We start from the raw sequence: 43,518 nt of genomic DNA, 5'->3' as shown, positions 1-43,518 counted from the left end.
ATAGATGAAAAAGAAATAATTTATTAGTGCTATTTCAAAGTTAAAATGGTATAAAACTAAGAAAATCATTGTATTTATGGTATCTCAAAGTTTCATCACGAAGTTCTATTGTATAATCCGGGTTTAAAAACAAAATCGAAATTCTGGAAAAACACTCGAAATTCTGGAATGTCCGTTACCAATTTTTGCATTACACTTCTAACTCTACCTATATTTGTTGATATCAAAGCATTTTGGTACTAAACAAGAAGCATTAAATAATTCGAAATACAGTTAAAAAAATAAACATGTGTTTAAAATAGAAGGAGTTTGTTTGTATGTGATTTTAAGAGAATAAAATTTATCGAATACGGATAAAAAAAATATATTAAAATATTGTTGCAACGATAGTCATAAATCTCATTTGACTTTAACTATTTGAGGTAAAATCATTTTAAATTTATTGTATAATGAAAAATTCAATTTTAAAAATAGAGGGAGTTCATACTATAAACAAAAATCAACAAAAAAGCATCCATGGGGGATTAGGTTTTGTTTCATTACTACTGTATAACAGATGTTGCGCAGGAAGTAGCCTGCCAGAATGCGCTGATATTCAGTGTGTAATGCAATAATGATTTGTTGTAAACCATTTTAAGAAAAGTAATTTTCTGCCTCTTTTTGAGGCTTATATAAAAAGTGGGAATGTTTATGTTTAAACAGTTCCCACTTTTTTTATTTATAAAAAACAAAATGTTTTAAGAGATAAATGATTATACATCTCTAGGAATACTTGTTGTACCATTCGTTACATTACAGGCACCATTGCAGGTTTTTATATTACCACTGGCAGTACCAAGTAAACTTCCTCCTGTGATCATTTTTAGGTTTAGTTTAGAAATTTCAATTTTTTTTAAGGCCAATTTTTTAAGTGTAATTGATTGCTTTTTCATTTATATAATTTTAAAAATGTAAAGCAAGATAACAAAAGTGGTTGTTTTGATATTTGAAAAACAAATCCGGTTACTCGAAATTCTAGAATTTCGAGTTGTTATTTTTTTTTGCAAATCAGAGGCAGTTTTTTTAAAACCGATAAAACTCTCTAATGCTTGCATCGGTGATTAAGAAAAAAGCTTGAAAATCTAAAATATTTAATCAAGCTAAAAATAAACGTTCTTCTGTTAAATGTTTTATTGGCTTGCTTTGAGCATTACTTTAATAGCTTTCTTTTTCAAGTTGTTTAATATAATAAGAAGGTTTGATCCCTATTTGTTTGTAAAAAGCATTAGAAAATGTTTCTGCGCTGTTATATCCTGTCTCATTAGCAATAGCTTTTATTGTAAATTTACGAAGAGTAATATTTTCTTTTAATTCTTTTATAGCATACGTTACACGTAATTCGTTTAAATAAGAAATAAAAGGTTTGTTTTTATAGTGATTTATGACCAAGGATAAATACTTAACATTGGTTTTTATATCATCTGCTAAGGATTGGGCACTTATATTAGGATCAAGATATTTTTGATTCTTTTCAAACTCTTCTAATTGATCTATGATATATCTAATGTGTTTTTCGGGTACATTTATTGTTTTGTCGGTAGGGGCAGGGATAATAATTTCTTCTTTTTGTGTAGTACTTATTTTAGAAACAGATTCGTATTTTGACATTAATTTCTCGAAACGTAGCCTGTACAACCGTTTTTTTTTATGCTGATAAAACAATATCGTTATAAGAGAGATTAACGCTGCAACTAATAGTAGTATGCTAGCGATATAAGTTCCAGTGTTTTTATTGAGTTTCTTTATCAAGACTTGTTGTTCTTCAAGTAAAAGAGGGATATCATACTCGTCTTTTATTTTTTTGTTTATAAGAAACTGATCTTTCAGATAATTATTAAGAACCCCATTTAGTTTATTTAAGTACTTGTTTTGATTTTGTAAGTCACCTTTACCCTTATAGTAATCTTTTATGTATTCATATATTTTGATATGTTTGTATTGAGGGACCGAGTGTAGGGTCTCTAAAATAGAATCCGTTTTTTTAAAATAAACAATCCCTTTTTCTTTATTCCCCAGGTCATTATAAGACTTTCCTAAATAAAAATAACAATCAATCGTATTCGATTTATCCCCGAACTCTAAAATATTTGGTAATGCTGTATTAATGCTATCTATTGCTATAGTGTATTTTTTTTTAGCATATTGATTGATACCTTCACAAAGAGTAAAATAGGTTTTCATAGAGTGTAAATCTTTATCTGTGTATTGTTGTGATTTATGATATCCAATTTTATTATAGTAGGTTGTGGAGTCATTTTTTTTAATATCTATATAAGTTTCAGCAATAGCATGCAAAGAGTATAAATAACTGAATTTATTGATGTAGTCATCTTTAGTATTATAGAATTCGGCACATTTTTTATAAATCAAAATAGCATCTTCTTTCTCATCCAAATGCTCACTTTTTACAATCCCCATCAAATAACTAATCTTATATAATAAATCTTCATTATTATTGGCTTTTGCAGAGCTATGCGCGTCAATTAAATTATTTAAAGTTTTTTGGATATTTCTTTCTTGATACAAAAAGTATTCTGCTTTGTCAAAATATGCATAAGCAAGGTGATTTGTGTTTTGGTAATTCTTGGCAATTGTAATGGCGCTATCCAAATATTTTATTTTCTCATTAGTTTTTATTTGATATGAACATAAAAGATATCCCTTTATAATATGCAGAGTATCTTTGTTTTCTTTAGACCTTTTTAGGTAAAAATGAGCAATTTTTTTTGCCACTATACTATCCGTATCAGAATATTGATTATAAAGATCATTAAGCTCTTTGTAGTTTCTTTTTTCTAATGATTCAAAATTATTTTGTGCTGTTAATAAAGCCGGGGTAAAAAGAAATTGTAGTAAAAAACAATATAAAAAAAACCTGTACATGATATTCTTTTTGAAGAAACATTTATTTAAGAGCAATGCTGTTGCTATTCGTAAAAATAGCATTATTTTTATTGGTTGAGTGAGTCAAATATAAATCATATTAGTATTGTAAAAAATGAAAATAGACCTTAGGAGCGATACGGTAACAAAACCTACATCGGCAATGCTTAATGCCATGATGAGTGCTGAAGTAGGAGACGATGTCTACAAAGAAGACCCTAGTGTGAACAAGCTGGAAGAAAAAATTGCTACTATGTTTGGTATGGAAAAAGCGTTGTTTTTTCCATCAGGGAGTATGGCAAACCAAGCAGCAATTAAGTTACATACGCAGCCTGGAGAGCAGTTGATTGCAGATAAATACGCTCATATATATAATTATGAAGGAGGAGGGGTTTCTTTTAATAGTGGCGTATCCTGTAAGTTGCTGGATGGCAATAGGGGTATGATTACCGCAGCACAAGTTGAAGAAGCTGTTAACCCCCCTGATTTTTATCACAGTCCATTAACAAGTTTGGTAAGTATAGAAAATACAACAAACAAAGGGGGAGGGGCATGTTATGAACTTACAGAAATTAAAAAAATAAAACAAGTTTGTGATCGTCACGGTTTAGGATACCATCTGGATGGAGCACGACTTTGGAATGCTCTGGTTGCAAAAGGAGAGACCGCTACAGAATATGGGGCAATTTTTGATACTATCTCGGTATGTTTAAGCAAAGGGTTGGGGGCACCTGTGGGGTCAGTTTTGATTGGTAATGCAAAAATCATGGAAAAAGCTATTCGGGTTAGAAAAGTTTTGGGCGGAGGGATGCGCCAGATTGGTTATATGGCAGCAGCAGGTTTATATGCTGTAGAAAATAATATAGACAGATTGGCCCAAGATCATAAAAGAGCCAGAGAAATAGGAGCCGTTGTAGCAAAATTACCTTTTGTAAAATGTGTAGAACCTATAGAGACTAACATTATAATATTTAGCATAGATGGAAACGAACAGGATTTTATAGCTAAAATGGCAGAAAAAAACGTTCATTTTTATGGAATGGGACAAGGCAAATTAAGATTTGTAACCCATTTAGATTATACAGAAGAAATGCATAAATATTTTTTGGAAATATTGACTATGCTTTAAAATAAAAAATGAGGTTGAATTATTCGCTTTTTAGCTTATAATTCACCCTCGTTTTACTATATATATAACACTTTAAAAAAAATTAAATTTCTTTGGTGTCAGAATCAGGAGCATTTTCTTTTACAGAATTTATGCCATTTTCCATTCCCGATTCAGAAGCATACATTTGACTGCTACCTATTACTTGACCATTACCAGCTTTTAGGTTAAAATAAAATTTACCGTTTTTAGCAGTTTTACGCTCATATTTACCATCTTCAGGTGCATTTTTCTTTACTGAAGCGATTCCGTTTTCTGCAGCAGACTTACTATTGTAAACCTCGCTGCTTAAAATAACTTGCCCGTTTTTAGCCTTTAAAGTAAAATGATAGCCAGACCCTTCTTTATTTTTGAGTTCAAACATAGTGTCAGATTTTTTAGTTAATTTTTTAGCTTTCGTTAAAATTATACAATTAAAAGGAAAAAGAAAAATGTATTGTAACTGAATATCATGTCTGACAAGTGTTTTTTATTGAAAAACTATAAGCAGCAAGCAGAAAAAAACTACTATGATTAATAATGTTTATCTACTTATCTCTATGTTTTTTTATTACTTAGCAAATACAGACAAGATATGTATAAAAAAATTACATAAACTTGTCTAACCCGGGGATATTTGGCATCCCTTCTTTTGCAACAGCAGCTAATTCGGTTTCGTTAATTTTTGAAGCTTTAGAAATAGCCTTGTTTAAGGTCAAAATTAGATAATCTTCTAATTGTTCTTTGTCTTCGAGCAGCGAATCGGCAATATCGATATTCTTTATTTCTCGATTAGCAGTAAGTGTAATTTTGAGCAAACCATCCTTACTATCTTCATCTATCAAAACAGTGTTTAACCTTTTTTTAGTTTCTTCTACCTTTTGTTGAGCCTCTTTTAATTTGCTCATCATTCCCATCATATCTCCAAACATATTTTTTTTTTAAAATTTATTAATACAAAATTAGTATTTTGGGTGTTAATAAACTAGAAAGATTATTATGAAAACCTCACATATTATATTCTTATTATCCCTTATTTTTGCAACTTCATGCAAAAAAAATACAATGAATACTTTGGAAACCAAAATCCAACCTCCTGTTGCAGATAAAAAACCTATAAATTTAGAAAAACATGATGATATTCGTGTAGACAATTATTTTTGGTTAAATGAACGTGAAAACCCCGAGGTAATAGACTATTTAGAGAGAGAGAATGATTATAATGAAAAAATGACGGCTCATACAAAGCAATTTCAAAAGTCCCTTTTTGAAGAAATGAAAAGCCGTATTAAAGAGGACGACTCTTCGGTACCATATAAACTAAATGGATATTGGTATTTAACCAGATTTGAAAAAGGAAAAGACTATCCTGTTTATTCTAGGAAAAAAGAAACTCTGGAAGCAGAAGAAGAAATTCTTTTTGATTGTAATAAAGAAGCAGAAGGACATAGCTATTACAGATTGGCAGGACTTAATATTAGTCCGGATAACAAACTAGCAGCATTTGGGGTAGATACAGTTAGCCGTCGTAATTATACCATACAAATAAAAAACATAGAAACGGGCGAAATATATCCGGAAGTTATAGAAACAACCACAGGAGGAAGTACTTGGGCTGCAGATAGTAAAACTTTGTTTTATACCAAAAAAGATGAAGAAACGCTACGTTCTAACAAGATTTACAGACATGTTTTGGGAACTTCCGTTTCTGAAGATGTAGAAGTTTATGATGAAACCGACGATACCTTTAATACCTTTGTGTATAAAACCAAGTCTAAAAAATACCTTGTAATTGGTTCTGGTAGTACATTAACCTCAGAATATAGAATTTTAAGAGCAGATAACCCAACAGGAGAGTTTAAAGTTTTTCAACCAAGAATCCGAGGGTTAGAATATGGGATTTCGCATTACAAAGATCATTTTTATGTATTGACCAATGCAGACGAAGCTACCAATTTTAAACTAATGAAGGTTTCTGAGGATAATACCGCCAAAGAAAATTGGAAAGATTTGATCCCACATAGAAAAAATGTTTTGTTGGAAGATATAGAAATCTTTAAAGATTATTTGGTAGTTAGTGAGCGGGATAATGGATTAAACAAAATTAATATTAAAAAATGGGACGGAACCGCAGATTATTATCTTCCTTTTGATAATGAAACCTATACAGCTTATGTAAGTACTAATCCCGATTTTGATACCAAAAGCCTCAGATATTCATATAATTCGCTTACCACTCCTAATTCTGTTATCGATTTTGATATGGAAACCAAGGAAAAAGAAATAAAAAAAGAGCAGGAAGTCCTTGGAGGAAAATATGATAAAAATAATTATGTATCCGAAAGAATATGGGCGACAGCAGATGACGGAACCAAGATCCCTATGTCACTGGTATATAAAAAAGGAATAAAAAAAGACGGCAACAATCCCTTGTTGCAATATGGGTATGGATCTTATGGTTCAACTATTGATCCGTATTTTTCTACCACCAGATTAAGCTTGTTGGACAGAGGGTTTATTTTTGCTATAGCACACATTCGTGGAAGCGAATACCTGGGACGATCCTGGTATGAAGATGGAAAACTCCTGAAGAAAAAAAATACATTTACAGACTTTATAGCATGTTCCAGATTTCTTATAGATCAAAAATATACTTCCCCTAAGCATTTATATGCAATGGGAGGATCTGCAGGAGGGCTGTTAATGGGAGCGATAGTAAACATGGCACCCCGATTGTATAACGGGGTAGTAGCAGCAGTACCATTTGTAGATGTTGTAACAACAATGCTTGATGATAGTATCCCCCTAACAACCGGAGAGTATGACGAATGGGGCAACCCAAACGAAGAGAAATATTATACCTACATGAAATCTTATTCTCCTTACGATAATGTCATAGCTCAGGATTATCCAAATATGCTTATAACTACTGGTTTGCATGATTCTCAAGTACAATATTGGGAGCCGGCAAAATGGGTGGCAAAACTAAGGGATCTAAAAACAGATACCAATTTATTATTATTGCATACCAATATGGAAGCAGGTCATGGAGGAGCTTCGGGTAGATTTGAAGCGCTTAAAGAAGTAGCCGAAGAATATGCCTTTTTATTAGATTTAGAAAGTATAAGAGAATAATTAAAAAAAATAGTGTAACTTCGTACCGTTTTTATAACAGTATGTGCGATTCCCTAGAATTTATCTGCGTACTCGTTAAAACAACAATTATATGAGAGAAGATATTAAGGCTTATAATAATGTTTTAGAGCTTATTGGCGATACACCGCTTATAAAATTAAACAGGATTATGAAAGACTTTCCGGGAAATTACTACGCAAAAGTAGAATCTTTTAATCCGGGACACTCTACCAAAGACAGGATAGCACTTTATATTATAGAAGAAGCCGAAAAAAAAGGGGTTCTTAAACCAGGAGATACTATTATAGAAACAACTAGCGGTAATACAGGCTTTAGCTTAGCTATGGTTAGTGTTATAAAAGGGTATGATTGTATTCTGGCAGTAAGCTCAAAATCTTCTAAAGATAAAATAGCAATGCTAAAAAATATGGGGGCCAAAGTGTACGTTTGCCCAGCTCATGTAAGCGCAGATGACCCAAGATCCTATTACCAGGTAGCAAAAAGACTTCATGAAGAAATAAAAGGTTCGGTTTATATAAACCAATATTTTAATGAATTAAATATTGATGCTCATTATAATTCTACAGGACCAGAAATATGGAAACAAACAAACGGTAAACTTACCCATTTTATAGCTTGTTGTGGAACAGGAGGTACTATATCTGGTACTGCCCGGTTTTTGAAAGAACAAAATTCTGAAATACGTGTTTTGGGAATTGATGCTTATGGATCTGTTTTAAAAAAATACCACGAATCCAGAGAATTTGATGAAAAAGAAATATACCCATACAGGATCGAAGGCTTAGGTAAAAATCTAATACCTACCGCAACAGACTTTGATGTTATAGATAAATTTGAAAAAGTAAGTGATGAAGATAGTGCCCATACAGCAAGAGAACTGGCAAAAAAAGAAGGCTTGTTCTTAGGATATACCAGTGGCGCTGCTTTACAAGGAATAAAACAATTGGCAGAACAAGGAGAGTTTGACGAAAATAGTAATGTTATTGTTATTCTTCCTGACCACGGATCAAGATATATGAGCAAAGTATTTAGTGATGACTGGATGACCGAACAAGGCTTTTTTGATAGTAAGAATGAAGTAGATGCTACTAAAATTCAGTTTATAAAATAAAAGCCGAGATAAAAATTAAAACTTTACAAAAAACGTCCCGAATATTTCGGGATGTTTTTTTTTGCAACAATAATAGCTTCGGCCCTGTGTTTTTACAATAAAAAAGAATGAGGAAGAATGAACAAAAATTCCAGCATATTTTTTTGGCTATTAAAGTTGTTTTAAATCCGTTTTATCCATGTTAAAGTTAAAATGATATCATGATCCACTTATACAAAAACAAAATATAACTTTTTTCAGACTTTGTAAGCTTAATTTGCTATTATAAATATCTTCTTATAGCTGCACACAAATAATTTTTTCAATAAAATAACACTTTCTAAAAGTGAATTTGAATATAATTATGCCATCAAATCAATTTTCCGTATTTTCGCACACTTATAAGAAACAATTTTTTGATAAATGAGAGATTTATTTGATAAAATTTATAAAGATAAAGGGCCATTAGGAAAATGGGCGGATCAAGCAGAGGGGTATTTTGTTTTTCCTAAGTTAGAAGGGCCTATATCAAATAGAATGCGGTTTCAAGGGAGAGAAGTTATTACCTGGAGTATCAATGACTATTTGGGATTAGCAAACATGAAAGAAGTTCGTAAGGTAGATGCAGAAGCAGCAGCAGCTTACGGCTCGGCATACCCTATGGGAGCTAGAATGATGAGTGGTCATACAGATTTGCATGAACAACTTCAAGATGAACTGGCACAGTTTGTCGATAAAGAGGCTGCATATTTATTGAATTTTGGTTACCAGGGCATGGTTTCTACTATAGACGCGTTGGTAAACAAGGATGATATTATTGTTTATGATGTTGATGCGCATGCATGTATAATCGATGGTGTTAGATTACATCAGGGACAACGTTATACCTATCGCCACAACGATATGGATAGTATCGATAAAAACCTGATGAGGGCTACAAAAATGGCAGAAAAAACAGGAGGCGGGATCTTGTTGATATCTGAAGGTGTCTTTGGTATGCGTGGTGAACAAGGAAAATTAAAAGAAATAGTAGCTTTAAAACAAAAATATAATTTTAGGTTATTTGTTGATGATGCACATGGGTTTGGAACACTTGGAGCTACCGGAGCAGGAACAGGAGAAGAACAAGGTATTCAAAACCAAATAGATGTATATTTTGCTACTTTTGCTAAATCTATGGCAAGTACAGGAGCATTTATAGCTGCGGATCAAGAAATCATTGATTATTTAAAGTACAACCTACGATCACAAATGTTTGCAAAATCGCTTCAGATGCAATTGGTAGTAGGAGCACTTAAGCGTTTGGATATGCTTAGGACAATGCCAGAGTTAAAAGCGAAGTTATGGGAGAATGTTAATGCATTACAAAATGGCTTAAGAGAACGAGGGTTTGATCTGGGTACTACGCAAAGTTGTGTAACGCCAGTGTACTTAAAAGGTAGTATACCCGAAGCTATGGCTTTGGTTAAAGACTTAAGAGAAAATCACGGGGTGTTTTGCTCTATTGTTGTATATCCTGTAATACCCAAAGGATTAATATTGTTAAGGTTAATCCCTACTGCATCACATACAATGCAGGATATAGAAGAAACTTTAAATGCATTTTCTGCTATACGAGAGCTTCTGGAAAATGGAACATACAAACGCATTTCTGCTTCTGTAGCCGAGGCTATGGGAGAATAAAAGGAACAGCGATTCCTTAAATAAAGGATGCGTTTTAAGATAATTTTAAAACCCGAAAGGTTACACTTTTCGGGTTTTTTGCCTTGAACTTCGATTTTTTCCTTTATAAATCTTTTATCCCATTTCATATTAATTTAGCTATACCATATTATAATCCGGGTTAAAAACCAACTGCCGTATCATCTCCTCTTTTATCGGCACCACCCTCTAGTCTGCCGTCGGGTAATACAAGAATACCATCTACTTTTCCTATAATTTCAGATTCTTTCTGGTTGATTTTATATCCTTTTTGTTTTAAGTTATCCATCAAGCTACTACTAAATGACTCTGGTTCGAACATTACCACATCTGGTAACCACTGGTGATGAAAACGGGGTGCATTAACCGCATCCTGCATAGTCATGTCAAATTCTTTTACATTCAGTATGGTTTGCAATACAGAGGTTATAATAGTAGACCCGCCCGGAGTACCTACAGACATCCATAGTTTTCCATCCTTTTCAACAATGGTAGGGGTCATAGAACTTAACATTCTTTTTTCCGGAGCAATGGCATTGGCTTCTGCACCAATTAGCCCAAACATATTAGGAGTACCGGGTTTTGCACTAAAATCATCCATTTCATTATTAAGAAAGGTACCAATTTCGGGAACATATAACTTAGAGCCATAGGCGCCGTTAAGGGTTATAGTTGCAGAAATAGCATTGCCAAAGGAATCTACAATAGAGTAGTGGGTAGTCTCGTCGCTTTCGTAACCAGAAATTATTCCGCAATTAATATCTGAGGACAAAGTAGCTTTATCAAAACTAAAATCCCTCATTCTATAGGTAAGATATTCTTTACTAATTAAAGTGTCTACAGGAATATTTACAAAGTCGGGATCCCCCAAATAAAAGCTACGGTCTGCATAAGCTCTTCTTTCTGCCTCTGTAATAACCTGGATAGCTTTAAGAGAGTTATGCCCATACTGTTTTAAGTTGTATGGTTCTATCATTTTCATAATTTGGGCAAGACATATACCGCCACTAGATGGGGGGGACATCGATATAACAGACAGCCCTTTATATTCAAAACGTACAGGATCACGCCATTTTACTTCATATTTGGACAGGTCTTCCATGGTCATTATTCCTCCTTTGGATTGTATTCGTTCCACTATTTTTTCCCCTGTCTCTCCCGTATAAAACTCAGAAGCCCCATTTTTAATAATGCGTTTCAGGGTTTCTGCCAGTTGTTTGTTTTTTATAGTGTCTCCTGCTTTATAATTTTTTGCAAAAAGAATAGTGTCTTGATTGACTTCCATAAACAACTCCTTGTATTCGTCAAATCGTTTTTTTTGCTTTTCCGTAATAACAAAACCTTTATTGGCTAATGCAACCACAGGATTTAAAATATCTTCGATAGGCAGAGAACCCAATTTTTCGTGTACAGCAAAGATTCCTGCAATAGTACCTGGTACGCCAATTGCCATAGCACCTAGCTGACTTTTTTTGGGTATTGGATTTCCGTTTTCATCCAGATACATATCTTTGGTTGCTGCCAACGGGGCTTTTTCTCTAAAATCTATGGCTCCCACATCTCCATTTGCTTTTCTGTATACCATAAAACCGCCACCTCCCAGACTTCCTGCAAATGGATATGTTACCGCAAGTGCCATTTCTGTACCAACCATAGCATCAAAGGCATTACCTCCTTTTTTAAGAATGTCTGCCCCAATTTTTGAAGCTTCTTCTCTGGCAGAAACTACCATTGCTTTTTGAGTAATAAGACCAGTAACAGGAGTAGTTTCTGTTTTCAATTCTGGTTTGGTATTGGTTTTACAAGAAAAGCTAAACGTTACTAAAAGTACGTAACATAAAGAGTATATAAAATTTATCTTCATCTGTTTAAAGTTTTATAAGCGATTGATTGTTCGTTTTTAATCCCTTATTGAGGGGGATTGCTTTCCTGAGGTTTGCCTCGAAAAACAATATATACAGAAACATGCATAGTGTTTTTTTTTCAATGTTATTGCGTTATGGTACTTAATTAAATGCCTGTTATGTACTTTTCATAGTAATCTTAGTTCATTTTTTACATATAGTTCCAGTTCTTCAAAAAAAGATTGAAACTCTTTGCCAAAATCCGTATAATACTCTTCGAGTTCTATAACCGCAAAATTCATTTTAGATCTGTTTTTTGTTCTTTGGTTCATTTGGTATAAAATGGTACCAATACCTTGTATAGATGCATAACTTAAAAGCCAGTTATCTTTAATCATGTAGGGCATAAAATTCTGAATTTTTTTAGGCAAAATCTCATAATACTCCTGTAGTAGTGTGTAGAACCCGGAAATGTACTCTTCTAAAGGAGTGTCTGAATACTCTTTCCAGTTAGCAGCCAAAAAATGGTCATACAGGATGTCTACAATAACAGTACTGTAATGACCATACTTGGGAAACAATCGGGATACACTTTTTTTTACAATAGGATGGCTATCTGTATAAGAGTCGATTTTACGATGCAAAGTAATTCCCTTTTGCACTTCATTTGGGTATTGCAGATATGCTTTGCCTTTAACAGAATCGGCAATAAAATTTCCTATAGTAAGTTCTGGATTCTCCCCAGAGAGATAAATATGGGCTAAAAAATTCATTGGGTTAAAATACGATTTTTTCAATAGTAATATCGATTAATTATAGTCGTTTGTGGGATTAAAGGTATCACTTGTAGAAAAACGTAAGGGGAACGATTAAAATCATTTAGTTTTGAGGATACACCCAAAAACTTAGACGATGAGATGTACTGTTTTTTTTCTTTCTTTTATTATTCTTGTTTTGTTTGCATCTTGCAAAAAAGAAATAACAAGTATAGATTTTACAAGCCCTGATACATTTACCAGTGGTATTGAAGGACCAGCAACAGATTCTAAGGGTAATATCTATGCGGTTAATTATCAAAAAGAAGGAACGGTAGGTAAAATTACTCCACAAGGAGAGCTATCCTTATTTTTAGAGCTGCCAAACGGAAGTATTGGAAACGGGATCAGGTTTGGAAAACAAGGCGAAATGTATATTGCAGATTATACCAACCACAATATTTTGGTGGTGGATATGCATACCCGAAAAATTTCGGTTTTTGCGCACCACCCAGATGCAAACCAACCCAATGATATTGCTGTTTCCCCATCAGGAATTATATATGCCAGCGATCCAAATTGGAAAAAAGGAACAGGTAATATTTGGAAAATAACCAAAAACAAAGGGTTCGAGAGACTAGAAAGTGATATGGGGACAACCAATGGGATAGAAGTAAGCCCCGATGGAAAAAAGTTGTATGTTAATGAATCTGTTCAACAAAAAATATGGGTATACGATATTCTGGATAACGGTAGTATAGCAAATAAAAAAATGTTCTATTCTTTTAAAGATTTTGGATTAGATGGTATGCGATGTGATAATAAAGGCAATCTGTATATATGCAGGTTTGATAAAGGTACGGTTGTGATATTGTCTCCGGAAGGTGAATTTTTAAAAGAAATAGAACTGAAGGGGAGTAAACCTACCAATATAACCTTTAGTAATGATTATACTGCTTTATATATAACAATGGCAGACAGAGGGTGCATAGAAAAGGTTGAAAATCAATTGTAATACACTATAAATGCTGTCTGCGATAGATTTCTGCTTTTGTGAATCCTTTATTCTTGAAAAATTATCATTGTTTTTTTGTAAACTTTAATCGTAAAGTTGTGGTACTCTGCAAGACCTTGTACATTTGTATCTATATCATACAATCAAAACAATAATACATGACATTAATAAAATCAATTTCGGGGATTAGAGGAACGATAGGAGGAACAGTAGGGGATAACCTTACACCTGTAGATGCAGTAAAATTTGCATCTGCTTATGGTAGTTGGTTAAAAAAGGAAACAAACAAAGAACACCCAACCGTAGTGGTAGGAAGGGATGCACGTATATCCGGATCTATGATCCAGCAACTGGTAATGAATGGTTTGGTAGGATTAGGGATACATGTAATAGATTTGGGCTTGTCTACAACTCCTACGGTAGAGATAGCCGTACCCTTAGAAAAAGCAGATGGTGGAATAATATTAACAGCAAGTCATAATCCAAAACAATGGAATGCTCTTAAGTTATTAAATAACAAAGGGGAGTTTTTAAATGCAGAAAACGGAAAAAAGATTCTGGATATAGCAGAAAATGATAGTTATGTTTTTGCAGAAGTAGATGATTTAGGAAGCATTACCGTTAATGATACATATATCGATAAACATATAGAAGAGGTTCTCAACCTGCCTTTGGTAAATGCTGAATTGGTAAAAAAATCAAGTTTTAAAGTGGTGGTAGATGCCGTTAATTCTACAGGAGGAATTGCAATTCCGGGACTATTAAAAAAAATGGGGGTAGAAGTAGTAGAATTATACTGCGAGCCAAACGGGCATTTTCCTCACAATCCGGAACCATTAAAAGAGCACCTTACAGATTTATCTGAATTAGTGGTTAAGGAAAAAGCAGATTTAGGAATTGTTGTAGATCCGGATGTAGACCGCCTTGCATTTATGAGCGAAGATGGAGAAATGTTTGGCGAAGAGTATACCTTGGTAGCTTGTGCAGATTTTGTATTAGGTAAAACACCTGGTAATACGGTTTCTAATTTATCTTCTAGCAGAGCATTACGGGATGTTACCCAAAAACATAACGGTACCTATCTTGCCAGCGCAGTGGGGGAAGTTAATGTGGTAGAGGTAATGAAAGCAAACAATGCCGTTATAGGAGGAGAAGGTAATGGGGGCATTATTTATCCAGAATCCCACTATGGAAGGGACTCTTTGGTAGGGGTTGCCCTGTTTTTAACACATTTGGCAGAAAAACAATGTACAGTAAGTGCTTTACGAAACAGCTATCCATCTTATTTTATGAGCAAGAATAAAATCCAGTTAACCCCGGATTTGGATGTAGATGCCATTTTAGAAGGTTTTCATAACAAATATGCTTCCGAAGAAGTATCTACTGTAGATGGTGTAAAAGTGGATTTTGAAGATTGTTGGGTACACTTACGTAAAAGTAATACAGAACCCATTATTCGTATTTATACAGAAGCTTTAAGTCAGCAACAAGCAGATCAATTGGCAGAAGATACTATTGCGACCCTAAAAAAGATAGCAGGGTTGTCCTAAGTTATAGGTTCGATAGGATATAAAGGAGCTTATAGGTACAAACGGGATGTGTAAAACTTTTTTATGCATCCCGTTTCTTTTTTAAGCTTTCCTGTATATGCCGTATATAATTTTGGCGCAGTTTTATTGTTTCCCGGTGGTTTTTTTATAGTTTCCGGATATGTTTATTCGCGTCCTTGCCCCATGTACACTCGTCCCGGCTGCCGGGAAGCGTAAAAATACTCCCGGGACGGGGTTTGTTACTTACGGGAAGCGTATTTATAGTGCCGGGACGGGGTTTACCACTTACGGGAAGGGTATCTATAGTGCCGGGACGGGGTTTGTTACTTACGGGAAGCGTATTTATAGTGCCGGGACGGGGTTTACCACTTACGGGAAGGGTATCTATAGTGCCGGGACGGGGTTTGTTACTTACGGGAAACGTATCTATAGTGCCGGGACAGGGTTTACCACTTACGGGAAGCGTATTTATAGTGCCGGGACGGGGTTTGTTACTTACGGGAAGCGTATTTATAGTGCCGGGACAGGGTTTACCACCTACGGGAAGAGGGAGGTATACTATATGTGATACCTTATTTTTGAAGCGTACTATTGTTGTTTATTTGCGAACATAAAAAAACCTCTTTTTGAATTTCCAAAAAGAGGTTTCTGTAAATTTTCAATTTTTTTTATAGGCCAGGAATAATAAATTTTTCCCAAGGACCTATTGCAGTACGATTGCAGGTCATAGGGCTGGTTCCATTTTCACTACTTACGTATCGGCCATTATTTCCTCTTAATGCATACGTGCTACCTCCTGTATTAACAAGAACAAATTCTTCCCAAGGGCCTATTGCAGTACGATTGCAAGTGATAGGACTGGCTCCATTTTCGCTACTTACATATCGGTTGTTGTTACCTCTTAATGCTACTTTACCACTGCTAAGGCTTATTAGGGTAAATTTTTCCCAAGGACCTAATGCTGTTCTGTTGCAGTTCATTGGCCCACTTCCGTTTTCTGAGCTAACATATTTACCATTGTTACCTTTTAAGTAAATTACTGTTGGTAATTGCGGAATGGTAAATTTTTCCCAAGGACCTATTACAGTACGATTACAGGTCATGGGGCTGGCTCCATTTTCACTACTTATGTACTTGCCATTGTTTCCTTTCAGGGCATAGGTGTTGCCTCCTGTACTTACCAAAATGAATTGTTCCCAAGGACCTATCGCTGTTCTGTTACAGGTTATTGCTCCAACCCCGTTTTCACTGCTCACATATCTGCCATTATTTCCTAGGAGTGCTACCTTACCATTGCTTAACCTAAATAAACTAAATTTTTCCCAAGGTCCTATTGCAGTACGATTACAAGTCATAGGGCTGGCTCCATTTTCACTACTTACATATCGATTGTTATTTCCTTTAAGGGTAATAACATTAGGGGATCGGAAAGATAGATTTTCTGCATCTGTTATTACATTCGTTATCTCAGAGGCATTTTTTTCTAATAATAACTCATTTTGTTTATCCTCTTGCTCTTCGATTTCTGACATTTCAGATTCACAAGAAAATAAAGTAGCACATAATACCATGATCAACAGGTATAGTTTTGTGTTGTTAAAATAATTTTTCATGATTTTTTATTTAAATTGGTTTCTTAAAATTATAAAAAAATCAATCGTGAGTATTTTAAAAAATCTTTAAATTAATGATGTAAATAGTTAATTTTCAGTATGCTTAAATAATATAGATTTGATTGTTAATGGCTGTTTAAAAACAGTTTTTTTGTTTTTAGGAAAGGTTTTTTACATCTATCAATCTATTACAGCCCCTTCAGGAGGTGTGGCATTTCTGTGTTTCCATCGTTTATGAGTCCATAAATAATATTGTGGTTTTTCTCGTATTTGACTTTCCAGTAGTTGTAAGTATTTTTTTATTACAAAATATTTATCCTCGGTATTGCTGTTTTCTGTAATAGGAATAAACCGTACCTCATAATGCCCTCTTTTTACTTTTTCTACATGAAGATACAGGACAATAAGATCTAATCGTTGTGCTAAAAATTCTCCGCCTAAAAAAATTGGCACCTTGGTCCCCATAAAATCAGTCCAGTATTTACCATTCATAAGGCGCGGGGATTGGTCAGAGATCATGCCATACGAGCAAATAGTACCATCTTGCTTATCTTTTATGATTTGTCTGGCAACTTTATTACTTGCGATAAGTCTGGAGTTAAACCGTCCTCGTATGCGGTGCGCAAGGCGGTCAAAATATTTGTTTTCTATAGGTTTATAGATTCCTACACAGGGGTTTATAGATACCAGATCTACAGCATTAGACCATTCAAAGCTTCCATAATGCCCCATTAGAGTGATTATATTTTTATTTTTTCTTTCACATTCATGAAACTCTTCAAGATTAACGACTTTATATCGTTTTATCAATTCTTCTCTGGAGATAGTTAAGGATTTTGTCATTTCAAGAAACATATCGCACATGTGTTTGTAAAACAGCTTTCGTATGTGTTTAATTTCTTTGTCAGATTTTTCAGGAAAAGCCAGTTTTAGGTTTTCGGTAACTGTTTTTCTTCGATATCTTAAAATATAATATACCAATAGGTAGATACAGGTAGAAAAGAAATAAAATATTCGCCAGGGCAGTATAGAGATTCCTAAAATAATAGGGTAAACAAGTCTGTAGATAAGTAATTGCATAGCTGGAGTAGTTAAAAACGGGTAAAGGTACGTTTATTTTATAGGATTAAATGAATATAGCTTTTAATCTATGGTAGCATCTTCTGGAATTGGGGCATTACGATGTTTCCATCGTTTATGGGACCATAAATAATATTCTGGGTTGTTATGTATTTGATTTTCTAATAATTGGATATATTTTTTAATAATGAAGTAGTCTTTACAATTTTCGGGATCTTCGGTAAGAGTAACAAGTTTAGCTTCGTAATATCCTCTTTTTACTTTTTCGACTTGTAAATAATATGCATTTAATCCCAAACGTTTTGATAAAACTTCGGCACCTAAAAATGCGGGTATTTTTATCCCCATAAAATCGGTCCAATATGTTGCTTTATTTATTTTTGGGGACTGGTCTGAAACCAATGCATACATATACAAGCCATTGTTTAATTGATCTTCTGTAATAACTTTCATAGCTTCTTTGGTAGTAACTATTCTGGAACCAAACCGAGCACGTATTTGTTGTACCAACCGGTCAAAATATTTATTTCCAATTTGTTTATATATCCCAACTGCCTGAAAATTTGTTTGGATATCTACTACATTTGCCCACTCATAGCTTGCATAATGGGCCATAAATACAATTATATTTTCTCCTTTTGCTTCTAGTTCGTGTAGTTTTTCGAGGTTAAGAACTTTAAAACGTTGCTTCATTTCTTCGTTGGAGATAGAAATGGATCTGATCATTTCCAAAAACATATCACAGATATGCTTATAGAAGTTTCTTCTTATTTTATAGATTTCCGTATGTTTTTTGTGGGGGAAAACTAATTTAAGATTTTGTGTTACTGTTTTTCTTCGGTATCTCACTATATAGTAGACCAGAAAGAAAATTACTGTAGAAAATATATAAAAAAACCTCCAGGGCAATTTTGAAATTAGCCATAAAATAGGATATACTAATTTATAGAGGATGAACTGCATGATTTTAAAGGTTTGATATACGAAAATAAAAGTATTTTGTTAAATCAAACCTTTAAAAGTTAAAAAAATCTAAAATTTTATAGATCTGTTTTTAATCGATGATAGCTCCTTTGGGTTTTTTTGCATTATGATGCTTCCATCTTCTGTGGGTCCAGAGGTAATACTCTGGTTTATTATAAATTTGTTCTTCTAGTAAGCCCAGGTATTTTCTGGAGATATAGTGATCTTCACAGTTTTTTGGAGTATCTGTAATTTTTATAAATTTAGCTTGATAATATCCGCGTTTTATTTTTTCAACTTGTAAATACATAACGGGCAGATCTAATCTTTGTGCCAATACTTCGCCTCCTGTAATTACAGGTACTTTAATATTCATAAAATTAGTCCAGTACAAAGCATTTTTTAGTTTAGGGGATTGATCAGATAGTAAACCATAGGCACATATTTTACCGTTTACTTTGTCTCGGGTAATTTCTTTAATAACATTACGGTGTTTGATTAACCTTGTGTCAAATCTTCCTCTGATTTTATGGGCCAACCGATCAAAATATTTGTTTTTAATTTCTTTATACACTCCTACAATAGGAAAATCTAATACAAACTGAGCTGCAATTGCCCATTCATAACTGGCATAATGCCCCATAAGTACTATTATACTTTTGTTTTTGGATTGTAGTTCTTTAAACGTTTGTGGTTCGATTATGGTAAATCTTTTCATCATTTCTTTTTTTGAAATAGACAGACTTTTGATCATTTCCATAAACATATCACACAGATGTTTGTAAAATTTTTTCCGAATTTGGATGATCTCTTTAGTAGATTTTTCAGGAAAAACTAAAATCAGGTTTTTGGTAACTACTTTTTTTCTATATCGTATTATATAGTATAAAAGGATATAAATTCCAGAAGAGAAAATATACAATATACGAAAGGGAAACTTTGATATTATCCATAGTATAGGATACACAAAACAGTATACTAAAAAATGCATTAAAACTAAATTAAAAGGTACAAATATAGAAGTGTTGCATCTTTTTTTTCATAAAATTTTCCTAATTAAGAAAGCCTTTTAGTTAAGGTTTTTTGAGCTTAAAATATATGCTATATTTGACAAAAATTATAAAAACATGGGAGGATTGGATATCGTTGTTATATTGATAATTGCGGCTAATGTAATATTGTCATTAAAGGGATTTAATGATTTTTCTTTTTTTGAAAAGTATAAATTTAATATCGGGGGCATACGAAGAGGAGAGCAAATACGAATGTTAACTTCGGGCTTTTTGCATGTAGATACAATGCATTTGTTTTTTAATATGCTAACGCTCTATTTTTTTGCTCCCGTAGTGGTTGGCTTTTTAGGGAATATAAAATTTTTGATAATTTATTTTAGCAGTTTATTTGCGGGTAATTTACTCTCTTTGTTTTTTCATAAAGATGAGTATCATTATAGCGCAGTGGGGGCTAGTGGAGCTGTTTCTGGGATAATATATGCGGGTATTTTATTTAGGCCGGATATGAGTTTGCATTTAATGTTTATCCCTATACCGATTCCTGCTTATATATTTGGTATAGGATACCTTTTATACTCTATTTTTGGAATGAAAAATCAAATTGGTAACATTGGGCATGATGCTCATTTTGGTGGCGCTGTAGGAGGATATGTGGTGACTTTGATAATGGCGCCCTGGTTATTTCAGGAAAACCTTTTGATGATAGGTATTTTGGCAATCCCTATACTTGTTCTTTTTGTTTTACAAAGGTTAGGGAAATTATAAAGCATAAAAAAAAGGATCTTTTAAAGATCCTTTTTTTTATGTGTTACTTAATCTTATTTATAAAGATTTTTGTTCTAACAGTTCTGCTATTTTTTGTTCCAGAGCAGGACCTCTAAGGTTTTTTGCTATAATATTTCCTTTTTCGTCCAGGATAAAAGTTGCAGGGATTGATCTTACTCCATAGGCTATTGCAATTGGATCTTGCCAAAATTGTAAGTTAGAAACATGGTTCCAATCCAGATTATCATCTGCGATAGCTTGTGTCCAGGCATCTTGCTTTTTGTCAAGGGATACCCCTATTATATTAAGTCCTTTTTTATGGTATTTATTATATACTTTTACCACATTTGGGTTTTCTATTCTACATGGTTTACACCAGGATGCCCAAAAGTCAATTATAGTAACTTTACCCATACTTTCTTTTAAAGACAATACTTTGCCGTTGGGAGCTGGAGCAGAAAAATCTTCGGCAGGAGAACCAATATCTATATTTTTTTGAGTGGCCACGGTAATAGCACTATTAATAAGGAGTTCTAAATTTTTACCTAATCTTGAAGTTTTAAGACTATCATTAATGGTGCTAAGTTTAGTTTTAGCTTCTTGGGGCGTTACTATTTTTAGGTTTAACAGATCCGTTAATGCCATAATAGATACCAAAGAATTGGAATGCTTATCTGCCAGATCTTTTCTAAATTGATTTTCTTTTTTTACCAATTCTTCTCTTTTGGCAGAAATTTGCAAAACTTTGTCTGTTTCTCCCAGTTTTGAAGAAACATGATGCTGGTTGCTTAGTTTTGCTTTTTCTTCGTTGTATTTGTTCAAGGTATTTACGTAAGTAGAAAACAAATTGTTTTCTGTACCTCCTTCAATAACAGAGGATCGCATACTATCCTTATAAATTGTTATTTTAATGGGGTTGTTTTCAGCCAAAAACAAAACATTTCCTCTAATGTCTTTAAAAGTTAAATAGTTAAAATCATTACTTTCCGGGGTGGGTAATGCTATTTCAAATTTTTCGTTTTGGATAGTAGTAGAATCAATAATTATTGGTCTGCTGGATTGGCTTATAGCATTTACATATACTACGGTCCCATTTTCAAAACCAGCTGCATTTGCAGTAATACTATAACCTTTTTGGTCTTTTTGACAAGCTATAACCAGTAAAGTTGTAGCTATCAATGCAATTTTTTTCATTTGTATATTTTTTTTAAATGCAACAAAACATTTTGTACATCAATCACGTAAAAATAGTGAAAAACCAAAGCTGATGAATCTGTGGCTTTATAAAATCGTATAACAAAGATTAATCTTTTTTATTGCCATAACAGAATAGATTAGCCTTTGGGATACCTTTTTTTTATGTATTTAGTTTATTAGCCGTAAAAATAAAGAATACAATGAACAAACTCCAAAAATTAACATTGTAGATAAAAAGAATTGTTAATTGGTTTTGAATGATTTGTAATGTTTATAACCAAATAATATTTTTAAAAGACAATAAAACCTAATATGACTAGTACCAAATAGGTTTTGTAACCTGATAATAATTTAATAAATTGTTAATATCTGGGTATACGACTTTGTTTGTCTTATTTTTGTAGATATTGATTAATAAATGGGTATGAAAGCTTTGGGGAAAGATTTTCCATTAGATATAAAAATTAGTTTCACAAAATTTTTTGAAGAGTACAGAGAATTATTAAAAAGCGATAGTGAGCTTGTTAGAGACAGGGCTTCACGAATTTTAAAGATTGCAGAAGATTACCCGGAATTGGAAGAGGGTATCTCGCAAGAAAAGCGGGTGCAAGAATTAATGCCTCAAATTGACTTGGTGCTAGAGGATGCATTTGCTAGTATATTACAGCAAAATGAAATAAAAATAGCCACTATCCCTTTTCAAAATATTGTATTAAAATCTACCAAACGCTATCAAAATATTATAAATGCCGCAGGAAAAGATTTTGAACCTCAGATCAAAAATATGAATGAGGATCATTATTATATTATGGGGTGTAGTATTATTTTGGGAAGTTATTATAACTATAAAATTGATTTTAGAAGACCTTTCTTTTATGATATCCCGGATGAAAAAGATATTATGCGTCATTATAGGATTATGTATAATGGGGATTTTATCGATATTATTAAGACAGATAAAGCAAAAGATATAACCGATGAAGATGTAGCAGAATTGCTGGATAATTTTGATAATATAGAGATATGGAAAGAAAAGTTCCCCCCACATAGTTGGATTTTTAAAGGGATAGTTCTTGCTAATATGTTTGATGTAACTACAGATGTATCTTTATCAGATTTTAAAACCAGTTTGCTTAAATATGATAAAACACAAGGAGATTTTGTAGGTAGCTTTCAAAAGGTTTTTAGAGCTATTTTTAATCTTCACGAAATTAAAGTAGGCTTTTCAAATTATAATCCGGAAGATCAGATGTTTGAGCGGGTTCCGTTTAAAAATATTGATAGTTATATACTATATAATCAATACTCTAATAATTGCAAGTCTGCACTTTGTGGGGGAGCATATCATCATCTGTTTGGAAAATCAACATATTTTACGATTTCTGATGTAAAAAGATATCAAAAATTTGCGCCTAATGAGCTAATGTATAAAAATCTTGTTGCACAAGGTATACATAGCGCGATTATAGCTCCTATAGTAAGTGAGGGTAAATTGCTTGGGGTTTTGGAAATAGTATCTCCTAATGTTGGGGAACTTAATAGTATCAACGCTAATAAGTTGCAGGATGTAATGCCATATTTGGTAGATTCTGTATTACGGTCAAAAACCAAAGCAGAGAACGAGCTGGAACTAATTATACAACAAGAATGTACTTCTATACACCCAAGTGTTCATTGGAAGTTTAAACAAGAAGCAAAGCGTTTTATGCAGGCAATAGTAGACGAAAGCCCTGTTTCTTTTAGAGAAGTAGTTTTTGAAAATGTATATCCTTTGTATGGGCAAATTGATATAAAAGGTTCTTCAGAAGCTCGTAATGAAGCAATACAAAAAGATTTGGTTTTACAGCTTAAAAGCATTCTAAAAATAATTAATAAAATCATAGAATTAGATGCAATACCGATCTATGAACAATTAAAATATACGGCTAACCTATACATAGACTCTATAACAGAACAATTGGAAGTAGATAGTGAACAGAATATTTCAAACTTTATTAAAAAAGAAATTGTACCGCTGTTTAAACATTTGGAGCAAAAAAATGAGCAGCTAAAAAGTTTTATAAATGAGTATGAGACTTTTTTGGATCCTCAAATAAAAATGGTTTACAAATATCGCAGGGCGTATGATGAATCGGTTATGCTGATTAATAAAAAAATGGCATCGTTATTAGACCAAATGCAGGATGAAGCACAAGGCATGTACCCTCATTATTTTGAGCGTTTTAAATCTGATGGTGTAGAGCATAATATGTATATAGGAGAATCTATAACAAAACAAGATAGTTTTAATAAGGTATACCTTTATAATCTTAGATTGTGGCAGTTACAAGTAATGTGCGAAATGGAAAATGCATATTATCAAATGAAAAGCGATTTACCTGTGGCATTAGATGTAGCATCTATGGTCTTAGTTTTTAATTCGTCTTTATCAGTTAGATTTAGAATGGATGAAAAAAGATTTGATGTAGATGGTACATATAATGCAAGATACGAGGTAGTAAAAAAACGAGTAGATAAATCTTATATAAAAGGAACAGACCAGCGTGTCACAGAAAAAGGAAAATTAGTAATTATATATTCTCAACGATCAGACGAGAGAGAATATATTAAATATATTAATTTTTTACAGTCCAAAAAATATCTGGAAGAAGATATAGAGATTGTTGAACTAGAAGATCTTCAGGGAGTAACGGGGTTAAAAGCGTTACGCATAAATATTTTGTATAATAAGAGTAGTCAAGATAAAGAATATTATACATACCAGGATTTGATGAATGAACTTAGTTAATACCTATTGTAGCGTATTAAAAGCAACTATAAAGGAAATAACAGAAGTTATAATCCCTATCATGAAAACGGTATATGTAATTCTTAATATTTTATATTTACGATGTAATACCTTTCCTAAAAAATAAAGATCTTTAATCATCATATCATAAATATATTCTTTATCATCCATAAGGTCTACCATTGCAGACTTATATTCCTCTAAAGGCATTTTATGAAAATTACCAAAGAATAATAGATTCACTTTTTTTTCTTCAATTTCTTTACGGGTAAACTCACCACTAGTTACATTTGGGCGTGTTGCCAATACAGACAGTATTATAGAGGCAATACAAAACAGAATAAATATAAAAGTTGGGTAGATTAAATATTGATTAGATGGGTTATCCAGTTTAGGGATTAGATTAGATAAAGCAAGAGATATAATAATTGCATTTACAGAAAGTAAAATGTTAGCCTTTGTATCTGCAATATCACTTAGTTTTAAATGATTTTTTAGCGTAACTCTAAATAAAGTTTGTATTCCTTTTTCCGGGCTTTCCTCTTTAATTAATTTTTTTAGTTTTTCTTTTTTCTTTTCTTTTTTAGAGGTTTCTAGTTCTGCTAGCATTTTAGAAAGATTAATTTCTTTTTTTGGTTGCCAGTTGGCAATAGCATATTCTGTATAATATCGATGTTTGTTTTGAAACAGGTCAATATTAGCTTTAAGCCAATCCGTAGTGTTTATGTCTTCAATATTATTAAGCTTAAATTCGCATCGTAACAATTCGCTGGTTTCTCCATAATAATCTTTTGCAAAATGTGACGCGTCTGCATCTCTAATAATTTCTTCTAAAAAATTAGTAGGTTCATGCTCCATTTTGGTAGCCATGATTTGTTCAGAAACCTTATTAATGATACCTTGCGGTACATTTTGATTTGTTAAAAAATCTTTAGCTATTTCTACACTGTGTTCTTCATGATTTTTGGAGCTGATAGAGTATCCGGTATCGTGTAGTAAAGCAGTCAAAAGTAAAGCTTCTTTGTCTTCGTCTGGTAAATTAGTAGAGTCAATAATTTCTTTCGTACTTTTATATACTCTTTTAGTATGATTGTAATTATGATAGATACAGTAGTTAGGAAGTTTTTTTTCAAACAGTTCCAGAACAAAATTGTCAGTTTTTTCTAATAAAGAAGACATAATTATTAATTTTTGATAACCAAGATAATTTAAAAAGAGATCCTACTTCAAACAATGAGTAAATATAATAAGATTCTGATTATATGTGTTGCATTATTGCTTAGTTCTTGCGCAACATATTCCCCTGGCTATAAAGTCGAAAATTTTGATTCAACATTACTAGCCAAAGAGATAGAAAAAACATTTTATTTGGTAGGAGATGCCGGATATGCCAAAATGAATGAAAGCACAGAGGGGTTATCCATTCTTAATAAAGTATTGGATACCGCAAAAACAAAAAATGATCATCTTATTTTTTTGGGGGATAATATTTACCAAAAAGGAATGCCAAAAAAAGATTCTCCAAACAGAGCTTTGGCAGAATACAGGATAGATGCTCAAATACAAGCGGTTAAAACATTTAAAGGAAAAGTTGTTTTTATTCCGGGAAACCACGACTGGTATAATGATGGTGTAGAAGGATTGGAGAGACAAGAAAAGTATGTGTTAAAAAAGATAGGAGATAAAAATGCTTTTTTACCAAAAAATGGTTGTCCTATTGAAAGCGTGGAGATAAGTAATAAAGTGCACCTTTTGGTGTTAGATACACAATGGTATCTTGCAGATTGGGATAAAAACCCTACGATTAACGATAATTGTGATATCAAAACCCGCGAAAAATTCTTTCTCGAAATAGAGAGTGAATTAAAAAAACATAGTAAAAAAACTATTATAGTAGCGATGCATCATCCTATGTTTACCAATGGGGAGCATGGAGGAAAATTTAGTTTTAAAAATCATATTTTTCCTTTAAAAAAGAAAATACCTATCCCGATTTTGGGTTCATTAGCTATTCAAATAAGATCTCAAGGAGGGATCTCGACACAAGACTTGTCTAATACCCATTATAATAAACTGGTAAAGAGATTGTCGACTTTGACCAGAGGAATAAACAAAGCAATATTTGTGTCGGGACATGAACATTCTTTACAATATTTGGATAATAACGGGCTTAAACAAATTGTATCCGGTTCTGGTTCTAAAGTTTCAGCCGTTTCTTTAGGAAAAGAAGGACTGTTTTCTTATCCGGGTCAAGGATTTGCAGTGTTGGATATTTATAAAGATGGTTCGTCTAATGTACGCTTTTTTGGAAATGATAAAGGCAAGCCTAAATTAGTATATCAAACCAAAGTACATGAAAAAGAAAAAGAATTTGATTTTAGCAATGTTAAAGATTCTTTTAAACCAGAAGTAAAGGCTTCTATATATAGTAAGGAAGAAATAAAAAAATCAAAACTATATCAATCTATATGGGGGGATCATTATCGATATGTGTACGGGACAGATATTAAGGTTCCTGTTGCAACATTAGATACTTTGATGGGAGGCTTTATTATAGACAGACAAGGGGGAGGGCAGGTAACAAGGTCTTTGCGTATTATAAACAAAAAGGGTAAGCGATACAGCCTTAGAGCAATGCGAAAAAGTGCCACGCAGTTTTTGCAAAAAGGAGCATTTAGGTATACATATTTAAACGATGAGTTTGATAATACTATAACAGAAAAATTACTTTCTGATTTTTATACATCCAGTTATCCGTATGCATTTTTGGCAGTAGGTACATTGGCAGATGCAATAGGGGTGTACCATGCAAACCCTAAGCTGTATTATATTCCTAAACATCCTGCACTAGGAAAATACAATGAAAATTTTGGGGATGAAATATATTTTTTGGAAGAACACCCGGGAAAAGAACATAAAGAAGAAATTTCATTTGGTAAACCAAAAGATATAGAAAGTACAGATGACCTTTTGAAAAAATTAAGAAAAGATGAAAAATATCAAATAGATGAAGAGCATTATATAAAAACCAGGCTTTTTGATATGCTTTTGGGAGACTGGGATCGTCATTCAGATCAATGGCGGTGGGCCAGGTTTGATAACGATGATAATAAGGTGTATAGACCAGTTCCCAGAGACAGGGATCAGGTTTTTTCTAACTACGACGGATTGCTCTTGGATGTGATAAAATTTATAGTGCCTCTGGCAAGAAAATTTCAGGTGTATGATAGCAAGCTTAAAAAAGTGAGATGGATTAATCAGTCCGGATTACCATTAGACAGGGCGTTGACTCAAAATTCGGGCAAAGAAGTATGGTTGGAACAAGCCAGGTATATTAAAGAAAATTTGTCGGATATCTCTATTGAAAAGGCTTTTGGGAATATTCCGGAAGAGCTTCAGGACGAAACTATTAAAAAAATTAAAAAAGATCTTAAAGCCAGAAGAGATAATATCGAAGATATAGCAAGGCGTTACTACCAATATTTGTCTAAGCACGTTATTATTACAGGAACCGATAAAGATGATTTTTTTGAGATACACAGACAGGACAACAAAACAACAGTAAAAATAGCTGTGATAAAAGATGGTGAAGTTAAAAAAACATATAGAAGCAGAACCTTTAACTCTGGCGAAACTAAAGAAATTTGGGTTTATGGATTGGATGATGACGATCAATTTATTGTAAAAGGAAAAGGAATTAACCCAATAAAAATTCGAATTATTGGTGGTCAGAATAATGATGTGTATAACATCAAAAATGGAAAGAAAGTTAAGATATATGATCATAAGTCAAAACCAAATACGATAGAAAAGAAAGGTGGAGCAAATTTTATTTTTAGCAATATTTATAATTATAATGTATATGATTATAAAAAATATATAGAAAAAACAAATACGTTGACTCCCTTTGTAGGGTTTAATCCAGACGATGGCCTTAATGCTAATATAACAGATACATATACTATTAAAGGATTTAAAAATGATCCCTATCATAGCAAACATAAATTTACAGCAGCATATTATTTTGAGACAGAAGGATATGATGTATCCTACTCAGGAGAGTTTGTAAAAGCATTAGGTAACTGGAATTTTTTGGTTGATGGTGTATATACCAGCGAGAATTTTGCACAAAATTTCTTCGGGTTTGGCAACGAAACCTCTAATTTGGATAAGGATCTTGGATTTGATTATAACCGGGTAAAAACAGGTATATGGTCTATTGGGTTAGGAATTTCAAAAAAGAACCGTTACGGGAGTGAGTTTTTAATTAAAGCAGCTTACGAAGGAATAGAAGTGCAAGATAGCCAAGATAGATTAATAACGTCGGGTCTGAGTTTTGTAACAGCCGATTCTGATTTTTTTGAACGTAAGTTTTTTGCCAATATAGAGATGACTTATAAGTTTGAAAGCTATGATAATGTTATTAATCCAACCAGAGGGATGTTATTTAAACTACAAAGTGGAGCCAGAACTAATATAGAGGACATAGAAAAAACGTATGGATATGTGTATCCTGGATTAAGCTTTTATAATTCGATAACCAAAAACAGAAAGCTAGTACTTAAAACAGATGTTAATGCAGGAATAAATCTAGGTAAGGATTTTGAGTTTTATCAAGGTGTAAATTTAGGTGGAGTAAATGGATTAAGAGGATATAGAGAAGAACGGTTTACAGGGCAGAGTGCATTAGCTTTTAGTGCAGATTTAAGATATAGTTTTAATAAATTTAAAACAGGTTTACTGCCCTTACAACTAGGTGTTTTCGGAGGTTATGATATAGGAAGAGTGTGGTTAGATGATGAAAACTCTGGGCGATGGCATGACTCAGTGGGAGGTGGATTATGGATTAATGCCCTGGATACAGTTGGGGGACAACTAGGAGTGTTTACAAGTGATGATGGAGTACGGTTTACTTTTGGTTTTGGATTAAGTATGTGAAAATGTAACCTCTAATTTTTGAACAGATACTCATATAAACTAGCTTTTTTATGACCTGTTTTTTCATCTGTAATAAAAAGAGTAGAGTCATTTTTAAAACAAACACCTTCTTTTTGCGAATTGTGGTGTAATTTTATTTTTTGAATATTCCCATTAAATAAGTTGTCTCCTTTAAAATCAAGAAGTAAAAAAATTTTGTCATGAGTAAGAAGAGCTATTTTATCATTTGTTTTGTTAATTGTAGCTCCAGTGATAAAACAATCTGAAATATTTTTACAAATTTCATACTCTCCTATTAATTTGGCTATATGTTTTCCTTGTATAGCAGGTATTTTATATAATTTGGTTATTCCTTTTGCTTTTTTGATCCTATTTTTAGTAAATAAATACAGGCCATTCTTTAAATAAAAGCTTCCACATCAAAATTTAATTCTTTTTTTTTGGAGGAAATTTTTTTTGATCTTCATAAGCGAATTCTATTTTTGAGACGGATATAGAGTTAGATAAAATACCAGAGATTTTATAAATATATAAATCTTTTCGACTATTACTGTTATTACCAAAATCTCCAACATAAATATTGTCTTTATGGTCGTATGCTAAGTCTTTCCAATCTATATTTTTGGTTTCAGGAATTTGGATTTTCTGTAACACTTTCCCCTTTGTATTCAAGCAAAACAAAACATTTTCGTTGCCAGAATCATTAATAGCATATAACTTGTTATCGGATAACATGGTTATACCAGATATCTCATTAAGGCTTTTAGGAAATATATGTATATTTGATTTCTTACCTTTTTGACAACTAACCGAGATCGCTGCCAAAAAGATAAGATAGGAAATTCATATTATTTTCTTTGATTCCATGCATTAAGCATCCAACTAGTTTTTTCTATTTCTCCGATATATGTACCTGTTATATCCAGTGTTCCGTCATCTTTTGCATTTTCAGCAGCAGCAGTTACTTTTTTTAACTGTTTAAGAAGTGCAATATGATCTTCAAGAATTTCAGATACCATTTTGTGATCTATAAGGGTAGAATCCGCCTCTTTGATATTAGATAAATCTAAATATACACTAAAATTGCTAACAGGATTGCCTCTTAGAGTTAGGATTCTTTCTGCGATTTCATCAATTTTTAACTTGGCATCTTCATAAAGTTCTTCAAATTTAGCATGAAGTTCAAAAAAATGAGGACCAGTAATATTCCAATGAAAATTTCTCAATTTTTGATAATATATATGATAATCCGCTAGTAGTATATTTAAAGCTTCAATTGTTTCTTGATGGGAATTAGTCATAGTTTATTCTTATTATTTGTTAGATTTCAATACAAAAATATGATAATAAAAAATTATACTATGAAGTTACTATAGTTACTTGTAATACGGGTATTATTGTAATCGATTTATGATTTTATTAAGAACTAGGTTATAATAAGTAACATTATGAGGAACATATATTTTAGATTGCTTAGAATCTTGTAAATGTTCCTTTAACACATTATAGTGTATAAGAGCAATATCAGAAACTTCTTCTTCTTGAAGTAATAGTGATGTGATTGGTACCTCTAGTTGTGAAAGATAAATATGATGAAATTCATTATCATAAAGATTTGGCTTAGGTGTTTTTTTGGATAAGTATATTCCTATAAAATCCAGATTTGTTTTTGAAACCAACAAACCAATTTCTTCTTTAATTTCTCTTATAGCAGAATTTTCGGGAGTTTCTCCAGCTTCAATATGACCAGCAACAGAAACATCCCATAAGTCAGGATACGTATCTTTATTATAAGCTCGTTTTTGTAATAATACTTCTCCTTTTTTTGTATAAAACCAAATATGTACACTTGCATGATATAATCCTAACCGATGTGCTTCAGATTTTAATTTTACTTCTCCAGTCAACTTTCCTGTTTTATCCAATATGTCTATAAGTTCATCTGCCATTTGTGTATTGATTATTTAAAAATGTAGCATTATATCTACTAAAATAGTTTTATAAGTTAAATATTTCTATAATTAATATTAAATAGTTGTTATATTTTTATTGCTAAAATGATATATTTATGCAAAAATACTATATATGGATCTTGATTCTTGCCCCAATTGTGGTTCTGCTAAATATATAAAAAGCGGAGTAATAGATAACAGACAAAGATATCGATGTAAAAATTGTAACTATTATTTTACAGTTAACAAGTTAGGTAAGAAGATAGATGACTATTATGTTAACAAGGCATTACAGCTTTATTTAGAAGGATTAACCTATCGTGAGATAGAACGAATATTGGGCGTTTCTCATGTAAGTGTAATTAACTGGGTTAAAAAATATAATATTAAAAGACCATATAATACAGAATATCATCCTACATACAAAATATTAAACGCTTCAGAATTAGGTAATTATTTTCAAGACCCTGCAAATATTAAAGGAGCAGGAGTGGTGGTGACAGAATTGGGAGATAAATTTATGCTTATAAAATGGGAGCGTTTCAGAGAATAACTATATTATTTAGCAATAAACTACACTAATTTTTACTGCCAGACATAATTTTTGGACTTTTAGTATGTGCACAACACTACGCAAGTAGTATAATCATTTTATACAAATCAAATTCTTAAATTATGAAAAAGCTTTTATTGCTACTCTTTTTAGGTAGTTTTTTGATTTCGCACTCTATCTTCTCTCAAGGATCCCCAGATTATACAGGAGGACTTAAGGTTAAACTTAATGAAGACGGTTCAAAGTATTTTAGAATTATTTCTTGGGCTCAATTTTGGGCTAGATACACCGATGATGTTCCTGATGATAAAAGTAATACAGATTTTAGCATCCGAAGAGCAAGAATTTTAATGTATTCGCAAATAAGCAAAGACTTTTTAATCCTTACTCACTTTGGATTGAATAGTTTGAATGCAGATAATATGAGTCCTGTGGGTAAAGATGAAAGCTCACAACTATTCTTTCATGGTGTTTGGGGGCAGTATAGTTTGGGTTCAAACCATGCAATCGGTGGTGGTTTACATTATTGGAATGGTATTTCTAGGTTGAACAACCAAAGTACTCTTAACATTATGACACTCGACAATAATAGACAATCATGGGCAACAATAGGGCTGTCAGACCAATTTGCCCGTCATATTGGTATTTATGCCAAAGGTACTTTTGGTAAATTACAATATCGGGTTTCTGTTAACGAATCTATAACTAATAATCTTCAAGAAGAAACAGATCCTGTAAATGATAGATCGGCTGTATACGCAGGAAGAAGATTATTAGGATCTAAAGATGCAGGAAAGAACTTTGCAGGATATTTTGATTATAACTTTATGGATCAGGAATCTAACTTTTTGCCATATAAGGTAGGCTCTTACTTAGGAGGAAAAAAAGTATTTAATGTAGGAGCAGGTTTTTTTTACCATCCAAAAGGTAGTGTAATTGCAAGTGAAAATGGTGTGTTAAAAGGAGAAGATGTAGCAATATTTGCTATAGATGCCTTTTATGACGCCCCTTTAGGAGAGAACGGTTCTTCTATTACAGCGTATGCAACCTATCAAAATAATGACTATGGCAAAAACTATACTTTAGGACAAACCTATGAAACAGGATCTATGCTGTATGGACATGTAGGATATGTTATACCTAATGATAATAAAAAAACAAAATTTCAACCGTATGTCTCTTTTAATAATAGATCTATAGACGCTATTGATGATAATGCAACAACATTTGGGGTTGGAGCAAATGCCTATTTTAATGGTCATAATTCTAAACTTACATTAGAATACCTGAACACGAAATATGGAGGAAATGATGCTCAAAGTTTTATTACCTTACAAGCAATGATCTATCTCTAAAACTTATAATTATGTCAGAAAAACAAAAAAAAGCCAGTGCATACTGGAAAGAAAACGTAAGATATTTATTCATTTTACTAGCAATTTGGTTTGCTGTATCCTATGGCGCAGGAATACTTTTTAAAGATGTATTAAATCAATTTCACATGGGAGGATTTCCTTTAGGATTTTGGTTTGCACAACAAGGTTCTATCTATGTATTTGTGATTTTAATCTTTGTCTATGTTCGGTTAATGAACAAATTAGACAAAAAATATGGATACGATAAAGATTAAGGGATAGAAAAAAATATAAGATTAAATCTTATGCATAGCACATGTTTTCTAAAATTATAAACAACTAAAAAATATATATTATGAGTGTTCAAATTTGGACTTATATTTTGGTAGGGCTAACCTTTGCTTTATATATAGGTATTGCAATCTGGTCTAGAGCCAGCTCTACAAAAGAGTTTTATGTAGCAGGAGGGGGAGTATCCCCTTTGGCAAACGGTATGGCAACTGCAGCAGATTGGATGAGTGCTGCATCGTTTATATCTATGGCAGGTATTATAGCCTTTTCTGGTTATGATGGTGCTGTATATTTAATGGGATGGACAGGTGGATATGTACTGTTAGCATTATTATTGGCACCATATTTAAGAAAATTCGGAAAATTTACAGTTCCGGATTTTATAGGAGACAGATACTATTCTAAAACAGCAAGGTCTGTAGCCGTATTCTGTGCGCTATTAGTTTCTTTTACTTATGTTGCAGGGCAAATGCGGGGTGTTGGGATTGTGTTTTCAAGGTTTCTGGAAGTAGATATTAATACCGGGGTAATCATAGGGATGATTATTGTACTTTTTTATGCAGTACTAGGAGGTATGAAAGGGATTACCTATACTCAGGTAGCACAGTATTGTGTACTTATTTTTGCATTTATGGTACCTGCAATATTTATTTCTATCCAGATGACAGGTAATCCAATACCACAACTAGGATTTGGAGATACTATTGCAGATGGTTCAGGAACCTATCTTTTGGATAAATTAGATGGATTAAGCACAGAACTTGGCTTTTCACCATATACCGATGGGTCTAAATCTACATTAGATGTGTTTGCTATAACTTTAGCACTAATGGTGGGTACCGCAGGATTACCTCATGTTATTGTTCGTTTTTTTACCGTAAAACGAGTTAAAGATGCTAGAAAATCCGCAGGATATGCATTATTATTAATTGCAATATTATACACAACTGCTCCTGCAGTAGCTGTTTTTGCAAAAACAAACCTTATAGAATCGGTACAAAATAAAAAATATGAAGAACTTCCGTTATGGTTTAAAAATTGGGAAGATACAGGGCTATTAGGATGGACAGATAAAAATGGAGATGGACAAGTGCAATACGCTAATGGTCATGCCGTGCAAGGAAATAAAAATAAACCGATTTTTGATGGAAAAAATAGAGGTGAACATGGGGAACGTACAATTACTAATGTAAATGCAGCTACAAAAAATGAGCTTTTTGTGGATCGGGATATTATGGTATTGGCAAATCCAGAAATAGCAAACCTGCCTAATTGGGTAATAGCTTTGGTTGCTGCTGGTGGTTTAGCAGCAGCATTATCCACTGCAGCAGGATTATTATTGGTAATTTCATCTTCAGTATCGCACGATTTAATCAAAAAAATGATTAAACCGGATATTTCTGAAAAAGGAGAACTAATCGCAGCACGTCTTTCTGCAGTAGCAGCGGTATGTGTAGCAGGATATTTTGGAATTAACCCACCAGGTTTCGTAGCAGCAGTAGTTGCTTTAGCATTTGGCTTAGCTGCAGCATCTTTTTTTCCAGCAATTGTACTAGGTATATTTTATAAAAGGATGAATAAAGAAGGAGCCGTTGCAGGTATGGTTGTAGGTATATTATGTATGCTATTATACATGATAAAATATAAACTGGGCTGGTTAGATGAAACCCTTCCTCCACCAAGCGAGTGGTGGTTTGGAATTTCTCCAGAAGGATTTGGAGCAGTAGCAATGGTAATCAATTTTGTGATATCCCTGGTAGTTTCTAAATTTACAAGTGCGCCACCAGAAGAGGTTCAGGAAATAGTAGAAAATATAAGAATCCCAAGTGGGGCAGGAGAGGCAACACATTAATGAGATTACAAAAACAAACCTCACAGGTTTTAAAACCTGTGAGGTTTACAATCAATAACCTCAGAGTACCCTCACGAGGTGTACTTGCGAAAATATATTTTGTTTTCGAGGCAAGCCTCCTTTAGAATTAAACTCCACAATGTGGATTAAAAAGAATACATTTTTAAGCTTTTCGATTTAAAAAAGTATATACAAGAGTAATATTGTCTTATGAAAAAACGTCATCAACAAAAATTAGTAGTGCTTTCTATCACATTACTTTTTCTATTTAATGTACCGTTGGTTTTTATGTTTAACCACTCCGGAAATATTTTTGGATTTCCTGTATTATATTTTTTTATATTTCTGATTTGGGCAATTTCGATTTTAATTTCATACATAATATTGAAGAGGTTTTATGAATAGTTATCTTTTGATATTCATAATTATAGGATACCTGTTTCTTTTGTTTGGTATTGCTTTTTGGGCAGAAAAAAAAGCAAAAAGACCTTGGGTAAACAATCCTTATGTATACACATTATCACTTGCTGTCTATTGCTCTGCATGGACCTATTATGGTAGTGTAGGGATTGCAGCAACCTCTGGAGTAAGTTTTTTAACCACATATTTAGGCCCTGTAATAGCTTTTCCGATTTGGGTTATAGTATTAAAAAAAATAATCAAAATCTCAAAACAACATAAAGTATCGAGTATTGCAGATTTTATATCTCTTAGATATGGTAATGATCGTTTTTTGGGTGCATTAGTAACTATAATATGCGTTTTAGGAGTGTTGCCATACATTTCGTTGCAACTTAAAGCTGTTTCAGAAACTTTTGGTATAATTTCTGAAGACACTATTAATTCTTCAAGTACTATTTTTAAAGATTCTACATTTTATATAGCACTTTTATTAGCAGTATTTGCAGCATTTTTTGGAACAAGAACCACAGATGCAACACAACGCAGACGAGGAATAGTTTTTTCGGTGGCAGTAGAATCTGTAATTAAACTTGTTTTCTTTTTAGGAGTAGGTATATATGTATCCTATTTTCTTTTTGACGGGACTTCGGATATCTATAATCAAATAGCTAATACAGAAGATTTCAATTCTTTAACCACATTTGATAGTTTGGAGTCTGGGATTAATTGGTATTTTATGATGGTTTTATCTTTTTTGGCAATCTTTTTATTACCAAGGCAATTTCACGTTTCGGTTATAGAAAACACAAACCAAAAACATCTCAAAACAGCAATTTGGTTGTTTCCTTTATACCTTCTGCTATTTAATATATTTGTTGTGTTTATTGCCTGGGGAGGAAAACTACGCTTAGGACATGTAGCAAATCCAGATTATTATTCGTTACTACTTCCGTTACAAAATGGAGATGTGTTTTTAGCTATTTTAGTATTTTTAGGAGGCTTTTCGGCAGTAATTTCTATGGTAATAGTTTCTACATTGGCACTATCTACCATGCTTAGTAATAATTTGATTATACCGTATGGGTTTTTAGATAAATTTAGCAAGAGTCGACCAGAACGAAATGCTAATTATATCAAGAATATTCGTAGAATAGCAATTTTCTGTTTAATACTAGGAGCGTATTTTTTCTATATTAATTTTAATATTGAATTATCCTTATTTTCGATAGGACAACTATCTTTTGTTGTTATCGCGCAATTAGCACCTGCATTTTTTATAGGACTATTCTGGAACAGAGGATCTTCGATAGCCGCTAAAATAGGAATAATAGCAGGAACATTAATAACTACTTATACTCTTGTTTTACCATTTGTTCTGGATGCTATATTTGGCAATATGGATTTTATTGTTTTTGGCCCTTTTGGGATAGAACTTTTAAAACCTTATGCTTTATTTGGTATAGATTTTCTTAATCCGGTAACACACGCATTTTTTTGGAGTATGTTTTTTAATGGCATAGTGTACCTTTTTGTTTCTCTTTCTTTTAAAGGGAATTATAGGGAGCGTAACTACGGAGAAATGTTTGTAAATAGTAATTATAACTCTCTGCAAGAAAATGCTTTTGTATGGAAAGGAGAAGCTTACGTTTCGGATATAAGAAGGGTTTTGAACCGTTTTTTAGGAGAAAAAAGAACAGAACGAGCGTTAGATTTATTTTATTTAAAATATAACCTTTCTAAAAATGAGATAAAAGCAGATGCAAGATTGATCAATTTTTCAGAAAAATTACTTACAGGTAGTATAGGAAGTGCTTCTTCTCGAATTTTGATAGCCAGTGTTGTAGAAGAACAACCAGTTACTTTGGTAGAAGTATTAGAAATTTTAGAAGAAAATAAAAAGACTATTTCTACCAATAAATTTTTAAAACATAAGTCAGAAGAGTTAACACAACTTACAGAAGAACTAAAACAAGCTAATGAAGAGTTAAAAATTCAAGATAAATTAAAAGATGAATTTTTAGACACAGTTGCACATGAGTTAAAAACACCTATTACATCTATCAGAGCAGCATCAGAAGTATTGTTGGATAATCAGGATATGCCAGAAGATCTAAAAATACAATTCCTTAACAATATCCTGTATGACTCGGAACGTCTGGCTAAGTTAATTCACAATATTCTGGACTTAGAAAAATTAGCATCAGGCAGAGAGGTTTTAGATAAAAAAATAAATAATCTTAATATTACAATAAAAAAAGCAATCTCGGGAGTACAGGTAATAGCAGATAAAAAAAACATTAAAATAAAAGTTATAAACCCTCAGGAAATCCTTACAGCAAGATACGATGAAGACAGAATCATTCAAGTATTGATAAACGTACTTTCTAACGCGATTAAGTTTGTAGAAGAAAAAAAAGGAGAAGTAAAAATAACTTCAGAAAAAAATAAAAACAAGATACAGATTAGTATTGAAGATAATGGAAAAGGTATTTTGGATGAGGATTTGAAATATATTTTTGATAAATTTTACCAGTCTAAAAATCAAAATGTCAAAAAACCAGCAGGAAGCGGTTTTGGTTTGGCAATTAGCAAACAAATTGTTGAAGGGCACAGAGGTAAAATTTGGGCAGACGAAAATTATAAAACAGGAGCACGGTTTATTATCGAAATCCCCCAATAATATATTATATAACATAAAAAATTAAATTTTGAATAGAAAGAAGATATTGATTGTTGACGATGAACCAAATATAGTAATGTCTTTAGAATACACATTTAAGAAAAATAATTTTGATGTTTATATAGCTAGAGACGGAGAAGAAGCTATAGAAATATTGAAATCAAAAATACCAGATGTAATTCTTTTGGATATAATGATGCCAAATGTAGACGGATATCAAACATTACAATATATAAGAAAAAATGAAGCAACCAAAAACAGTAAAGTAATATTTTTAACAGCAAAAAATAAAGCATCCGATATCAAGAAAGGATTTGCTATGGGAGTAGATAAATATATAACCAAGCCATTTTCCATCAAAAAAATTGTAGCAGAAATAAATGAACTTATAACTTCATAAAAACACAAATGCTTTGATGTTTATAAAGTACTGTGTGTTTTTTTAGTTGTTTACACCTTAATAAGAGTTACTCGTCGATAATTTTTTGGCGATGACATGTTTTAAAAGAATTTAATACACCAAAATTACAAAATCACAAATCATGGAAATAAGAGACACCCTTCAACTACGTTCTTTTGCAGAATATAAAAAAGCTTATCAGGAAAGCATATCAGATCCTGAAAAATTTTGGGACGCTATTGCCGAAAAATTTTATTGGCATAAAAGATGGGATAAAACCTTACGATGGGATTTTTCAAAACCCGAAATAAAATGGTTTGAAGGAGGGAAATTGAATATAACTGAAAACTGCTTGGACAGGCATCTTGAAAAATTAGGAAATAAAACAGCCATTATTTGGGAACCTAATGATCCGGACGAAGAATCAAGACATATAACATACAAGCAACTATATGTAAAAGTTTGCCATTTTGCAAATGTTTTAAAAAACAATGGTATCAAAAAAGGAGATAGAGTGTGTTTATATATGCCTATGATTCCAGAACTAGCAATCGCAATGCTTGCCTGTGCCCGTATAGGAGCAGTTCACTCTATTGTATTTGCAGGATTTTCCAGTACAGCCATCGCAAGCAGAATAAATGATTCTCAATGCAAAATGCTTATAACAGCCAATGAAGTATACAGAGGAGCAAAACCTGTAAAACTAAAAGAAATGTGCGACGAAGCATTAAAAAGCACACCTTCTGTAGAAACTGTTATTGTATATAGAAGAACATTAGAACCAACACCAATGCAAGAAGGCAGAGATAAATTTTGGTTTGATGAATTACAGAAAGTAGAAAAAGAATGCCCTGCCGAAATAATGGATGCAGAAGATATGTTGTTTATTCTCTATACCTCTGGCTCTACAGGAAAACCCAAAGGAATGGTACATACTATAGGAGGATATATGGTATATACAGGATATACGTTTGCTAATGTTTTTCAATGCGATCATTTTGCACCCACCAATACCATACCACAAACAAAATATGATGGAGATATATACTGGTGTACCGCAGATATTGGGTGGATCACAGGACATTCCTATATTGTATACGGACCACTGGCTATGGGAGCTACAACAGTAATGTTTGAAGGAATACCAAGCTATCCCGATTATGGACGTTTCTGGGAAATTTGTGATAAACTTAATGTAACACAATTTTATACAGCACCAACAGCAATTCGTGCGTTGGCCAAACAATCTTTGGATCTGGTAGAACGGCACGATTTATCCTCTATAAAAGTTTTAGGATCTGTAGGAGAACCTATAAACGAAGAAGCCTGGCATTGGTATAATGATAATATAGGTAAAGGAACTTCTCCAATTGTAGATACATGGTGGCAAACAGAAACAGGAGGTATTATGATTTCTCCATTAGCAGGAATTACACCTACCAGACCTACTTTTGCAACATTGCCACTGCCAGGGATTCAGCCCGTTTTGATGGATGAAAATGGAAAAGAAATTGAATTCAAATCCCAACAGTCTGAAGGACGTTTGGCAATAAAATTTCCTTGGCCATCAATTGCCAGAACAATATACGGCGATCATCAACGATATAAAGAAGTTTATTTTTCTACCTATAATAATATGTACTTTACAGGAGACGGCGCATACAGAGATGCTACAGGTAATTATAGAATTACCGGCAGGGTAGACGATGTAGTTATTGTATCTGGTCATAATTTGGGGACAGCACCAATAGAAAATGCTATTAATGAGCATCTTGCAGTAGCAGAGTCAGCTATTGTTGGTTTTCCGCATGATATTAAAGGAACAGCCTTATACGCTTATGTAACTCTGCATGAAGGGCAACAAGCAAGTGACCAACTCATACGTGAAATAAAAGAGCAAGTAGCTAATACTATTGGGCCAATAGCAAAACCGGATAAAGTACAATTTGTAAATGGCTTGCCAAAAACCAGAAGTGGTAAAATTATGAGAAGGATTTTACGTAAAATAGCTTCTAAAGACACCTCTGATATGGGAGATACATCTACATTGTTAAACCCGGATGTAGTTCAGGAGATAATGGATAATGCATTATAAAACAAAAGAGGGTGTTTGATTCTTCAGACACCCTCTGTTTTTATTGTGTTTTTTTTGAAAAATTAGCTCTAAAAAAGGCTTCACTGAAAAAAACAAAGAGTTTTTCAGAAATCATTAATAATAATTCAACTAGATTTTATCAAAAATTACCTTTCAGAAGACCTTCAATTAAAAAATCAAGCCAGAAAAAAATTATTTCTGAAAATAACTAAAACTTTCTCCCTCTTTAATATTAAGGACACTTTCGTAAATCAGTTTAATAACATTTTCGACATCATCCCTATGAACCATTTCTACAGTAGTATGCATATATCGTAAAGGTAAAGAAATTAAAGCAGAAGCCACACCTCCGTTACTATAAGCAAAAGCATCAGTGTCAGTACCTGTCATTCTGCTGGAAGCCATACGCTGAAAAGGAATCTTTTTATCCTCGGCAGTAGTAATAAGAAGCTCTCTAAGCCTGTTTTGTACAGCAGGAGCATAAGAGATTACCGGTCCGTCACCAATTTTGGTCTCTCCCTGCGATTTTTTTTCAATCATAGGAGTAGTAGTATCATGGCAAACATCAGTAACGATAGCAACATTAGGTTTTATAGTATGCGTAATCATTTCTGCACCTCTCAACCCAATCTCTTCTTGAACAGAATTTGTAATATATAAGCCAAAAGGAAGATTTTTTTTATTCTCTTTTAATAAACGAGCTACTTCGGCGATCATAAAACCTCCCATACGATTATCCAAAGCACGACAAACAAATTTATCTTTATTTAAAATAAAAAACTCATCAGGATAAGTAATAACACAGCCTACATGTACTCCAAGTTTTAAAACATCTTCTTTGGTGTCACAGCCTACATCAATGCATATATTTTCCAGAGAAGGAGCAGGCTCTTTTCCTGCTTTTCTGGTATGTATTGCAGGCCATCCAAAAACCCCTTGAACAATACCCTTTTTCGTATGTATATTAACACGCTTTGAAGTAGCAATCTGGTGATCACTACCACCATTTCTAATAACATAAATAAGTCCGTTATCTGTAATATAATTTACATACCAGGAAATCTCATCAGCATGCCCTTCAATTACTACCTTATATTTTGCTTTAGGATTAATTACCCCAACGGCGGTTCCATAAGTATCAGTAATAAATTCATCAACATAAGGTTTCAGGTAATCCATCCAGATTTTTTGCCCTTCCCATTCATATCCAGTAGGAGCAGGGTTGTTTAAATATTTTTCAAGAAAAGTCAATGACTTTTTGTTAAGAATGCTTTTTTTTGCCATTTTATTATTTCATTTTAATGCTAAAATAACAATATTCACATTCATTTTACAGTTTAGAAATGGTTAATTATTAATTTTACAACAAATTATAAAGGTCTCATATATCCTAATTATGCTTAAATATATATTGTATCTGATATCTTTTGGCTTTGCAGCTTTTGGATACGCTCAAAAAGAAAATGGAAACCCTGTAAATTCTTCAAAAATAGATACTACAAGTACAAGCTATGTGCAATATTATATTATAGAAGGAGATACAATACCACATGATGCTATAGATTTGGATGAAGTAGTTATTTTAGGTAAATTAAATTTTAAAGATGAATTAGCCAGAAGAAAATACCTTATTTTAAGACGTAAAACCAGAAAAGTATACCCTTATGCAAAATTAGCATCTGATAGGCTAAAAGCATTAAATGAAAGATTAGAAGAAATAGGAACTAAAAGATCAAAAAAGAAGTACATAAAAATACTCCAAAAATATATGGAGGAAGAATTTACAAAAGAACTAAAAAAACTAACACGTACAGAAGGGCAAATATTAGTAAAACTAATTCATCGCCAAACCGGTAAAACTATGTTTGATTTAGTTAAGGAGTATAGAAGCGGTTGGAAAGCTTTTTGGTATAATAATACAGCCAAACTTTTTAATATATCTTTAAAAGAGAAATATGATCCTATAAATGTCGAAGAAGATTATTGGATAGAAGATATATTACAACGTAGTTTTCAAGCTAGTATTCTAAAAGAACAGAAAACAGCTTTAGATTTTAGTTTTTATGATTTAAAGAATAAATGGACAGGCACTACAAAAGAAGCCTCTCCAAAAAAATAAAGCAGGCATATTGAGAGCTTCCAAAAAAAAGACCAATACTACCCTTGCATAAATATATTGTGTAATCAAGAGAAGCTTTTTTATAGTAACAATAAAAAAAAGAGCAAAAAAACAACCCTATCTCATGTATTTTTTTGTATATTAGCTCTCTATCTTTTTTAAAATCAAACACTTCCGTTTTTTTGATTAAAAATCTTAAAAAAGATGTATTGTTTCTTGCAAATTAGCGTATGTTTGCACCCGCAAAACGGGATATTGTTTTGAGTTCATTGATAAAGATTA

General features: G+C 32.6%; 36 protein-coding genes. 19 read left to right on the top strand and 17 right to left on the bottom strand.

The features are described from left to right. Positions 1-449 precede the first annotated feature (449 nt). Positions 450-614, top strand: a complete 165-nt coding sequence (locus tag ACZIYX_RS18580) for a hypothetical protein (protein WP_462683761.1) — start codon at positions 450-452, stop codon at positions 612-614. A gap of 138 nt (positions 615-752) precedes the next feature. Here the strand turns inward: ACZIYX_RS18580 and ACZIYX_RS18575 are convergent, their stop codons facing one another. Continuing rightward, positions 753-932 (bottom strand): hypothetical protein, encoded by a 180-nt coding sequence (locus tag ACZIYX_RS18575; protein ID WP_462683760.1) that lies wholly within the window; start codon positions 930-932, stop codon positions 753-755. 262 nt (positions 933-1,194) lie between these two features. Then, complete coding sequence (locus ACZIYX_RS18570) at positions 1,195-2,922, bottom strand: helix-turn-helix domain-containing protein (RefSeq protein WP_462683759.1); 1,728 nt, start codon at positions 2,920-2,922, stop codon at positions 1,195-1,197. Between the two features lie 115 nt (positions 2,923-3,037). On the opposite strand from ACZIYX_RS18570, the gene ACZIYX_RS18565 reads away from it, so the two are divergent. Further along, positions 3,038-4,051 carry a threonine aldolase family protein gene (locus tag ACZIYX_RS18565; protein ID WP_462683758.1) on the top strand — a complete coding sequence of 338 codons (1,014 nt, stop codon included), beginning with the start codon at positions 3,038-3,040 and terminating at the stop codon, positions 4,049-4,051. A gap of 82 nt (positions 4,052-4,133) precedes the next feature. On the opposite strand, the gene ACZIYX_RS18560 is transcribed toward ACZIYX_RS18565, so the two are convergent. Both ACZIYX_RS18560 and ACZIYX_RS18555 read right to left on the bottom strand, forming a co-directional pair. After that, positions 4,134-4,454: a YegP family protein gene (locus ACZIYX_RS18560; protein ID WP_462683757.1), complete on the bottom strand. Its 321-nt coding sequence runs from the start codon at positions 4,452-4,454 to the stop codon at positions 4,134-4,136. 223 nt (positions 4,455-4,677) lie between these two features. Then, positions 4,678-5,001: a YbaB/EbfC family nucleoid-associated protein gene (locus ACZIYX_RS18555; RefSeq protein WP_462683756.1), complete on the bottom strand. Its 324-nt coding sequence runs from the start codon at positions 4,999-5,001 to the stop codon at positions 4,678-4,680. A 67-nt stretch (positions 5,002-5,068) separates the two neighbouring features. On the opposite strand from ACZIYX_RS18555, the gene ACZIYX_RS18550 reads away from it, so the two are divergent. The 3 genes from ACZIYX_RS18550 (at position 5,069) to ACZIYX_RS18540 (ending at position 9,998) form a co-directional block, all read left to right on the top strand. After that, positions 5,069-7,204 (top strand): S9 family peptidase, encoded by a 2,136-nt coding sequence (locus tag ACZIYX_RS18550; RefSeq protein ID WP_462683755.1) that lies wholly within the window; start codon positions 5,069-5,071, stop codon positions 7,202-7,204. A gap of 91 nt (positions 7,205-7,295) precedes the next feature. Further along, the gene (locus ACZIYX_RS18545) at positions 7,296-8,336 is read left to right on the top strand and encodes a PLP-dependent cysteine synthase family protein (RefSeq protein WP_462683754.1); all 1,041 of its coding nucleotides are present in this window, start codon (positions 7,296-7,298) and stop codon (positions 8,334-8,336) included. Between the two features lie 402 nt (positions 8,337-8,738). Next, positions 8,739-9,998 carry an aminotransferase class I/II-fold pyridoxal phosphate-dependent enzyme gene (locus tag ACZIYX_RS18540; protein WP_462683753.1) on the top strand — a complete coding sequence of 420 codons (1,260 nt, stop codon included), beginning with the start codon at positions 8,739-8,741 and terminating at the stop codon, positions 9,996-9,998. A 160-nt stretch (positions 9,999-10,158) separates the two neighbouring features. On the opposite strand, the gene ggt is transcribed toward ACZIYX_RS18540, so the two are convergent. Then, positions 10,159-11,880: a gamma-glutamyltransferase gene (gene ggt, locus ACZIYX_RS18535; protein ID WP_462683752.1), complete on the bottom strand. Its 1,722-nt coding sequence runs from the start codon at positions 11,878-11,880 to the stop codon at positions 10,159-10,161. 168 nt (positions 11,881-12,048) lie between these two features. Next, positions 12,049-12,633: an acyl carrier protein phosphodiesterase gene (locus ACZIYX_RS18530; RefSeq protein WP_462683751.1), complete on the bottom strand. Its 585-nt coding sequence runs from the start codon at positions 12,631-12,633 to the stop codon at positions 12,049-12,051. Between the two features lie 139 nt (positions 12,634-12,772). Here ACZIYX_RS18530 and ACZIYX_RS18525 point away from each other — a divergent pair, with 139 nt between their 5' ends. The 3 genes from ACZIYX_RS18525 to ACZIYX_RS18515 all read left to right on the top strand — a co-directional run bounded on the left by ACZIYX_RS18525 (position 12,773) and on the right by ACZIYX_RS18515 (position 15,794). Then, positions 12,773-13,630 carry an SMP-30/gluconolactonase/LRE family protein gene (locus ACZIYX_RS18525; protein ID WP_462683750.1) on the top strand — a complete coding sequence of 286 codons (858 nt, stop codon included), beginning with the start codon at positions 12,773-12,775 and terminating at the stop codon, positions 13,628-13,630. 158 nt (positions 13,631-13,788) lie between these two features. Further along, positions 13,789-15,180, top strand: coding sequence for a phosphoglucosamine mutase (glmM, locus tag ACZIYX_RS18520; RefSeq protein ID WP_462683749.1), 1,392 nt, complete (start codon positions 13,789-13,791; stop codon positions 15,178-15,180). A gap of 236 nt (positions 15,181-15,416) precedes the next feature. Then, positions 15,417-15,794, top strand: a complete 378-nt coding sequence (locus tag ACZIYX_RS18515) for a hypothetical protein (protein ID WP_462683748.1) — start codon at positions 15,417-15,419, stop codon at positions 15,792-15,794. Between the two features lie 54 nt (positions 15,795-15,848). Here the strand turns inward: ACZIYX_RS18515 and ACZIYX_RS18510 are convergent, their stop codons facing one another. From ACZIYX_RS18510 to ACZIYX_RS18495, 4 genes are all read right to left on the bottom strand, one after another. Next, positions 15,849-16,793 carry a hypothetical protein gene (locus ACZIYX_RS18510; protein WP_462683747.1) on the bottom strand — a complete coding sequence of 315 codons (945 nt, stop codon included), beginning with the start codon at positions 16,791-16,793 and terminating at the stop codon, positions 15,849-15,851. 180 nt (positions 16,794-16,973) lie between these two features. Then, the gene (locus ACZIYX_RS18505; RefSeq protein WP_462683746.1) at positions 16,974-17,873 is read right to left on the bottom strand and encodes a lysophospholipid acyltransferase family protein; all 900 of its coding nucleotides are present in this window, start codon (positions 17,871-17,873) and stop codon (positions 16,974-16,976) included. 63 nt (positions 17,874-17,936) lie between these two features. Continuing rightward, entirely contained in the window at positions 17,937-18,836 is a 900-nt protein-coding gene (locus tag ACZIYX_RS18500) for a lysophospholipid acyltransferase family protein (protein ID WP_462683745.1), read from the bottom strand. A gap of 91 nt (positions 18,837-18,927) precedes the next feature. Continuing rightward, positions 18,928-19,827, bottom strand: a complete 900-nt coding sequence (locus ACZIYX_RS18495) for a lysophospholipid acyltransferase family protein (RefSeq protein ID WP_462683744.1) — start codon at positions 19,825-19,827, stop codon at positions 18,928-18,930. Between the two features lie 136 nt (positions 19,828-19,963). Here ACZIYX_RS18495 and ACZIYX_RS18490 point away from each other — a divergent pair, with 136 nt between their 5' ends. After that, positions 19,964-20,614: a rhomboid family intramembrane serine protease gene (locus ACZIYX_RS18490; protein WP_462683743.1), complete on the top strand. Its 651-nt coding sequence runs from the start codon at positions 19,964-19,966 to the stop codon at positions 20,612-20,614. Positions 20,615-20,671: 57 nt separating this feature from the next. Here ACZIYX_RS18490 and ACZIYX_RS18485 read toward each other — a convergent pair whose 3' ends face one another. Next, the gene (locus tag ACZIYX_RS18485) at positions 20,672-21,808 is read right to left on the bottom strand and encodes a redoxin domain-containing protein (RefSeq protein ID WP_462683742.1); all 1,137 of its coding nucleotides are present in this window, start codon (positions 21,806-21,808) and stop codon (positions 20,672-20,674) included. Positions 21,809-22,235: 427 nt separating this feature from the next. Between ACZIYX_RS18485 and ACZIYX_RS18480 the strand changes: the two genes are divergently transcribed. Then, the gene (locus ACZIYX_RS18480) at positions 22,236-24,599 is read left to right on the top strand and encodes a GAF domain-containing protein (RefSeq protein ID WP_462683741.1); all 2,364 of its coding nucleotides are present in this window, start codon (positions 22,236-22,238) and stop codon (positions 24,597-24,599) included. A 3-nt stretch (positions 24,600-24,602) separates the two neighbouring features. Here the strand turns inward: ACZIYX_RS18480 and ACZIYX_RS18475 are convergent, their stop codons facing one another. After that, a complete protein-coding gene (locus ACZIYX_RS18475; protein ID WP_462683740.1) occupies positions 24,603-25,778 on the bottom strand; it encodes a Pycsar system effector family protein in 1,176 nt (391 codons plus the stop codon). Positions 25,779-25,832: 54 nt separating this feature from the next. On the opposite strand from ACZIYX_RS18475, the gene ACZIYX_RS18470 reads away from it, so the two are divergent. Further along, positions 25,833-29,537, top strand: a complete 3,705-nt coding sequence (locus tag ACZIYX_RS18470) for a metallophosphoesterase (protein WP_462683739.1) — start codon at positions 25,833-25,835, stop codon at positions 29,535-29,537. A gap of 426 nt (positions 29,538-29,963) precedes the next feature. On the opposite strand, the gene ACZIYX_RS18465 is transcribed toward ACZIYX_RS18470, so the two are convergent. From ACZIYX_RS18465 to ACZIYX_RS18455, 3 genes are all read right to left on the bottom strand, one after another. Further along, positions 29,964-30,272, bottom strand: coding sequence for a hypothetical protein (locus ACZIYX_RS18465; RefSeq protein ID WP_462683738.1), 309 nt, complete (start codon positions 30,270-30,272; stop codon positions 29,964-29,966). Positions 30,273-30,385: 113 nt separating this feature from the next. Then, complete coding sequence (locus tag ACZIYX_RS18460) at positions 30,386-30,838, bottom strand: Dps family protein (RefSeq protein ID WP_462683737.1); 453 nt, start codon at positions 30,836-30,838, stop codon at positions 30,386-30,388. Between the two features lie 93 nt (positions 30,839-30,931). Next, positions 30,932-31,486 carry an NUDIX hydrolase gene (locus ACZIYX_RS18455; protein WP_462683736.1) on the bottom strand — a complete coding sequence of 185 codons (555 nt, stop codon included), beginning with the start codon at positions 31,484-31,486 and terminating at the stop codon, positions 30,932-30,934. Between the two features lie 136 nt (positions 31,487-31,622). On the opposite strand from ACZIYX_RS18455, the gene ACZIYX_RS18450 reads away from it, so the two are divergent. From ACZIYX_RS18450 to ACZIYX_RS18435, 4 genes are all read left to right on the top strand, one after another. Then, complete coding sequence (locus ACZIYX_RS18450) at positions 31,623-32,042, top strand: transposase (RefSeq protein ID WP_462683735.1); 420 nt, start codon at positions 31,623-31,625, stop codon at positions 32,040-32,042. Between the two features lie 122 nt (positions 32,043-32,164). Then, positions 32,165-33,397, top strand: a complete 1,233-nt coding sequence (locus ACZIYX_RS18445) for a hypothetical protein (protein WP_462683734.1) — start codon at positions 32,165-32,167, stop codon at positions 33,395-33,397. Positions 33,398-33,408: 11 nt separating this feature from the next. Beyond that, entirely contained in the window at positions 33,409-33,672 is a 264-nt protein-coding gene (locus ACZIYX_RS18440; RefSeq protein ID WP_027414454.1) for a DUF4212 domain-containing protein, read from the top strand. A gap of 80 nt (positions 33,673-33,752) precedes the next feature. After that, a complete protein-coding gene (locus tag ACZIYX_RS18435; RefSeq protein WP_462683733.1) occupies positions 33,753-35,540 on the top strand; it encodes a sodium:solute symporter family protein in 1,788 nt (595 codons plus the stop codon). Between the two features lie 224 nt (positions 35,541-35,764). Here ACZIYX_RS18435 and ACZIYX_RS18430 read toward each other — a convergent pair whose 3' ends face one another. Then, on the bottom strand, positions 35,765-35,920 hold the full coding sequence (locus ACZIYX_RS18430) for a hypothetical protein (RefSeq protein ID WP_462683732.1): 156 nt from the start codon (positions 35,918-35,920) through the stop codon (positions 35,765-35,767). A gap of 17 nt (positions 35,921-35,937) precedes the next feature. Here ACZIYX_RS18430 and ACZIYX_RS18425 point away from each other — a divergent pair, with 17 nt between their 5' ends. The 3 genes from ACZIYX_RS18425 (at position 35,938) to acs (ending at position 41,117) form a co-directional block, all read left to right on the top strand. Then, entirely contained in the window at positions 35,938-38,622 is a 2,685-nt protein-coding gene (locus tag ACZIYX_RS18425) for an ATP-binding protein (protein ID WP_462683731.1), read from the top strand. 28 nt (positions 38,623-38,650) lie between these two features. Continuing rightward, the gene (locus tag ACZIYX_RS18420) at positions 38,651-39,022 is read left to right on the top strand and encodes a response regulator transcription factor (RefSeq protein ID WP_462683730.1); all 372 of its coding nucleotides are present in this window, start codon (positions 38,651-38,653) and stop codon (positions 39,020-39,022) included. 142 nt (positions 39,023-39,164) lie between these two features. Continuing rightward, entirely contained in the window at positions 39,165-41,117 is a 1,953-nt protein-coding gene (gene acs, locus ACZIYX_RS18415; RefSeq protein WP_462683729.1) for an acetate--CoA ligase, read from the top strand. Between the two features lie 192 nt (positions 41,118-41,309). Here the strand turns inward: acs and ACZIYX_RS18410 are convergent, their stop codons facing one another. After that, positions 41,310-42,401 carry a M42 family metallopeptidase gene (locus tag ACZIYX_RS18410; RefSeq protein WP_462683728.1) on the bottom strand — a complete coding sequence of 364 codons (1,092 nt, stop codon included), beginning with the start codon at positions 42,399-42,401 and terminating at the stop codon, positions 41,310-41,312. 112 nt (positions 42,402-42,513) lie between these two features. Here ACZIYX_RS18410 and ACZIYX_RS18405 point away from each other — a divergent pair, with 112 nt between their 5' ends. Next, positions 42,514-43,236 carry a DUF4294 domain-containing protein gene (locus ACZIYX_RS18405; RefSeq protein ID WP_462683727.1) on the top strand — a complete coding sequence of 241 codons (723 nt, stop codon included), beginning with the start codon at positions 42,514-42,516 and terminating at the stop codon, positions 43,234-43,236. Positions 43,237-43,518 lie beyond the last annotated feature (282 nt).

It is taken from the genome of Aquimarina sp. (assembly GCF_977115655.1).
Note: the sequence above shows the minus strand (reverse complement) of the source record. Positions and strands in the feature narration are given on the sequence as shown.

What these genes read in the sequence shown, in the direction of transcription:
- ggt (WP_462683752.1), bottom strand. Translation starts at nt 11,880, where the DNA reads ATGAAGATAAATTTTATATACTCTTTATGTTACGTACTTTTAGTAACG.
- ACZIYX_RS18500 (WP_462683745.1), bottom strand. Translation starts at nt 18,836, where the DNA reads ATGCAGTTCATCCTCTATAAATTAGTATATCCTATTTTATGGCTAATT.
- ACZIYX_RS18525 (WP_462683750.1), top strand. Translation starts at nt 12,773, where the DNA reads ATGAGATGTACTGTTTTTTTTCTTTCTTTTATTATTCTTGTTTTGTTT.
- ACZIYX_RS18530 (WP_462683751.1), bottom strand. Translation starts at nt 12,633, where the DNA reads ATGAATTTTTTAGCCCATATTTATCTCTCTGGGGAGAATCCAGAACTT.
- ACZIYX_RS18480 (WP_462683741.1), top strand. Translation starts at nt 22,236, where the DNA reads ATGAAAGCTTTGGGGAAAGATTTTCCATTAGATATAAAAATTAGTTTC.
- ACZIYX_RS18495 (WP_462683744.1), bottom strand. Translation starts at nt 19,827, where the DNA reads ATGCATTTTTTAGTATACTGTTTTGTGTATCCTATACTATGGATAATA.
- ACZIYX_RS18430 (WP_462683732.1), bottom strand. Translation starts at nt 35,920, where the DNA reads ATGTATGAAATTAAAATCGAAATTGCCCAAATCAGAAATATAAAAAAA.
- ACZIYX_RS18435 (WP_462683733.1), top strand. Translation starts at nt 33,753, where the DNA reads ATGAGTGTTCAAATTTGGACTTATATTTTGGTAGGGCTAACCTTTGCT.
- ACZIYX_RS18510 (WP_462683747.1), bottom strand. Translation starts at nt 16,793, where the DNA reads ATGAAAAATTATTTTAACAACACAAAACTATACCTGTTGATCATGGTA.
- ACZIYX_RS18410 (WP_462683728.1), bottom strand. Translation starts at nt 42,401, where the DNA reads ATGGCAAAAAAAAGCATTCTTAACAAAAAGTCATTGACTTTTCTTGAA.
- ACZIYX_RS18440 (WP_027414454.1), top strand. Translation starts at nt 33,409, where the DNA reads ATGTCAGAAAAACAAAAAAAAGCCAGTGCATACTGGAAAGAAAACGTA.
- glmM (WP_462683749.1), top strand. Translation starts at nt 13,789, where the DNA reads ATGACATTAATAAAATCAATTTCGGGGATTAGAGGAACGATAGGAGGA.
- ACZIYX_RS18560 (WP_462683757.1), bottom strand. Translation starts at nt 4,454, where the DNA reads ATGTTTGAACTCAAAAATAAAGAAGGGTCTGGCTATCATTTTACTTTA.
- ACZIYX_RS18555 (WP_462683756.1), bottom strand. Translation starts at nt 5,001, where the DNA reads ATGTTTGGAGATATGATGGGAATGATGAGCAAATTAAAAGAGGCTCAA.
- ACZIYX_RS18565 (WP_462683758.1), top strand. Translation starts at nt 3,038, where the DNA reads ATGAAAATAGACCTTAGGAGCGATACGGTAACAAAACCTACATCGGCA.
- ACZIYX_RS18550 (WP_462683755.1), top strand. Translation starts at nt 5,069, where the DNA reads ATGAAAACCTCACATATTATATTCTTATTATCCCTTATTTTTGCAACT.
- ACZIYX_RS18545 (WP_462683754.1), top strand. Translation starts at nt 7,296, where the DNA reads ATGAGAGAAGATATTAAGGCTTATAATAATGTTTTAGAGCTTATTGGC.
- ACZIYX_RS18575 (WP_462683760.1), bottom strand. Translation starts at nt 932, where the DNA reads ATGAAAAAGCAATCAATTACACTTAAAAAATTGGCCTTAAAAAAAATT.
- ACZIYX_RS18460 (WP_462683737.1), bottom strand. Translation starts at nt 30,838, where the DNA reads ATGACTAATTCCCATCAAGAAACAATTGAAGCTTTAAATATACTACTA.
- ACZIYX_RS18470 (WP_462683739.1), top strand. Translation starts at nt 25,833, where the DNA reads ATGAGTAAATATAATAAGATTCTGATTATATGTGTTGCATTATTGCTT.
- ACZIYX_RS18580 (WP_462683761.1), top strand. Translation starts at nt 450, where the DNA reads ATGAAAAATTCAATTTTAAAAATAGAGGGAGTTCATACTATAAACAAA.
- ACZIYX_RS18505 (WP_462683746.1), bottom strand. Translation starts at nt 17,873, where the DNA reads ATGCAATTACTTATCTACAGACTTGTTTACCCTATTATTTTAGGAATC.
- ACZIYX_RS18445 (WP_462683734.1), top strand. Translation starts at nt 32,165, where the DNA reads ATGAAAAAGCTTTTATTGCTACTCTTTTTAGGTAGTTTTTTGATTTCG.
- ACZIYX_RS18405 (WP_462683727.1), top strand. Translation starts at nt 42,514, where the DNA reads ATGCTTAAATATATATTGTATCTGATATCTTTTGGCTTTGCAGCTTTT.
- ACZIYX_RS18455 (WP_462683736.1), bottom strand. Translation starts at nt 31,486, where the DNA reads ATGGCAGATGAACTTATAGACATATTGGATAAAACAGGAAAGTTGACT.
- ACZIYX_RS18475 (WP_462683740.1), bottom strand. Translation starts at nt 25,778, where the DNA reads ATGTCTTCTTTATTAGAAAAAACTGACAATTTTGTTCTGGAACTGTTT.
- ACZIYX_RS18465 (WP_462683738.1), bottom strand. Translation starts at nt 30,272, where the DNA reads ATGTTATCCGATAACAAGTTATATGCTATTAATGATTCTGGCAACGAA.
- acs (WP_462683729.1), top strand. Translation starts at nt 39,165, where the DNA reads ATGGAAATAAGAGACACCCTTCAACTACGTTCTTTTGCAGAATATAAA.
- ACZIYX_RS18450 (WP_462683735.1), top strand. Translation starts at nt 31,623, where the DNA reads ATGGATCTTGATTCTTGCCCCAATTGTGGTTCTGCTAAATATATAAAA.
- ACZIYX_RS18485 (WP_462683742.1), bottom strand. Translation starts at nt 21,808, where the DNA reads ATGAAAAAAATTGCATTGATAGCTACAACTTTACTGGTTATAGCTTGT.
- ACZIYX_RS18425 (WP_462683731.1), top strand. Translation starts at nt 35,938, where the DNA reads ATGAATAGTTATCTTTTGATATTCATAATTATAGGATACCTGTTTCTT.
- ACZIYX_RS18540 (WP_462683753.1), top strand. Translation starts at nt 8,739, where the DNA reads ATGAGAGATTTATTTGATAAAATTTATAAAGATAAAGGGCCATTAGGA.
- ACZIYX_RS18570 (WP_462683759.1), bottom strand. Translation starts at nt 2,922, where the DNA reads ATGTACAGGTTTTTTTTATATTGTTTTTTACTACAATTTCTTTTTACC.
- ACZIYX_RS18490 (WP_462683743.1), top strand. Translation starts at nt 19,964, where the DNA reads ATGGGAGGATTGGATATCGTTGTTATATTGATAATTGCGGCTAATGTA.